Origin of the sequence: Chryseobacterium sp. 'Rf worker isolate 10' (genome assembly GCF_050753305.1) — a bacterium.
GTDB lineage: Bacteria > Bacteroidota > Bacteroidia > Flavobacteriales > Weeksellaceae > Chryseobacterium.
Genome location: NZ_JBOZOF010000007.1, coordinates 1 through 57,671, shown reverse-complemented (window position 1 = coordinate 57,671; position 57,671 = coordinate 1). Strand labels below are relative to the sequence as shown.

Genomic DNA, 57,671 nt, shown 5'->3' with positions numbered 1-57,671 from the left:
TTTCAAAAACTTTTCAGAATTATAGAAGCAGCCGGAGGCCTGGTGAATAATCCTGAGGGTAAAATCCTTTTTATCAAAAGACTTGGTAAATGGGATCTCCCAAAAGGAAAGATGGAAAAAGGAGAATCCAGAGAAGAGTCTGCAGTACGTGAAATAGAAGAAGAAACAGGCTTGAGTGACGTTGAGCTCGTAACATTCATTAATACCACTTACCATATTTACGTTGAAAGAAATGGTGAGAAAATTTTAAAATGCACCCATTGGTTTGAAATGAACTTCGATGGAGAAGATACTTCCAAACCGCAAATAGAAGAAGGAATTACAGAAGTGGCCTGGAAAAATACGTCAGAAGTTGAGAATGAAGTTTTCCCAAGCACTTTCAAAAATATTAAACTGATCGTAAAAGAATTCCGGGACTTAAAGAAATAAGTGATAGGCCATGAAGCTGGAAGAGTGAAGCCGGAAGTTATTATCCGGCAATCTACTTCATTCGGTGATCATATGAAAATTTGTAAAGTTGAATAAAATAGAACAACTCTTCGCTTGTCGTAGGCAACTTCCCTCTCCCAGCCTCCAGCTTCCTTACTCTAAATAAAATCGATCACTTTCTCCAGAGCAATTCCTCTGGATCCTTTCAACAATATGTTTTCGGATTGAATTTTATCCTGTTGTAAGTATTCTATTAATGCTGCCGTATTTTCAAAAGCAAGATCTGAAGAATTCACTGCTTTAAAATGCTTTCCAACAGTAATAATCTCATTGAAATGAAGCTCCTGAGCCAGTTGTAGGATGTTTTGATGCTCTTTTTCGCTTTCATCTCCCAATTCCAGCATATCTCCGATAATAATAGTTTTAGAGCCTTCAAAACTGATGAAATTATTCAATGAAGCCATCATAGAGCTTGGGTTGGCATTGTACGTATCCAGAACCAAAGTTCTCCCTTCTTTTTTCACAACCTGAGATCTCATATTGGTAGGTGTATACAGCTCCAAAGCATGTTTTATTTTTTCAAAACTGATTCCGAAATGAAGTCCCAGGCTTGCCGCTGCACAAAGATTTGTAAAATTATATTCTCCTGTCAGTTTTGAAACAGCCTTTACACCCTGATAAGTCAACCCTACAAAATGTTCTTCTGAAAAAGATTCAAAATTGTAATCTGATGTATCTTTTCCAAAAGTAACCTTAGGTGAATAGTTTTCAGTTTTTTCAATCTGAATAGGATCATTTTCATTAACAACAATGGTTCTATGATTGTTTTTAAGATAAGTATACAACTCAGACTTACCTTTAATCACTCCTTCGAAACCTCCAAAGCCTTCCAAATGAGCTTTCCCAAAATTGGTAATATATCCGAAATCAGGCTGAGAAATCATACATAAAAATTCTATTTCTTTCTGATGATTGGCTCCCATTTCAATCACAGCCATTTCGTGTTCCGGTTTAATAGAAAGAATGGTCAAAGGAACTCCGATATGATTATTCAGGTTCCCAAATGTGTACTGAACATTAAATTTTTCTGAGAGAACAGCATGGATCAATTCTTTTGTGGTGGTCTTTCCATTACTTCCCGTAAGTCCTATAAAAGGAATGGTGAGTTTGCTTCTGTGATAAAGAGACAGCTGCTGCAAAAACTCAAGGGTAGACGGAACATAGAAAATATTTTTATCTCTATTTTCAAATTCCGGAAGTTCAACAATTACAGCCAAGGCTCCATCATCAATGGCTTTTTCCGCTAAGGTAGCGGCGTTGAAATTCTCACCGGAAAAGGCAAAGAAAATATCATTTTCTGCTATTTTTCTGCTATCAATGGTCACTTTTGCAGCCTGCAGAAATAAAGGATAAAACTGTTCTATATTCATGTGGAAATATATATATTTTTTTTAAAAGAAGTCACATGCAATCGGCCAAATCCATACGAGTGTTTTAGCCTTTTTAGCCCAAGCGATTTCATAGGTCAAAAATAAAAAAACCTTCCGAAAGTTCGGAAGGTTTTTTATAAGTATTTTTTGATAAATATTATCTTCTAGTTCTACTCTTATCGTTAGTTCTGGCATCCTGTGCAACACGGAATCCTACCCAACCATAAGCTCTGTTTTGATTTTTATATCTTCTTTGTCCCGGATCCAGCCAGTAAGCTGTATCCTGCCAAGAACCACCTTTAACAACTCTAACTTCGTTAGAAATTCCTGAAGTTCTATCTTTGGTATCCTTCTGTAATTTCACTCTACCTGTTCCGTCTACAACGAAGCTTGTTTTAGGAGCGTTATACATATCGAATCCAGAAGCAGAATCAGAAGCTCTGTAATATTCTAAAGAAGATTGTCTGTCACCGTCTCTGTAGTTTCTGTAGTCAGCGATAGTCTGTCTTTCGAATTGTCCAGGAAGTCCTTTGTAAACTAATCTTCCGTCAGCCAAAGTATCATATTTGATAGTACCTTCGTCGATCATTTTGTAAGTACCGTCTCCGTTTCTTACGATCGCCTGAGGCATATTTCCTCTATAATAGTTGAAATCGTTGTAATCTTCGTCAATGATTGGTCTGTAAACATCGGCAGTCCATTCTGCAACGTTACCATACATACCATAAACACCAAGATCATTAGATGGATATTGTCTTACATCAGAAGTCTGTGCAGAACCATCATTTTTCCATCCAGCGATACCAGAATAGTCACCTTTACCCATTTTGAAGTTTTCAAGGAACATTCCTCTGTCTCTTCCTTTAGTACCTCTTAATCTTTCGATTTCAGGTTTTTTACCTAAGTATTGGTTGTATTCTCTGGTTTTAGCCATACCAAGAGCTGCATATTCCCATTCTACTTCAGTAGGAAGTCTGAACTTCTGTACCATTGCAGAATTCGGAGCTCTGTTAGCTGCAAGCAATCTCTGGTTTGTAGTTTTCATACCAGTTTTTTGCTGCATTCTTTTCTCATTAATATATCCTTGCATTTCCGGATCATTCGATTTGAATTTATCCATGTTGAATGCAGTTCCTCCTTGGTTGTTGGATTCGTTGATATACAAATCTTTAGCAATAATACCAGCCTGCATCAAAGCTTTTTCATTTGCTCTGTCTGACAGCCATTCACAGTATCTGTTTGCCTGAGTCCAGGAAACGCCTACAACCGGATAGTAATCGAATTCCGGAGAACGCAGATACGTTTCGTTATAATCGTTTCTTGCTAATTTGTTGTCCCATAATAAGGTATCCGGCAAAGCACCGTTATAGATCTCCTTAAAACTAGGGTCACTTGGTGGAAATACATACTTCAACCATGTAAGGTATTCACGGTATTCGTAGTTAGTAATTTCTGTTTCTCCGATAAAGAATGAACTTACCTGCATTCTGCGAGGCGTGTTATTCCAATCGTGCATAACATCATCTTTCACTAATCCCATTGTAAAAGTTCCACCTTCTACATATACCATTCCAGGCCACCCCTTCTGCTTTTGTTGCTTTCCTGCAAAAAACCAACCTTGTTTTTCGTTTGGTTTCCAACCCGTTTTACTGACAAATTTTTTGGTACCGCCACCTTTGCTGGTTCCCGATCCGCCACAGCTGGTTAATGCAAGTGTAGAACTTAATGCTATTAATGAAAACAACTTTAGTTTTTTCATAGTCGATATAAATATTTTCAAAGTACAAAGAAAAAATAAATTATTCAATAAATCAAGTAAACATTTGATTTTTTTGAAAAACGTTAACAAATTAATTTTATTGTATCACAATTTAATTCTAAAATTTTCATTTATTTTGTAATTTAGCAATTTCAATAGTAAACATGAGACGAAAAATTACGCTTTTATCTTTAATCGCTTTTGCATCAACACTTTACGCCCAGAGAAACACCATAGAATGGAATGGTTCTAAAATCCAGGATTTTGGTGACACAAAATTAAATCTTCCCAATTTCAAAAATGAAGGTTTTTCTTTCAGCCAAAATAATGTTTTTATAATAACCAAGCAAAAAATCGGAGAAAAGCAACTGAAAATTTCAGATCTTGTCTGGGAAAATGTTTCCAATCAAGATTTATTCGAACTGGATAAAGGCAGACTTCCGGATTATGACGTGGCAGATGTTTCCTATTATAATTTAGAGGGTGATACCTATGCCAGCATTAGTATTGCTTTATTTAAAAATGTAAAAGGCCGTGTTCAGAGGTTATCTTCATTTAATGTTACAGAAGCGGCTTCATTTGTAAATACTACAGGAACTGTTAATAAGATAGGTACTACTGCCAATCCGTTATCAAGTGGAAATTTCTACAAAATAAAGGTAGATAAGTCCGGTATGTTCAAAATCACATCACAGTTTTTAAAAGATAACGGAATCAATCCGGGTTCTGTAAATCCTAAAAATTTCAGGATATATGGAAACGGAGGCGTAATGCTTCCTGAATTCAATCAGGATGGAAGATATGGTGCTTTACAGGAAAATTCCATTCAGGTAGTTGGTGAAGATGACGGTGTATGGAATGACAATGACTACGCTCTTTTCTATGCCCAGGGGCCAGATGGCTATAATCTGTATGACACTTCCAACGGGAATGGTTTTAAAAGAAAGGATACCCGATTCAGCGAAAGAAGCAATAACGTCAAAAATATCTATGAAGATTTCTCATATTACTATATCAACTTTGATAAAGGTGCCGGAAAAAGAGTTCCTACAGTTGACGGAAACCTTCCTGCCCAGCTGATTACAAGATATGACAATTACCAGGTGATCAACAAAGATCAGAAAAACCTGTTGAAAGTAGGCCGAACATGGGTAGAGGACACTCCTTTTACTAATGAAAAAACAATAACGCTTACCACCAATTCACCTATCCAGGCGAATGATGTAGTACGATACAGAACACAAGTGGTAGGTTATAAAGCACAACAGAATACCATTGATTTTAAGATCAATAATTTAACTCCAAATCCACAGCAAACCATTCCTAATGATACGTCAACCTATCAGTATAACTTCTACCCTGTAACCTTTACAGGTACTCTTACTAATCTTACGGGGAATCAGATTACAATGGTTTTGAATCCTGATATTTCTAAAAACCCTAACGGAACATTCTATTTTGATTATGTAGAAGTTCAGTACAAGGAAAATCTTGCTTTCAACGGTTCGCAGATGAACTTCAGGGATTATTCTATTGTAAGCGGCAGTAATACAGACTATGGTTTCAGTATCAGCAATGCAGCTAATATAGAGCAGGTATGGGATGTAACAGATATCACCAATGCAAGCAGAAGAGTGAATAAAGCCGGAGCAGGCTCATTCAACTTTGCCTATACAGCAGCTGATCAGAATTTCAATAATGAATTTGTAGCCTTCCGTGCGGATGCTGCTTTCAGTCCTCAGTTTGTAGGAAGAATTTCCAATCAGAATCTTTCTGCAATACAAAATATTGATTACCTGATACTTACCGTGCCTGAAATGATGGGCCAGGCACAAAGAATAGCCAACTATCATCAGACCAATCATAATTATAAGGTAGAGATTGTAGACATTAATAAGATCTATGAAGAATATGGCAGCGGAAGTAAAGATCTGACTGCGATAAGAGATTTCGTCAGCAAGCTCAATACTCCTCTTGGAAGACTTCAGTATGTATTTATTCTGGGGGATGCTTCTTTTGATTACAAGAACAGAGTTCCGAATAATTCAAACGTTGTTTCCAGCTACCAGAGTGAGCAGTCTTCAGATTATGTATCATCATTTGTAACGGATGATTATATTGTAATGACCAAGCCGCAGACAACATTATTAATTGAAAATAACCTTCCTGATCTGCCGGTAGGAAGAATTCCGGCTGCCAATGTAAGTGAAGCCGGAGATATGATCAATAAAACGCTGGCTTATTATAATTCTCTTCAGGGGCAATCGAGCCCGTTTGGAGACTGGCGTATGCGACTTGACTTCGTAGTGGATGATAATAATGAAGGAGGAAGCCCTTTCCACAATGTAATGAACACTTCTCTGGCCAATATATTTGAACAACCTGGTCAGACTGAACTGAAAGAATACAACGTTAAAAAATTATACATGGATGCTTTTACCGCTCAGAGTACATCTGGAGGGAGAAGATATCCACAAGTGAATCAGGCTATTTCCAATGCTATCGGAAACAGTCTATATCTGTTCTATTTCGGACATGGAGGAATCAATGGCTGGGCACAGGAAAGAGTATTGACAAGTACTGAGGTTCAGAATGCCAATAACTTCTCCAATGTATACAGCAGATTCCCGTTTGTATCCACGATCACCTGTGAATTTACATTATGGGATGAGCCTTCAACCAACTCTGTAGGAGAACAGTTTATCAAAATGAAACAAGGAGGTGCATCAACCATGATTACTTCCAGCCGTGCTATTGGAGTAGATTACGGACGTGATTTTACCAATACACTTACTCAGAATATATTTAAGCTAACCAACGATGATTTTAATTCATTAGGAAACGCTCATCTAATTGCAAAAAAACAAAAAGGTCCGAATAATAACCATTTAAAGGTAAACTTTCTGGGTGACCCTGCTATGAAACTGAGCAGACCACAAAGACTTCTTACTATTGATAATATTGAAACTCCGGTTCCGGGACTGATAAGAGGTTTGGATTTCGTAAAGATAAAAGGACACATCAATAATCCAAATGGAACACTGAACAACACCTTCAACGGAAGAGTAAGCATCAATATTTTTGATAAGAGATTAAACAAGAAAACATTAAATAACAGTGGCGCTTTATCTCCGGTATTAGACTATACTGAGGAAGGGAGTGCTATTGTAAAAGCTGCAGGAACTGCTGTAAATGGAGTATTCACTGCTGAATTCTATGTTCCTAAAGATATCAACTATGCCGTTGGCCAGGGAAGAATTTTAGCTTATGCAGACAATAAGGCAACAGATGTTTTCAATAATCAGGCTGTACAGGTAGGCGATATCAACCCTAACGGAATTAATGATAACCAGCCTCCAAAAGTAAAACTGTATATGAATAACACCAACTTTGCAGATGGTGGAATTACCAATCAGAATCCTATGCTTCTTGCCTGTCTTACCGATGACACAGGTATTAACTCAACAGGATCCGGAGTAGGTCACGATATTACAGTATATCTGGACGGGCAAATTATTAATACCGTTGTTTTAAATGACTATTATGCACCGGGAGAAGGAAACGGATGTTTAAATCCAAGCCTTGCAGACTTCCAAAAAGGAAATGTAACTTATCCTTTCAGAAATCTGGCAGTGGGTCAACATCAATTATCATTTAAAGTTTGGGACATAAACAATAATTCTACATCTGCTACGTTAAACTTTGAAGTTAAGGATGAATCTGACCAGCACCTGACAATTAATCGTCCGCTGAACTGGCCAAATCCATTTACGAATAAAACTTATATTCAGTTTGAACACAATTGTGATGATATTCTGGATGTGAACGTACAAATTTATACAATAACCGGAAGATTGGTAAGAACTTTATCACAACCGGTGGTAGCAGAACCGTTCCTACAGGGCTTTAGAACCCCTCGTCAGGCAATAGAATGGGACGGAAGAGATGATTTTGGTGCTACAGTAGCAAAAGGTACGTATATTTTTAAGATATTTGCAAAAAGTCAAAATCAAGAAAAATGCAAAGGAAGTGCTACAGCTGTAGAAAAAATGGTACTTTTGAAATAATTAAATAATACATAGACAATAATATTAACAAAAAACTGATAATATATAAAAGACAACATATGAATTTAACTACTAAACTGCTTTTAGGATTTGGTTTGAGTGCTGGTTTTTTAGGCTATTCGCAAGATTTAGGTAAAGTAAACCCAGTTCTTACCGGAGCTCCTTTCCTAAGAATTGCACCTGACGCAAGATCGGGAGGTATGGGAGACCAAGGGGTGGTAACCTCTCCGGATGCATTTTCACAATTCTGGAATGCGGCTAAATATCCTTTCAGCAGGACAAGTTCTTCCGTAGGTCTTAACTATACGCCGTACATGGGAAAACTTACCAATGATGTATTCTTATTATATGCTTCGTTCCATAAGTTCCTGGGGCAGGAAGAAAGATCTACAATCTCTGCAAGTATCTATTATTTCAACATGGGACAGGTGGATCTGACTCAGCTGGTAGGTACAGAAATTGCATCAATGGGTACATCAAAACCAAACGAATTCTCTATTGACGTTGCCTATGCTTTGAAGCTTTCTGATTCATTCTCTGGTGCTGTTACCGGTAGATTCATCCGTTCAGATTTAGCCGGAGGATTCAACACAGATACGACTCTTAAAGCTGCTAACAGTTTCGCTGTAGACGTTTCAGGATACTATACCTCTCCAAGATTCTCCAGTATTGGTGGATATGATGGTAAGATTAATGCTGGTTTGGCTATTCAGAACTTAGGTCCGAAACTGGATTATACAGGAAATGAAGAATCAAGATCTTATCTTCCTACTATGGCAAGATTAGGGGTTGGATATGACATGTACCTGGATGATATGAACAGAGTTGGAATTTCTGTAGAAGGTTCAAAACTTTTGGTTCCAGGATCTGAATATGCAGGAATAGACCCTAATACAAGACAGCCTATTTATCAGATTCCGAACGTAGGGCCAATGGCTGGTATCGGAAAATCTTTCAAAAATAAAAACAGTATCATGTATAGTGGTGCTCTGGAATATTCATATGACAATGCTTTTTCTGTAAGAGGAGGTTACTTCCATGAAAGTGAAGAGCAGGGAGCAAGACAGTTTGCAACAGCCGGTATTGGTTTAAAATACCGTTCTTTCGGACTGGATCTTTCTTACCTGATCAATATGTCTAAAATCAACAGTGCATTGGATAACACACTTCGTTTCGGTCTTACCTGGAACATCGGAGAAGAAACATCTAATAACGATCGTTAAAAAAAGCAACAACTATATAAAAAAGCCTCATCACTGTATGAGGCTTTTTTGTATTGAATGGTCAATTCGCTGCGCTTGTCAATTTTTGAAAATCACAAAAATTCACCATTCACTTTGCGAAGCAAAAATTCACTATTGACCTTTAAATAGTGCAATGGTATAATCAAGGAGTTTTCCATTGCCATATTCCCCATGTCCGGGAACTACAATTTTTATGTTAGGATATTCTTTTTTAACTTTCTCAGCAGTATTTGACCAGGCAGAAACATTTGCATCTCCCAAATAACCCTTACCTGCATCAAGTTCTTTCAATAAACAGCCTCCAAACAGGATATTTTCGCTTGGAAAATACCCCACAGTATTATCTTTAGTATGTCCTTCCCCGAAAAATTTTGCAATGACATCTTTATCCCCTACTTTTAAAACAACAAAATCATTAAAACTGTTTTCAGGTACAACGAAATTATTTTCTTTGGCCAGTTCTATTGTTTTCACATATGAATAGGACGGAATATTATGTTGATGAAAAGCCATCAATCCGCCCAAACTATCATCATGAAAATGTGTCGGAATAACTGCATTGATTTTTGCATGAAGTTTTTTATTGATCCATTCTATCAACTCTTCCGAACTTTTATCATTCGTAGGGGTATCAAAAACAATCGCTTCATTATTGTCTTTTACGATCAATCCGTTGCAGGGTACATTTCCGAAGCCATCTGTCTGCTTAAACGAAGTATGAATAAAAGAATTCTCCGAAATCTGGGTAATAATCAGGTCTTTTGATTTATAAATTTCCTTTGCTTTAAAATGATCTTTATTCCGCGAGCTGCAGCTCAGCATCATAAAAGAAAATAAAATGACGAAAATATTTTTAATTATGATTTTCATGAGCCTATAGTTTAAGAATTAGGATAAGCTAAAGTAAGAATTTGTAGAACATATTTACCCGCGAAAATATTTAAAAAGAATAACCTGCCGTTAATCCGCTTTATCTGTAAATTTATTTTAAACAGGACAGCAGCTCACTTTACAGGAAATATAATATTAAGTTTATAAAAGTCTCTTTTTTATGGCGATTTTCTTAAATTCAATAGCTATTTTTGTAATATGAACTATTCGGCGGAGCTAAAAAAATTTGTAACCAGTCAGTATGTATATTCTGCCATCAGAATTACATTAGCTACTGTTCTGCCTTGTTTAGTCCTTGCCCACTTTGGAATTTTGAAGGAATATTTCCTTTTTCCATTGGGAACCAGCTTTGTAGCACTTACAGATCAACCCGGCCCTTTTATCAGAAGAAGAAATGCCCTTACTTTTGCCATCTGCTGTTTTGTATTTGTAGCGCTCATTGCAAGCCTTGTCATGAATTTTAAAGTATTGGTTCTCGCGGAGATTATTGTCTTCGGGATGTTCTTCTCCCTGATTGGGGTTTACGGTCAGAGATTAGCAGCTGTAGGTTCGCTATCACTTGTTGTACTCGCCATCTTTATTGACGGTCACCTTACAGGAAGTAATATATTTAAAAGTTTACTGATTTTTGCCTGTGGATGCATATGGTTCCTTCTCATCTTCCTTATTGTGACGACTATTCGTCCTTATAAACTGGCAAGCCAGATGATTGGGGAAAATTACCTTCAGCTCGCTGAATTTTTAAAGATTAAAGCCAATTATTATCAGAAGAATCCGGATTTTAACAAACTGACCACTCAGGTTATTGCAAAGCAGATTGGAATAAAAAACCTGCAGGAAGACACCAGAGAAACGGTTTTTAAAACGAGAACCATCGTAAACGAATCTACCACAACCAGTCGTTTACTAATGTTGATGTTCCTGAATTCCATGGATCTTCATGAAAAGTTAATGACCTCTGAAAGCGATTATCAAAAATTGCAGCAAAGCTTTGAGGACAGCATGATTCTGGTCAACATTCATGATTATCTCAATCTTTTGGCAGAAGAGATCACCAATATAGGGATTGCCCTTCAAAGCGGTACCCGGGCAAAGCCTATGGCCAATCTGGATGTGGAATTAAAGAATCTTAATTACAATTATTTCGAACTCAGAAACAAGCAGCTTTCTTCAGACAATCTGGAAAACTTCATGATCCTGCGTCAGATCCTGATGCGTATCTATGAGATTACCAAAGAAATCAATGAGATCTATAAAGTATTTTCACAAAACATCAAACTGGCAAAGAGTTTATCTACGGGATTAGATTTGAAAAAATTTATGCCTAATGAGCCTAAACTTAATGCAAAGGTTTTAAGAAATAATATTTCATTATCCTCTTCCCATTTCCGCCATGCGATAAGAATTACAACAGCTTTGCTCTTGGGGTATGTTTTCTCGATGTTTGATTTTCTGGGATTGGGACATACATATTGGATATTAATTACCATTACAGCCATCTTAAAACCGGCCTACTCTATCACAAAACAGAGAAACCTTCTCCGGCTCTATGGAACCATTGCAGGAGCAAGTATTGCTTATGGCATTCTGCATTTTGTACACATTAACGGAGTTTTATTTGCAATCCTGCTGATCAGTATGATTATGTGTTTCAGCTTTTTGAAAGGACGGTATTTTTGGGCGGTATTGTTCATGACGATCTATGTTTTCCTCAGTTTTAATTTTTTAAATCCGGGGAAAGTCAATATCATTTTTAAAGACAGAATCTTTGATACCGCTATTGCCGGAATCATTGCTTTTGCAGTTTCTTATATTGTACTGCCGGTTTGGGAACATACCCAAAATCTGGATCTGATGAAGAAATCTGCTGCAGACAACCTCATCTATTTTCAAAGTGTAATTTCTAAATTCTTACAGGGAAATTTCGATCTTGAAGATTATAAGGTAAAACGAAAAAATGCTATTATTTCGTTGGCTAATCTTTCCGATAATTTCCAGAGAATGATTTCCGATCCTAAAAACCAGCAGAAAAAACTGGAAGTTGTTCATCAGTTTGTAGCAACATCCCATTTGATTACTGCTTATACTGCTTCCTTATCTCAATACTCAAAAAGTAATGAGCAATATCCTGAGATAGATGCTGAAAGCTGGAGCAGAAAAATTGAAGCAGAAATGCAGCAAACTTCTGCGCTTCTCAACGGAAATGACATCAACGAAACATTGAAAATGGAAAGCCGTCTTGAACCAGAAGATTCTTCTATTGAAGATATGCTTTTAAAAAGAAAAACCGAGATTGAGGAAAATGACATTGTTGACCGAAGAGACCCTGATAAAGTATCCCACTTAACGGAACTTAAAAACATCCACGATATCCTGGAACTGATCTATGATGTAGCCAAAGAACAGAGAAAAGTGATCGAAAAATACAAAAACGAAACAGAGCCTACTCCTCCACAATCGTAAAGCAGTAATCGTCGAAAAATTCTACTCTGGCTTTGAATTCATCAGAGAATTGTTCATCGTATACGCGGCAGCTTATCTTATGAAGGTGCTTCAGCTCAAAAGGCTTCACTTCATAATTTTTCTTTAAAGACCAGTATTTGGAGTGATGAATTTTGTACATGCTTTCTTTTACACTCCATATAATAGTATAAAAAGTGTCTGCTTTGTCTTCAGGAATGAATCCACGCTCGTTTTCATAAGTGAATTTATCAATTACCCTTAAGATTTTAGGGTTGAACTTTTCTACGTCTATTCCTATTTTATTTTTAGAAATAGCAATGGCAGCAAAAGGAAAAGAATGTGTAATAGAGATTTCCGCATCGTTGGGTGAAAGAAAAGGTTCTCTTTCTTTATATAAAATTTTAGAATCCGGCTTTAATCCTTTCAGGAGCTTGCGAACCATAAGGACTTCCAATAGTTTTTTAGGATGATAATCTTTCACCTTCTCAGCATTTTCCTGTTCCAGAAGTTGGTTGATATCAAGTTCTTCACTTTCATCGTATTTCCACACTAGGATCGTGGCATTATCATCTGAAAAATCTCTGTAAAGGGGCATTCTTTTTTTATTCGATAAAATTAGTGAAAAGAAGTGAGAGAAGAAAATCATTGAGAATCGAGGGGGTCAGCATCGGAGTACACGGATATTATAAGTATCTGGGAAAACAGCAAATAGCTTAAATAAAAAAGATCTCTCCACGATTAAAAGTGGTAAATTTGTTACGATCATAAAAGTATAACATTGGAAAAAATTGCAGTTATTGGAGGACTTGGTACATTGGCGGGAGGTGACTTGTTTTTTAAGTTATTAAAGCATCAAAAGGTGCTAAAGAACCAATTACATTATCATTTTGTTTTTGAGCAGCAACCTTACAGCCAGATTAACCTGCCTTTATACCATGAGGAAGATATTAAGTCCAGGAAATTTTACACCTATAATCTATGTCAGAACTTTGAAACTCAGTCTGTGACAAAAGTTCTACTCCCGTGCTTTTCCAGTCACTCATTTTTAGAAGAGTTGCAGAAAGAAGTTTCTATCCCTATCGTTAATATTTTTGAGGCACTGAAAAACTATGTTAATCTACACTTTAAAACAGGAATAAAAATTGGAGTATTAACTTCTGATTTTGTGAAAGAAAACAAAATACTCAATAAATATCTCCCCGATTACGAACTGGTATTTCCGTCAGATCAACAAAAACTGATGGAAGCTATTTATGGAGATCAAGGAATTAAAAACGGACATTTTGACGGGCTTTCTTTAGAGTACATCTATAAAGCCTGTACAGAACTCTATGATAAAGGCTGCAACATTATTCTGCCAGGAATCACAGAACTTTCCCTGGTTGTGGAACAGTTATGGAAACGAGGGATACTTATTCTTGATGTAAACCAAATCTATGCTGATTATGCATTGGAATATGATAGCGATATTACAGCTAAACAATTCAAACTTGGAATATTGGGTGGTGTAAGTCCTTCAGCTACGGTAGACTTCATGAACAAGATTATAAGAAATACACCTGCAAAAAAAGATCAGGATCATATTAAAATGGTAGTTGAACAAAATCCTCAGATTCCGGATAGAACAGCTCACCTGATTCATCACGAAAAGGATCCCAGTATAGCCATGTTTTCTACCTGCAAACGTCTGGAAGCTGAAGGGGCAGATGCTATAGCTATCCCCTGCAATACAGCCCACGCATTTGTAGAAGAGATTCAGAAATATTTAAATATTCCAGTGATCAACATGCTGACGACAACTGCTGAATATATCGGTGTAAATTTTGGGCAATCTGTAAAGGTAGGGTTATTAGCAACCAGTGGAACCATCGAAAGTAAAGTATATCATGACATCCTCGAAAAATCCGGTTTTGAATTGATCATTCCCGATAAAGAACATCAAGCCTACGTCATGGAAACCATTTATGGTAAATATGGAGTAAAAGCAGGATTTATTGATGGTGTTTGTAGAGAATATCTTATGAATGCAGCTGAATACATGATCAGCAATGGAGCTGATGTAATCATATTAGGTTGTACGGAGCTGCCTCTCATTTTTCCTACAGAGACAGAAATAATTAAAAATAAAAAAAATATTCCTTTGATTGATCCCACTTTAATTCTTGCTAAGAAAATCGTCACAATTGCAAAAGCATAGAATTCTTACGAAGTTATAAAGAACAGCTGTAATTGTAGCTGCAACTGTTCTTTATAGATTTGAGCAGCTTATAAAACACTCAATATTTCTTTATTTAGACTGATGATTCGCATCATTTCTGTGTTCTACAATTTCCAGATTGGCATCTACAAAATAAGCACTTCCGAATCCGTTTACATAAGATCCTTTTACAGGCTGTAATGCAATTAAAATAAAATCACCCATTTCAGAAATTACATCCACTACTTTACCGTGAGCTTCTTTAAGTTGAGTCACTACAGTATTCCACACTTCGGAGTCTCTTTCAATCTGTGAAGCTGCAGCTTCAATAGTAAGACGTTCGCGGGCATAGATCTGTTTGGTAGCTGATTCATCTTCTATAAACATGATTGATGTTTTTCTTCCGTCAGCAAGATTTTTAGTATGTTTTGCCATGAAAGATACCAGAATATAAAAGGTCTGATCTATCTGTACAAAAGGTGCATAGCTGGAATTTGGATTTCCCTCAGCGTCTACAGTAGCCAGAATCATACTTTTTGAAGCATTGATGAGCTCCTGTACTTTTGGAGCAACTGGTTTGATTTTCTTTTCTGTATGAGAATGATTCATAATATATTTTTTTACGAGTTAAAATTAATTATTTATATTAAGACTAAATAATATTAAATCATGTTTAATCTCATAAAACTGAACTTGATCTGCCGTTTTTATATCTTAATTATTAATCGTAATTTTGCCTTTCGTTATCAATTGAATTTAAAAACTATTCATTACATATGAGTACTACAACACAATACGTTCCTTATAAAGTTAAGGATATCTCCCTTGCAGAATGGGGTAGAAAAGAAATTACTCTTGCAGAAGCAGAAATGCCTGGTTTGATGTCTATCCGTGAAGAGTACGGACCGTCTCAGCCACTGAAAGGAGCAAGAATCGCTGGATGTCTTCACATGACCATCCAAACGGCTGTGCTTATCGAGACATTGGTAGCTTTAGGAGCTGAAGTTACCTGGTCATCTTGTAATATTTTCTCTACACAAGACCACGCTGCTGCTGCTATTGCTGCTGCGGGAATTCCGGTTTATGCTTGGAAAGGTTTAAATGAAGAAGAATTTGACTGGTGTATTGAGCAGACTTTATTCTTTGGTGAAGACAGAAAGCCATTAAACATGATTTTGGATGATGGTGGAGATTTGACCAACATGGTTTTTGACAAATACCCTGAATTCACAAAAGATATCAAAGGTCTTTCTGAAGAAACTACTACAGGGGTACACAGACTGTACGAAAGAATGAAGAATGGAACTTTAGTAATGCCTGCAATCAACGTAAATGATTCAGTTACTAAATCGAAATTCGACAACAAATACGGATGTAAAGAATCTGCTGTAGATGCAGTAAGAAGAGCTACAGACGTAATGTTAGCCGGAAAAAGAGTGGTAGTTTGCGGATACGGAGACGTAGGTAAAGGTACTGCTGCTTCATTCAGAGGAGCTGGTTCTATCGTTACTGTTACGGAAATTGACCCAATCTGTGCACTTCAGGCTGCAATGGACGGTTATGAAGTAAAAAGATTAGATACTGTGGTAGACAATGCTGATATCATCATCACTACAACAGGTAACTTCAATATCGTAAGAGGAGAGCACTTCCTTAAAATGAAAGATAAAGCGATCGTTTGTAACATCGGTCACTTCGATAATGAAATCGATATGGCTTGGTTAAATAAGAACTACGGTCAGACGAAATCTGAAGTGAAGCCTCAGGTTGATATCTATACCATCGAAGGAAAAGAAGTAATCATCCTTGCAGAAGGTAGATTGGTAAACCTAGGATGTGCTACAGGCCACCCAAGTTTCGTAATGTCTAACTCTTTCTCTAACCAGACTTTGGCTCAGATCGAATTATGGAACAATTCTGCTGCTTATGGAAACGAAGTATACATGCTTCCTAAGCACTTAGATGAGAAAGTAGCGGCTTTACACCTTAAGAAATTAAGCGTTGAGCTTGAAACGCTTTCTCCTGAGCAGGCAGAGTACATCGGAGTAGACGTAAAAGGCCCATTCAAGCCTGAATACTACAGATACTAAGAGTTAAATAAAATATGATATTATCCCACTATTTCTAAGATAGTGGGATTTTTTTATGTAAAGGCATAGCACATTCCGTATTTTTGCCGACTAAAAAAATAACATGAAAAAAATCTTATTTCTGGGATTAATGAGCGCTGTGGTATTCTTTAACAGCTGCAGCAGTAATGATGATAATGGGACTAATACTCCTTCAGAACCAAAGACCTTATTAAGTAAAATTACTACAGTTTACTACGACAACCCGGCTCAGCCAGATACAAGCATAGAAACTCTACAATACAATAACCAGGGTGAACTTATAAAAACGTTGTCATCATCAAGTAGTTCAACGTTTGAATATAGTAACGGAAGGCATGTAAAAATAAATTATTACAATAACAATCAGGAACTGGAATATTATTCTGTTTTTAATTACAATGGAGATCAGCTCGTAAACGTTAAAGCAATCTACTCTAACCCGGATTACAACAGAACGATTACGTATAATTATAATACCAACGGACAGGTGATCTCTTCCACGCTTTGCCAGTCCCCAGACTGTTCCCATCCAATTGTTACCACTTATACTTATAATGGAAATAATATCTCATCAGAAACTTCAGAGAGCGGAGGATCCAGTTTTAACTCTAAAATTGTTTTCTCTTATGATGACAAACTGAATCCTTACACAAACACCAACAAATATCTCAAAATTGTGATGGGAGGAGCTTATGTTGTAAGCAAAAACAATTATCTGACCGAAAAGATCAGCTATAAAAGTAATGGAGTCTGGATACAAAATCAAACGAGAACTTCCACGATACAATACAACAGCGCTGGTTATCCTACTCAGGTGATTTCAAAAGAAGCCAATGGCAGCCTTTCCGCTCAGTATAATTACGAATACATTACTCAATAATACAAAGCTCTCCATTTTGGAGAGTTTTTTATGAGCTGGTTCCCGCTATCCGCTCATACTCCTCACGCCAGGCTATCCCATACCTATGTTCCGGGGTAACCGCTGCTATCGGGGCTAGGGGGAAAATTATGAATTATAAATTATGAGTTATGAATTACGGACAGATTTATAAATATTCAATAGGAACGGACTATTATCCTGAGCATAGTCGAAGGGAGTGCGTTTTACAATAAAGCAAAATCAATTGGCTTTAACCAAAACATAAAAATTAGTATATGTATTTCACCGTATTTTGCCCATATTTTCCCTATACTGAGGCTCTGTTTACAAAAAATGAATATCTTAGCCCTCTTAAATAAAACATTAATCTATGAAAAAACAAAAGGTATCAAATGCATTCATCGCTGCATCGTGGGTAGCTTTGGGAGCCGGAATGATCGGTTTCATCGTCGGCCTTGCAAGAGCCGAAATGCTGCTGAATGAAAAAGGATATTATTTCACTATTCTTCTTTATGGCTTATTTGCCGTTGTTTCTCTACAGAAAGCAGTAAGAGACAGATTAGAAAACATTCAGGTAACGGATATTTATTATGGGATCTGCTGGTTTGCTACATTATCATCTATTGTACTACTCGCTATCGGACTTTGGAACGCAACCATCCTTCCAAGTGAAAAAGGTTTTTATGCCTTTGCATTTTTGCTCGCTCTCTTCGGAGCCATTGCAGTCCAGAAAAATACCCGGGACAATATGATTCAGGAATAAAGTAAAACTCTCCATTTTGGAGAGTTTTTTATTTACCATAATACACAACACTTAAAAGAATAACGAATAATATTATTAATATTTTAAAATTTCATTATATTTATATCATAAAATAGAAATATAATGAAAAATATTTACTTATCTCTATTTTTACCTTAAAAACTAATACCATAAACCATAAACATGATTTTAAAAAAAATCCCGGTACTCATTTTCCTTTTACTGATAGTCATAGCAAAAGCACAAAATGAGTTCATCACCATTTGGAAAACTCAGAATGCACAACTTATTAAATTTCCCGGCCGGGGAACTAACTTCCAGGTATCCTGGGAAGAGATAGGATATCCTCAACATACCGGAACAATGCATAATGTAACCTCAACCACGGAATTTATTATCAATTTGGGAACTCCACTAAACCCATCCCCTGCCCAAGCCAGCTATAAGATTAAAATTAGTGATGGAAACGGAAGTTTTGATCAGGTCAGATTTTATAATGGCTCGTCAATCCCGGTTTACAATGCTTCAGACCGATCAAAAATCACTCAGATTACCCAATGGGGAAATATAAAATGGAAGAGCTTTGACAATGCTTTTGTATACTGTGATAATATGGATGTGACAGCCACAGATGCACCTGATCTCAGCATGGCTACCAGCATGCGTCAGATGTTTTATTTATGCATTTCACTAATCGGAAATCCCTCTTTCAATACATGGAATACCTCTACCATTACAGATATGCATTATATGTTTGGTGATGATACTCTTTTCAACCAGCCATTGGGAAGCTGGGATACTTCGAATGTTACAGATATGTCTTATATGTTTGACTATACAGGATTCAACCAACCTTTGGGGAAATGGAACACCGCTAAGGTGACCACCATGGAGCACATGTTTCATGATTCAGGAAATTTCAACCAGGATCTGCAAAACTGGAATACAGGAAATGTCACCAATATGAACGAAATGTTCCATGGCACTGTTTTTAATCAGAATCTTGGAAGATGGAATTTAAGCTCATTAACAACAGCAACCGATCTATTTCTCAATTCTGCTATGAGCTGTCTGAATTATGATAAAACACTTTATGGATGGAGCCAGAATTCATCAACACCCAATAATATTGATTTATCAAATGCTTCCCCATTAATCTACTCTCATTCTGATGCTGTAGCCGCAAGAAATTATTTAATCAATAATAAAGGCTGGACGATATCCGGTGATGTTTACAATGGCCTCTGCAACCAGACCCTTTCAGCTTCTGAAACGGAGATTAATAATAAACCCACCATTTATCCCAATCCGGTAACAGATCATATTTATCTTAAAAACATTCCGAATGCTGTAAGTTATATCATAACCGATATGAGCGGAAGAATTGCTGTCAAAGACAACCTTGAAGATGAAAAAATTAATGTCAGACTTTTATCTCCCGGCAATTATATGCTGCAGATTTTGACAAAGGATAAAATCCATTCATTGCCATTCATCAAAAAATAGCTCTAATAACTATAAAATTATAATCATGATTTTAAAAAAGATACAATCACTTATTTTTCTTCTGTTGGTTACTATTGTGAGCGCTCAGGATGAGTTTATTACGATCTGGAAACCTGCATCTACGATAATACCCACAGTAACTGTAGATGCACCCTATCAGGCAAATCCTCAGCAAATATGGTTTCCCGGAATTGGTGATAATTATAACATTTATTGGGAGGAAGTAGGATATCCGCAGCATAATGGCTCCCTTATGAACGTCACTTCTACGAAGCAGGTTCTTATTGATTTTGGCCCATCACTCTCAGATGGAACTGATGCTAAATACAGAGTAAAAGTAAGTAATGGCAGCGGAGCTTTCAGTCAAATAAAATTCGGATCTGCTCAGCTATATGCTGCTCCTGAACAACTCATCCCTATCTGGCAGGTGAACGGAAGTGCTGATAAATTATTAGAAATAGAACAATGGGGAAACATTTCATGGGCTAGCATGAACAGTGCCTTCAGTCTATGTAAGCTTATGGTACTTACTGCAACAGATACTCCGAAACTTAATAATGTGGATGATGCGTCTTTCATGTTTTATGGTACAACCAGCTTTACAGGTGCCAGCTCTATGCAAAACTGGGAGACTTCTAAAATCAAGAATTTCAGTTTTATGTTTTCGCTCTTGTTTGATATTACACCGGCTGCACTCACAGAGCAGTTCAACTCTCCTTATCTTGACAGCTGGAATATGTCTTCCGCAACAAACCTCAGCTATATGTTTGGAAATAGAACCCATTTTAATCAGACTCTCAACAGCTGGGATGTTTCCAATGTGACTGATATGAGCTGGATGTTTGGCCAGTGTTTAAGCTTCAATCAGCGTCTGGACAACTGGGAGACACCCAATCTTGAAGACATGCATTTTATGTTTCATATGATTCCAGTTTTTAATCAACCATTAAACTGGAACACTTCTAAAGTTACGAATATGGCTCATGTATTTCATGGCTGTACATCTTTTAATCAGCCGTTGGAAAGTTGGGATATGACTAAAGTAACGAAAATAGATCAGATCCTTAATGTTGCTTCAAGTTTTAATCAGCCATTGGGAAACTGGAATTTAGCTTCTGTTATTGATGGTGGCGGTGCTTTTACGATGTCAGGTATTAATTGTGAAAATTACAGCAAAACACTTATGGGATGGGCAGACAATCCCAATACGGCAAACAATGTTTCATTAGGTTCTTTAACAGGATTAAAATATGCTTCAAATGTGTCTGACAAAAGAGATATTCTCATTAATAAAGGTTGGTCATTAACAGGTGATACTGTAGGAAACTGTTTACTGTCTTCATCAGATTTGAAACTGAATAAAAAGCTTTCACTTTATCCTAATCCTGCAGTGGATGATATTCACATTGAAGGATTATCGGATATTAAAAGTTATAAAATTTATGATACAAGTGGAAGACTGGTAAAGGAAGGAAATCCTAACAGAGATATGATCAATGTAAGCTCTCTGCCAAAAGGAAATTACATTTTGCAGTTCATTCTGAAAGATACTACCCTCTCTTCAAAATTCATTAAGAAATAGAACAAAGAAGCCTCGCTGAAAAGTGAGGCTTTTATTTTGAGTTTAATGATCAACTATTTGTCAAAGTGATTAGGATGCTGAGCTTTAATATCATCTACGGTTCCCAGTACTTTATCTTTTAAAGAATCCTGATATTTCTGAAGTTTTGCAGCTACTTCTTCATTACCGCTTCCTAAAATTTTTGCGGCTAAGATCCCTGCATTCAAAGCCCCGTTCAAAGCTACAGTAGCTACCGGAATTCCACCGGGCATCTGAAGAATAGACAAAACAGAATCCCACCCGTCTATAGAATTGCTGGACAAGATCGGAACTCCTATTACCGGAAGTGTAGTACAGCTTGCCACCATTCCCGGAAGGTGGGCTGCCCCTCCTGCTCCTGCTACAATTACCTTCAGCCCCCTTTCATGAGCAGTTTTTGCATAATCGAACATTCTTTCCGGTGTTCTGTGCGCTGAAACTACAGTTAGTTCATAAGGGATATCAAGGCTTTTAAGAAAATTTGCAGCCTGTTCCATGATCGGCAGATCACTCTGACTGCCCATAATAATTCCTACCATCTTCAATTTTATTAGATGTTCAAAGATAAAAAATTAAAAATTAAAGCTGGAAGTTAGGGGAAGAAAGCTGGAGGTTCTTTTAAATACATCAAATATCTAAAACTAAATCAACCATCCATTAGCAACTAGCAACCCTTCTCCCCTCAATCTGTATCATCAAAAATTGGAACAACTGTACCCATCAGAATTATTTTAAAACTTCTACATTTGCTTGTTACACTACTTATTGACGTTGAAAGATTATAAACTCATTTTTGCTGTTTTTACCGTTGCCATTGTTTGGGGAACGACTTTTTTAGCGATTCGTGTCGCTGTGGAAACAATTCCTGCATGGTTTGTAGCCGGAATCCGACAGTTTCTGGCTTCTATGATTATGCTTGTTGTTCTTCTTTCGAGAAAGGAATTCAAGTGGATTGGCTGGAAAAGTTTAGGATACCAGGTTATTTTTGCTTCCCTGATGCTGGTAGTTGCTAATGGTATGACGACTGTGGCTGAAGAAACTGTTTCGAGCAGCCTGGCTTCACTTATCAGCGCCTGCTCTCCTATCCTTGTATTTCTGGGAAGTGTGGCTGTAGGACTGCAAAAATTTAGTTTGCGGGCACTTAGCGGTGTTCTGCTCTGCTTCGGCGGGATTCTTTTTATTTTCTGGGATGGGCTTAAAGATCTTGCCAATCCTGATTACAGAATGGGTATGATCTTCCTGTTCTGTGCCATTGCAGGTTGGGCTTCCGGAACTATTTTCACCAAGAAATTGAATATTCAAAGCGGAAATATAACATTGAACCTGTTCTATCAGTTCCTGTTTGCAGGAGTGGTTCAGGTTATTTTTGCTTTTCTGTTTTCCGAAAATTATAACTTCGGAAACTGGACTCTTAAAAGTATCTCAGCGATGATATATCTCGCTGTTTTCGGTTCTGTAGCAGCTTTTTTTGCCTTTCACTATGCACTGACGAAAATTTCTCCGGTACAGGTTTCTATCCTTGCTTACATCAATACCATTATTGCCATATTTCTGGGCTGGCTGATTATGGATGAGAAAGTGACATCTAAATTCATCCTTGCTGCTGTAATGATTATCTGTGGTGTTTTTATTATCAATTACAAACCGGAGATGTTCAAAAGACAAAGGGTTGAATGATAAATATACTTCAAACCACAAAAGACACAAAAGTTTGTAAATCCTTGTGCTTTTAAAGGGATTATACAAAGTTTTGAAAAGCTCACAAAATTATTTAAGATTAAAAAAAAATCTGTGCTCACCTGTGTCATCCGTGGGCAAAAAACGTATTAAGACTTTCAATAAAATCACTTACTTCCATTATAAATGCCATTTACTTTTAACCATTTTAAGAACAAATCCGTCCATTCTCCGGTATTAGTTCCTTTTTTACCCATTCCCCAGCCATGGCCGCCTGATTGAAATAAATGCAATTCAGCAGGAACTTTATGGTCTTTCAATGCCTGATACATCAGAATACTATTTTCTACTGGAGAAATAGGATCATCTTCAGACTGGGCCAGAAAAGTGATGGGAGTCTGAGCATTCACCTGCTTTTCAACAGAAAGTCTGATCTGATCTTTTATATCAGAATTTTTTCCTAATAAAGATTTAAATGAATGGGTAGTATTATTGGGTGGCAGCATAGAGACTACAGGATAGATCATTGCTGTAAAATTGGGTTTGGCAGAAATCAAATCAATATCATCCTGAGATGGATAATATGCTGTATCAAATGTAGATGAAATATATCCTGCAAGATGTCCGCCTGCAGAAAACCCGAGTATTCCGATCTTATCAGGATCTATTTTATATTTTCCGGCATTCTTCCTGATAATCCGTAAAGCGCGCTGTGCATCCTGAAAAGGAACTGATCTTGTTGCCCAGCCTTCTTCCGGAAGTCTGTATTGAAGCTCAAAAGCTGTAATTCCCAAAGACTTCAGCCATTCGCTGGCAGGATATCCTTCTGATCCGGATTCAATGTGTGCATACCCACCACCGCTAATGACTAAAACAGCAATTCCGTTGGGATTTGCAGGTTGGTGAATGATAAGCTTCGGAGTACTGATATTCGTAAGAGAACCTTTGGGAGAAATGATCATTTCACCACCAGGTCCGGGACCATCCGGAATTTTCACCCACAGATTAATAGAAGGTAATATATCCTGATTGGAAAATCCGTTTTGAGCAGAAAACAGGCTCCCGAAAAACAAAAAAGAGAAAAAAATAGTTTTCATTCTATTCAATTTTACTATAAAAATAATATCAATAATCTTACCTAATCTATCCGGCTGTTTTTTAACTTATTAAATATAATTAAAATCAGATATGCTCCAGTTGGGTTTTGTATTTCCTCCATTTTCCTTATATTGTATACTCCAACCCATACAATATGCTGAAAAACACATTCTTTTTATTTCTCGCCGTCTCTTTTCTACTTGTAAGCTGTGATTACAAAGAGAAAGAAAAGAGCCTGACAGACAGGGAAAAACAATTATTAGAAAAAGAAAAGATAGTCGCTAAGAAAGAGTCCGAATATCAGTCGCTTCTGAAAATGAGAGACAGTATTTTTGCCAAAAAAGATTCTGTGGTAATTGCCGCTGCCTGGCCTACGGAAATCTCCGGTCCATGGAACGGAAAGGTAATCTGTACAGAATCTAACTGCAGTGAATATGCGGTAGGTGACCAACGTACTGACCTTTGGGAATTCGATAATGATTCTACCCAGCCCATCACCAAAATTATCAATAACAATAATCTGGTGAGGCTGTATACGGGCAAGTTTGAAAATAATGAAATCAGACTCTCTTTCAAAACCGATTCTACGGCTAAAAAGAATGTAGAAATGAGCGTCCTTCTTAATGATATTTCGGACAACAAGATCAAAGGAACAAGAACCATCACTTCTGATGGCTGTACCGCCAAGTTCTCTGTTGAATTAGTACGTTCCACAAAATAAACACTTATGATTTTACTGAGTATACACAACCTGAGTCTTCCTATAGAAGATCCGGTACTGAAGTTCCTGCTGGTACTGGTCATCATCCTTGCAGCACCATTGCTTCTTAATAAAATTAAAGTCCCACACCTTTTAGGGCTTATCATCGCCGGAGCCATTATTGGTCCGAACGGATTCAATGTTTTATCCAGAGACAGCAGTATTGTTGTGACGGGAACCACCGGACTACTTTACATCATGTTTCTGGCCGGATTGGAGATTGATATGGGAGATTTTAAAAAGAACAAATGGAAAAGTCTCACCTTTGGTATTTATACCTTTACCGTCCCTTTTGTACTGGGATATCTGGGAGGATATTATCTTTTACACTTTTCCATGCTGACTTCCATCCTGTTTGCCAGTCTTTTTTCGTCTCATACCCTTATTGCCTATCCGTTGGTGAGTAAGTTGGGAATCGCAAAAAACAAAGCTGTTAATATCACCGTTGGAGGGACTATGATCACGGATATTCTTGCCTTATTGGTACTTGCCGTGATTGTGGGAATGTCTCAAGGAGATGTAGGAACTGAGTTTTGGGTCAAATTATCGGTCTCTTTTGTAGTTTTTGCTCTAATTGTACTCATTGTATTTCCTATTATAGGTCGTTGGTTTTTCAAAAGAGTGGATGATAAAATATCACAGTATATTTTTGTACTGGTTATGATTTATCTGGCTGCTATGCTTGCTGAACTGGCAGGTGTAGAAGCAATTATCGGGGCATTCTTTGCCGGATTGGCTTTGAACAGACTTATACCTCATACTTCTTCTTTGATGAACAGAGTAGAATTTGTGGGAAATGCCATCTTTATTCCCTTTTTCCTGATCAGTGTAGGAATGCTGATTGATTTTAAAGTATTTTTCAAAAGCTGGGAAACCTTGGAAGTTGCCGGAATTATGCTGGTAGCGTCTATCGGTGGAAAATATCTTTCTGCAGTAGCCACTCAAAAGACATTCATGCTGACCAAAGAAGAAGGAAAACTGATTTTCGGACTGAGTTCTGCTTCAGCAGCGGCAACACTGGCTTCAGTAATGGTAGGATATAACATCATCCTTTCTGAAACTGAAACCGGAGAACCAGTAAGATTATTGAATGAGCACGTTCTGAACGGAAGTATTTTACTGATCCTGATTTCATGTACCATTTCTTCTTTCATTTCTATGGCAAGTGCTCAGAAAATTGCTGAAAGTGATAATGAGGATACCGTTTCCGGAAATACTCATGAAGAAGAAAATATTCTATTGGCCATCAATCATGAGGCCACTGTGGAGAGAATGGTCAATCTGGGAATTCTGATCAAAGCCCATTCCAATACGGAAGATCTTTTCGCCCTGAATGTCATCAATGAAGATAAAAATGAATCTTCGGTAAAAAATGCTGAGAAACTTCTTCATCAGGCAACAGATGCAGCCGCGGCGGCAGATGTTAAATTACAGTCCTTAAAAAGGTATGACAATGATGTCATCAACGGGGTAAATAATGTGATAAAAGAACAGAAAATCACAGACCTCATCATAGGATTGGAAGATGAAAAAGGGTTCTCCCCTTCTTTTGTGTATAATCTTTATAACGGTTATCTTCAGAATGATGATGTGAATGTACTGGTTTATCATGCAGCACAACCTCTTTCTACGATTAAAAAATATGCAGTGATGATTCCCGAAAATGCCCACCAGGAAGCCGGATTCTTCCATGCATTGCTGAGAGTCTGGAATATTGCCAGAAATTCCGGGGCTACGGTTGTTTTCTATGCTCCGGAAAACATCCTTGATATTTTACAAAAAATCATTAAAAAAGCCAATATAGAAGCAGAATTCATCATTATGAACACCTGGCAGGATGGCGAGAGAACTGCCGCTCAGTTAAAAGATGATGAAGCCCTGATTATTTTGATGGCAAAACGCGGTATGAAATCTTATATTCCAAGAATGAGACTGATTCCGGAACTTCTGAACAGGAATCTGAATGATAACAATTATCTTCTGATTTTCCCTTTCTCAGAATACGATAAAAACAGTCCGGAAATACGTTCTGTAGGCAATCATGGGGATTTTGTGGAAATTGGAAATGTGATTCAGAAGATTTTTAAATAGAATTGCTGGAAGCTGGAAGTGGAATGCTGGAGGTTATCTATGTCTGAATAATCATTTTTTTATTAAATCATAACAATTTGAGTCATCAATAGGATCGGGCTTTAGCCCGATATAAATTACATGAATACATTTGGCTTTAGCCGAAACATAATTTAGATTTTGGCTAAAATAATCATTTGTAAACGGGCTCTCTTTGGCTATGCTCAGTATATTAGCCCGTTCCTATTGAATTGTTTTTAGGACAACATAAAAAGGAGCTGTTTTTATCTTTAAAACAGCTCCTTTTATTTATATTAAACTGATATTACTCAGCAATTACTCTTACCATTCCTTTCACTTGTACAAGCTTTTCCATCAGTTCTTCTCTGGAATCAGCAAGAACGTTGATATGTCCCATTTTTCTTCCCGGTTTGGTTTCTGTTTTTCCGTATAAGTGAATGTAGGTTTCAGGAAGCTTCAAAACGTCTTCCATTCCTTCATATACAACTTTTCCTTCATATCCTTCTGCACCTACCAGATTCAGCATTCCACTGTAAGTAATGGCATCGGTATCTGCTAAAGGTAAGTTTTTAACCACACGGTACATCTGCTCAAACTGTGAGTTGGTATTTCCTTCCTGGCTCTGATGTCCTGAATTGTGCAGTCTTGGAGCTGTTTCATTCACCCATATTTTCCCTTCTTTATCAAGGAACAATTCAATAGCGAATAATCCCGGAGAGTTTACAGCGTTTAAGAATTTTTCTGTGATAGAATCAATCTGGGTCTGTACATCTTCTGTGAGAAGCACCGGACATACATTGAAGTCTAAAAGGTTTAGCTTTGGATCAGCAACCATTTCCGTTACCGGGAAAATATTGGTTTCTCCCTTTTCATTTCTTGCAACAATTACAGAAAGCTCTTTCTCAATATCTACCATACTTTCAATAACAGATGCTTCTGTCCATAAGTGCTGATAGTCTTCTTCCGTTTTAATTACCTGTACTCCCTTCCCGTCATATCCACCAGTATTCATTTTCTGAACAAACGGCAATGGCATGATGATCTTCTCATCACTGTTCCATACCACCTGGAATTCCGGGCTTGGAATATCATGAGCTTTATAAAATTCTTTTTGAAGGATCTTTTGCTGGATCGTTTTGATGATACTTGCATTGGGAACAACTCTTATTCCCTGTCTTTCAAGTTCTGCCAATGCATCAGCATTTACGTGTTCTATTTCAATGGTCACCACATCTTTGTCTTTTCCGAAGTTCAAAACTGTTTCATAATCATTAAAATTTCCCTGTGTAAAATACGAGATATTATGACATGGTGCATCGGAAGCAGGATCCAGAGTATAAAACTCATCATCATACTTCAGTGCACTTTGTATCAGCATTCTTCCCAGCTGTCCGCCTCCCAGAATTCCTATTTTCATTTTTTATTTTTATTAGATTTATTCTTATTGAATTTTATCAATTTTTAAATAACCAAGTCCCATCGGGTTCTTCTGATTTTCTGCATCAGATTTTTTAAGAACGATAGAATATTTTTCTTTCATATAAGCAGGAAGAATATCACTTACATTGAAAATATCATCAATATCTACTCCATGCTTATCGTCAATATGGCTTACAGCTCCTTCAAATCCCATCGTCTGGTAAAATTCGGTAGCCTTTGCTCTTTTTACAATTTCTCCCATAGACTGCCCTACCATTAAGTGCTGCTCATGGAATTCTTCAAAAAAGCCAGGCTTATACCCTCCTAAATTGAGAAAATACAATTGATCTTCTGATGACTTCTCTCCTTTTTCTACAATCTCTACTTCATAACCATCAGCAAATTTTACTTCCTGATGACAATCCAGGTGAATTTTCCCTTCTGCTTCCTTCCAAAACTCTTTCATATCCGGGATCAGATCTTTAAGATTCTCTGCTATTCCAAAGAAAACATCGTGCTGCTCAATATTTCTTCCTTTGGGAGTTGCCCCCAGGATGACATAAAATAATTTCAATTCATTTTTCATGCATACAAAAATACGTTAAATTTATATTTTTCAAATGTTTGGCAGACTACTACAATAATTTTATATTTGTAACATTATTTGTAGTATGTCAGAAATCATCATACTCTTCCTTGGAGCAATTTCCGCTGGTCTTTTAGGTTCACTTACGGGTTTAGGAGGAGGAGTTATTATCATTCCTTTATTAACGCTGGGTTTCGGCGTTCCAATGCATTATGCTATCGGTGCTTCGCTCATTTCTGTGATCGGAACCTCATCCGGTGCAGCCGTAGCTTTCGTAAAAGAAGGCTTTACGAATATGAGAATCGGGATGTTTCTCGAAATAGCCACCACAGCAGGAGCTATTGTGGGCGCTCTGGTTTCAGGGATGCTTAACCCGAATACAATCGGAATTATTTTCGCAAGTATCCTTCTTTTAACGGTTATTTTAAATCTTAAGGGTAAACCGGATCACCAGGAACCTTTGGTAAAAGGAAGTTTGGAAGAGAAGCTGAAATTATACGGAACTTTCCCGGATAAAGGGATTTTGAAAAGCTATTCTGCAAGAAATACAGTTCCCGGATTCTTGATGATGATGTTTGCCGGCGCCATGTCTGGTCTTCTAGGGATTGGTTCTGGAGCATTGAAGGTATTGGCAATGGACAATATGATGAAACTGCCTTTCAAAGTATCTACAACAACCAGTAATTTTATGATCGGAGTAACGGCAGTAGCCAGTGCACTGATCTATTTCCAGAGAGGAGAAATTATTCCGGTAATTGTAGCTCCGGTATTGATAGGAGTTGTAATCGGAAGTTTTATTGGTTCAAAAACGCTGATGGTATCAAAGACCAAAAAATTAAAAGTATTTTTTGCCATTGTTATTACCATTCTTTCTATTTACATGATGTATAACGGTATCAACAAAAGCTTCAGATAATGAAAAAGAATTTTACAGATGTAGATCTGAACCGCTCCGTAGGAAACCTTCTGAGACTTGGTGTTATTCTTTCTGTGGCAACCTCTCTGATTGGTTTTATCAAGTTATTTTTTGAGGGTTTTAAAATGCCCGAAAAATATACCAGTCTTGTGGTAGGAACCTCTTCCGAAAAAGTATGGGGACATTTTTGGGATTCTCTGTGCAAAGGAGAAGGTACAGCCATTATTCAGCTGGGAATTCTTTTATTGATCTTCACGCCTCTGATGAGGATTGTTTTTGCTTTAATAGGCTATTTAAAAGAAAAAGACTACGTTTATGTAGTCATTTCTTCTATTGTTTTAGCAATTATGGCAGTGAGTTTCTTTGCAGGCTACGCCCACTAATTTATTTTACATTTCATAAAACTCTAACGGCAGCTGATCCGGATCCTGGGTAAAGAAAAATTCTTTTCCGGTGAATTCATCTATGCGGATTTCTTCACAGTTTAACCCTTTTCCTATCAGTTCATTCCTTTTTTCTGTAACATTTTCCACAGAGAAAGCAAGATGCCTTAAACCACATGCTTCAGGGCGTGACGGACGTTGTGGAGGATCTGGGAAAGAGAATAATTCTATTACATAATGATCCCCGATTGCCAGATCAAGCTTGTAAGATTGTCTTTCTTCGCGGTATACTTCACGAATGATATTTAGATCTAGAATTTCTGTATAAAATTTCTTTGAAACAGCATAATCTGAACAGATGATTGCAATATGATGGATTTTCATTTTTTTATTTTAAACTACTTTTAAATTTAACTTTGTTATTGTATCTCTTTACAGTTATCTTTTCTTCTCGTGTCAATAATATATTGGATTTTCCATTCGTTATTCTGCTTTACCAGCTGAAAACTATTAGCTCCGCAATGTGATAATTTCCCTTTTAAATAAAAAGAATAAGGCGTAAATACACTGGCCAGATTTCCATCCGTATGAACGGTTTCTACTATAATCCTTTCATCCAAATCCCCTTTTGTAAATTTTGAAACCGAAGCTACAAATTCCTGTATGTTATCACTTTTTACAGTACCGTCTTTAGTGATGGTCTGAAGAACCGCATTCTCCGCAAAAGCTGATTTTACCAGCTCAGAGTCTGCATTTTTCATGCCAAGGAATAGGTTTCGGATAGGTTTTTCAATATCTTTATTTTGCTGACCGAAAGCTGAAATACTGATCAGCAGAAACAGTGCCATAATTTTATTCATAGAATAGATTTAGATAAATAAAAATAGATAAAATAAAATTTAAATTGATTAACAAATTTTAAAAATCATTCTTAAATTGTGATCAAAATTATTTCATAGCTTTTATATGTGGATTATTTATCTGATTTTGGCCATACTTCTTCTGGTCATGACAATACTGCCAAAAATTCAGCATTCTCACTGGATATTCAGAGTTCCGGAATTTGCTAAAATACAGGTTACTTATCTTATCTTTTTCACTTTTCTACTAGGTTTTTTTACTGATTCTAAAGAATATTTTTGGTATTACCAGAGTATTCTGCTGGTCTTGTTTGTTCATCATAGCCATACTCTTATCAAGTACACCCGTTTCTACCCCGTAAAGAAACATACACAGCGTTACAAATCTTCTGATAAACTACATTTTATTTCAGCTAATGTTTATCAGTTAAATAAAGAGTATGAGAAGTTCATTAGGTTTGTTAAAAAGCACAATCCTGATTTTTTCATGACTATGGAAAGTAATGGTGACTGGGAAAAAGCAATGAGGCCTTTAGAAAAAGAATATAGTTACCAGCATAAAGTAACCCTTGAAAACACCTATGGCATGCATTTCTATTCCAGAATTGAAATCAAAGAAGCAAAGACTCATTATTTCGTAGCTGATGATATTCCAAGTATTGAGGTACATATGAAAACAGCTGATGGTTTTTCTTTTGTTTTCTTTGGAGTTCACCCGCCGCCGCCAAGTCCTACAGAAGAAGAAACATCAAAGGAAAGGGATGGTGATCTTCTAAGCACAGCCAAATGTGTAAAAGACATCAAAAAACCTGTTATTGTAGTGGGAGATTTCAATAATGTTGCATGGTCAAGATCATCTGTGCTTTTCAGAAAAACAAGCCATCTGATAGATCCGAGAATCGGACATTCTTTTGTTTCCACCTTTCATGCGAAATACCGTCTTTTAAGGTTTCCTATCGATCTGATGTTTCACAGTGAAGATATTTTTATTAAACAGCTGAAGACATTGGAAAATTTTGGTTCAGACCACCTCCCGGTATATTGTGAGTTTTTCATAGATCATCACAATGATGAACAGGAAGAGCTTATAGAAACAGCGACTTCTGAAGAGAAAGCAGAGGCCGAAATCATGATAGAAGAAGGAAAGAAAGAAAATGGCGAAAGGGAAACTGTTGTTAATGAAGATTAAAAAAGTGGGCCAAAGCCCACTTCTATTGAATATTATTTTTTATCAGAATCCAAAGTTCCATCCCCAATTAATGGTTCTGTTCCTACCCCAGCTGCCTGTTTCTGTTCCTACCTTATATTCGGTAAAAAATATGAGTAATAAAGCAATAACAATGGCAATGAGAATATAAATCTTCTTCTTTTTCATCCTAGAATTTCATCACATCCTTCACTACTCCATTTTTCTGGGTATGCTGTAGTAATTCAGCTTCTATGAAGGCTTTAATCTGCTCTTCAGAACCATTACTTGGAAACAGAAGATGAACATTAGCTCCAGCATCCAGCGTAAAGAATAAAGGATGTCCGGTTTCTCTTCTAAAATCCCAGATCTTATTGATGACTTCCAATGTTCCTGTTTTCATCAGGATAAAAGCAGGATCACTCATCATCATCATTGCATGCAATGTAAGTGCCTCATGTTCTACCAACTTGATAAAACGTTCCATATCTCCGCTTTTCAGTATGTTTTTCATGGGAACGAAATTTTCCCTTGCCTCCTGAAATCTTCTTTCAGCGTACGGATTGGTATTCATCAAACCATGTCCTACCGTTGAAGAAACACTTTTTTGCCCTTCATGAATTAACAGCACCCAATCATTAAAATTTTTGAACACTTCATGAACTTCACTATCCGGATACTGTACTCCGAATAGATCTGAACTTCCTTCTACCTCATCACTTTCTCCCCACACAACAAGCCCGTTATATAAGCTTCGGCATGCACTTCCACTTCCTAATCTTGCTAAAAATGAAGCTTTTCTTAAAGATTCTTCTTCAGATGTTTTTTCTGAAAATGAAGCATCCAATGCCATGAGGCATTTTGCAATGGCTCCAAATCCTGAAGCTGAACTTGCGATCCCGGAACTGTGTGGAAATGTATTCTCTGTTCTGATCATATATTTTCCTTTTAAAATCCATGGAAGGTACTGCTCTATATTTTTGAAATATTTCTCTATTTTCTCAGCAAATTTCACTTCCTCATTTCCAGACAGGAAAGTTTGTACTGAAAAAGCTTCACCCGCTGTAAACTCCATTGATGTATTGGTTTTACAGTGGTTCAAAGTATAACTGATACTAGGATTAGCAGGAATCTGATTGTCATATTTCCCCCAATATTTAATCAGGGCAATATTAGACGGACAGCTTTCCGAAACCGTTTGTGAATGAATATTGAAATTTTCTTTTCCTATAAAATCTTGTGTCGTCATAGTTTAATTTAAGTGTATTATTTAATACATCTTCTCTATAATATCTGCGTATTTTTTGATCACTACATTTCTTTTGACTTTCAATGTAGGAGTAATTTCTCCTGTATTGATATCAAATTCCGCCGGCATTAAAGTGAATTTCTTCACTTTTTCATAGTCTGCCAAATGGTCCTGTAATTCTTTAATTTTTTCTTTGTAAAGGTTGATTACCTTTTCATTTTTTACAGCATCTTCCCAGTTGGTAAAAGGAATATTATTTTTCTTAATATAATCCTGTAAAAACTCGAAATTAGGAACAATTAGCGCTGAAACAAACTGTCTTCCTTCCGCAATCAGCATAATCTGCTGAATGAAATTATTATTGGTCAGAAGGTTTTCGATCTGTTGTGGAGCGATGTATTTTCCGTTGGAAGTTTTCATCAGGTCTTTGATTCTGTCTGTAATGATCAGGTTTCCTTTCTCGTCAAACTTTCCTGCATCACCGGTTTTGAACCATCCATCTTCTGTAAATACGTTCTGGGTTTCTTCAGGCTTATTGTAATACCCTTTCATGATTCCGTTTCCTCTGGCCTGGATCTCATCATTTTCTCCGATACGCATTTCAACTCCCGGAAGTGGTTTTCCACTGGTTCCATGTTCAAAATGAGTCAAAGGAAAAAGAGTCAATGTGGCTGTAGTTTCTGTTAATCCATATCCAACGGTTACGTGAATTCCTACTGACTCAAAAAAGCGGGTAACTTCCGGTGACAAAGAGGCTCCACCACAGGGTAAGAACCAAAGTCTGCCGCCCATTTTGTTTTTAATTTTGCTGAAAACCAGCATATCTGCAACAGATTCTTTGAGTTTTAATCCAAAAGGAATCGGTTTTTCATTTCTTCTTAGTTCAGAAGTTTCCCATCCGGTTTTAAGCGCCCAGTCAAAGATTTTTTTCTTTAATGATGAACCTTCTTCCGCTTTTTCCAAAACTCCGGCATATACTTTCTGGAAGAATCTTGGTACGGCACACATGGCTGTAGGTTTTACTTCTTCCAGTGCTTTGGCTACGTTTTTCGGGTCTTCCAGGAAATAAACACGGGCACCTCCGTAAAGACTCAATAAACTCCAGCTTCTTTCAAAAACATGGCTTAAGGGTAAGAATGCCAGTGAAAGCTCTTCTTCAAAATTTTTAAACTTAAAAAATTCGAAATGAGAGTCGAATGCTTTAATAAAATTTCCGTGGGTAAGCATTACTCCTTTTGGGATTCCGGTAGTTCCGGAGGTATAGATCAGTGTGGCTGTATCATCATTTTCTTTCTTACAGATCTCCAGCTTCGGTGAAGCTTTTGCAATAAAATCTTCAAGATAAAAACTGTTGAATTCTTTCTTAATCCACACTGCTTTTTTGGAAACAATAATCGTTTCCAGTTTGTTTTCTTCTTTATGTAAAAACTCAAGACAGGCGTCATACTGCATCTGATTTCCTACTAAAACAACTTTAGCTCCGGAATCGTTAATAATATGTTCTGCCTGCTCAGCATTATTTGTTGAATAGATGGGCACTGTAATAGCACCAATCGCCATTGAAGCCAAATCCGTGATCATCCATTCCGATGAATTGTCTGAATAAATAGCAACCTTGTCATTCTCCTGAACTCCGGATTCTTTTAAAGCATTAGCTGTTTTAAAAATAATTTCACTGAATTTTTTCCAGCTTAGCTCTTTCCAACCAGCATCTTTCTTTTTAAATCCGATCGCTCCTTTTATAGGATGTTTTTCTACATTTTTAAGGATAATTGCCTCTGCAAGATTCATTTCTTCAGCTTTTTGTCGTTAATATAATTATTCAGGTGAAAGTCTATACTTTCTTTTACAGGAATAAACTGATAGTTCAGCTTTTCTTTGACTTTGTGATTGGAAATGGTGTTGAAAGAAGAAATGGCCTCAATATTTGATTTGGTAACCATTTTCAGTTTCGGGATCAGCCATCCGAAAAGGGTGTTGGCTATTCTTCCGATATTTAATACAGATTGTGAAAGAATTCTGGCATCTTTAAGACCAAGACGGGTTCTGACCTGTTTTGCAAGGTCGGCATATCTGTTATTTTCAGAGACAATAATAAAACGTTCTCCAAAAAGATTATTTTCCATTAATCCTATCGCGGTGTTGGCAACATCTCTCACGTCAACATAAGCAGAACCTCCCGAAAAGGTAAAGCTATTGTCTTCAAACGTAGAGAAAAGTTCACCGCTGCTTTGAGTCCAGTTTCCGCTTCCTACAATCATTCCCGGATTGATAATGACAACATTCAAGCCTTCTGCTGAAGCTCTCCATGCTTCCATTTCGGATAAATGCTTGGAAATAGCATACGCTGAGTGTTCCAGTTTCGGATTAAAATCAGATTCTTCATCCAACTCTCCTTTTTCATTGTAATTATCAAGAACAGCAACAGAGCTTACATGGAGAAACTTTTTAACATCTGATCCTTCACAGGCAAACAAAAGATTCTCTGTACCTTTGATATTTGTGCGGTACATTTCTTTTTCATCTTTCGGATGAAAGCTTACTTTTGCAGCACAATGATAGACTTCATCTACGCCTATCAGCGCAGTTTGCAAAGAATCGAGGTCATCAAAATCTACGTTTACCCATTCAATTTTATTGAAAAATTCGTCAGGATTCTCCGTATAAAAGCTGTATGAATGCTTTACTTCGTTTATATTGCTGCCCGGTCTTTTGGAAGCACGTACATATTTCCCCTTCTTAAGAAGTTCCAGTACAATTATTCTTCCCAGAATTCCGGTAGCACCCGTTACAAAAATCATTAATTATTTTCTTGATTGCTGACTAAAATATAACAATATTTTCTATCCGGCAATTTTCAGGTTATTGTAAAAATTCACCCGAAAAACTGCTTTTGCAAATTTGCGATTTTTAAAGCATAATTCAGCTTAATTTAACCAATATTATCATTCTGAAAACAACAAACCGGAAAATTTTAATTATAACAGATTATCAAATGTAAAAGTCCTGAAAGAATTAATAACTTTCAGGACTTTTATGCTTAAAAAAGGTTCTGTTTTTTAAGCTATTACTTCATTATTTCTTCTTGGTGTTTTGTCGCAAAGAACGTCTGCAATGCTTTTGGAAATAAGATTCCCTTCTGTAAGATTATCCAGCCAGAAAAACTCTCCTGCTGCATTGATCTCGATGAAATAATACTCGTCTTCAGGGGAAACAATCATGTCTATCGCTCCGTAATCTACGTTATAGATATCAAGAAGTTCAAGCAGTTTTGCTTCTACATCTGCCGGAAGTTCTGTTCTGTTCCATTTATCAATAAGATTAACTCCATCTTTTCTCCAGTCTATTTTGGCATCTTCAGACTGCTGGGAATCTATTTCGAATGCATAGACGTCTCTTCCCACAATGGTAATACGAAGTTCTTTTTTCTTTTGAATCATTTGCTGAAACTGCATCGGGCAGTACAACAGTGAATCCAGTTCTTCCAGTTTATCTTCGCGGACAACATTGGTAAATACTACATTTTCTACACCGTCTTCATAGATGGCAAAACCGGTTTGCATTTTAGCCACGACATTTTGATGTTTCAGGATAAATTTTCTGGCTTCCTCAGGACTGTTCGTAAGACAGGTTGCAGGAATAGTCAGCCCTAATTTATCCGCGATTTTCAATTGTTCTTCCTTGCTGTCAAGTCTTCTGTAAACACTTGGTTTCCCTAAAGAATATGCGTCTACCGATTCGAAAAAGCCGAAAAGAGTGTTACGAATTTCGCCCATTGCTGCTCCGTAAAACTTAGTCTCTATTTCTTCTTTTAATCCTTTTCCAATATTGTAAGCTCTTCTGTACCAGATGGCTGAAATATCGTCCAAACGGTGTTTTGCTTCAGGCGTTTCAAGATAGCTTATCCATTCTCCATCCTGGAAAATAGTGGACAATTTGTTTTGTAAAGGATAAACATCAACATCAAAACGAATGACTTCACAATTATTTTTTTCAATGTATTCTGTTACTTTTTCAATAGAAAAATTATCTGCGGTATGGGTAATAATTAATATTTTATTCATGGATATTGATTCTTTTGATAAGATTATCGGCAATTCTTTCTGCTATGGGAAACCCCAGTTCTTTCTGTAACATTCCCCATTCTCCCTGTGGATTCACTTCAAGGAAATAGTAGGCTCCGTCTCTTCCTTTGATCATATCAATGGCTCCTATATACAATCCCATTTCCTTCATCATGGAAGTGAGATTGGCTTTTACCGCATCCGGAAGTTCATAAACGGACCAAAAATAGCCATCGCGGGCTACTCTCCAATCTGCATTTTCGCTGTTATTGATCTTTCCTGTGAAAAACTCACCGTCTACATAGACAATTCTCAGCTCATATTCTTTATCAATATAAGGCTGGAAAATCATTGGACAATACGCAATATCAGAAAGGTGTTCTAAGGATTCCTCTTCAATAACAGTAGTGGAAATCATGTTTTCCCCTGACATTGTTTTGGCTGTTACTCCATGAAGTTTTGCAATGGCTTTTCCCTGACAGTATTGATGAAAAAATGTTGTTATCTGCTCTTCATCATTGGAAAAGATCGTTTTGGGAATAGTTAAGTTATTTCTCTGTGCTACTTTTAGCTGAAATATCTTATTTCCGTCAATCTTCTTTTCATTTTCATAAGGATTGATCCAGGGAATATCTTCTAAAGCTGTCAGCAGATTGTATCGAAGGCTTCCATATTCTTTCAGGAAGATTCTTTCATAGTCCTGATCCAATTCTTCAGGAGTACTGATTCTCCAGGCTTTTCTGTGCCACACTCCTTTGATGGTATTGGAATGGATGGTATTTCCCGACTCGTCCGTTAATTCGAATGAGTCTTCATGAATGCTGATTTTCTGAAGATGATTCAGACGGTCAGAATTCAATCTGAAATACGGAATATTTTTGGAGGTCAGATAATCAAAAAAAAGATCGATATTATAAAAATCCTGTGAATGGGTGATGCAGAGAATCATTTGCCGGTTGTATTAAAAAGGGAAACTTAAAGTTTAAGTTTCCCCTATTATTTTTAAAATATTCTACTGTATTTTATAGTGGAATAATAATTGTGTCATCATCACCATCAGATGGATATTTCAGCGTATGCATCATATCATCTTTTGGAGAAGTTACAGTATCTACGGCTGGTTTTGTGATCATATCTCTTTCTGGAATTGAGATGATATCTGTTCCTCCTTTTACTGTTTCAGGATCCTTTACCTGTTTTTCTAAGAATGACGCGAAAAACGGCTTCTTCTTTGAGTTGTTGCTTTTCATAATGTTTTAGTTTTGGTTTGATATATAATTTAGCTTAAGCTATATATTTATTCTACTTCTAAAACATCCTCATCTCCGTCAGAAGGATATTTCATCGTTACATTGTCATTATCAGGTGTTGTAACGCCGTCTTGAAGAGCAGTTGTTATTTGGTCCTTAATTATTGACGTAATCTGATCTGCAAGTTTGGAAGTTGCAGCTCCTCCTTTTACTGTTTCAGGGTCTTTAACCTGTTTTTCCAAGAATGTTGCAAAAAATGGTTTCTTTTTTGAATTTTTGTTTTCCATAAGTTAATATTTTTATTGTTTTGACAATTCCAAAGTACAAAAATTTCAACTCATGGAGAAATAATATCAAGTTTTAATAAAAATTTAACATAATATTGAAAATCAAAGGATAAAATTAATCCAATCCAAGAAACTCCTTGACAACATTTGCAAAATCAATTGGATTTTCGGCCTGTACCCAATGTCCTGCATTTTTTACCGTAACCACCTTAGCTTTAGGGAACTGTTGTTTGATTCCAAATTCATCCTGTGGCAGGATATAATTGGATTTTGCTCCTGCAATGAATAAGGTTTCACCATCAAAAACACCGAATTTAATAGCATTGGAAACAAATTCAGTATATTTTTCTGATAATGTTTTAAGATTGAATCGCCAGCCCAGTTTTTTATTGTCGTCCCAATACAGATTCTTTGTTAGAAACTGTACGGTAGATCTTTCAGGAATATATTGGTTCAAAACTGCTTCTACTTCATTTCTTGAAGATACTGTATCGAAATCAACTGTTTCCAGCGCTTTGATAATTCCCTGGTGGTGAGGTGGATATGCTTTTGGCGAAATATCTACCACAATGAGTTTTTCAACACGTTCAGGATATTTTATAGCAAACTGCATTACTGCTTTTCCTCCTAATGAATGGCCTAAAACGTGTGCTTTCTGAATTCCGTAATGATCCATATAGCGGGCAATATCGTCTGCCAGATCATCGTGGGACATACTATCGGAGTGAAAACTTCTTCCGTGGTTTCTAAGATCAATCAGATGCACCGGAAGATACTCTCCCAGATCCTTTCCGAAACTTCCCCAGTTGTCAAGCATTCCAAATAATCCGTGAAATACAAGAAGCGGCGTATTTGTAAGATTTTCGCCGAATATTTTTGAATTTAAAATTTCCATTTTTTCTTAGAAGTTAGAGGTGAGAAATTAAAAGTTAGATAATATAAATGAATATAGACGAAGTTTTACTTACTTCTAATCTCTAACTTCTGGTTTCTTATTTATTACCATTTTGCCAGTCTCTTCAAATAAGCCTGAACTGTATTTTCCAATCCCATATAAAGTGCTTCAGAAACCAAAGCATGTCCTATGGATACTTCCAAAAGATTCGGAATAGTGTCTGAAAAATATTTCAGGTTTTCTAAACTCAAATCGTGTCCGGCATTGATCCCCAATCCGAATTTATTGGCTTCAACTGCTGTATCGTAATAAGGTTTTATAGCCTGTTCTTTATTGGTAAGGTAATTTTTTGCATAAGCTTCAGTATACAGTTCAATTCTGTCTGCACCTGTTTTAGCCGCATATTCTACCAATTCCGGTAAAGGATCCAGGAAAATGGAAGTACGAATTCCTGCTTTTTTAAATTCTGCGATGATCTCTGTAAGGTAATCCAGGTGTTTTTTTGTATCCCAACCTGCATTGGAAGTAATAGCATCATCAGCATCCGGCACCAACGTTACCTGTTCCGGCTTCACCTCTAAAACCATATCGATAAAGCTATGGTGAGGATTTCCTTCAATATTAAACTCAGTCGTAACCAACGGCTTCAGATCATAGACATCTTTTCTTGTGATATGCCTTTCATCAGGTCTTGGATGGATGGTAATTCCCTGTCCTCCGAATTCCTGGATTTTTACAGCAGCTTCTGTAACACTTGGGGTTTCACCTCCTCTTGCATTTCTTAACGTCGCAATTTTATTAATGTTTACGCTTAGTTTTGTCATTTTTTATTTTAGATGTTAGATATGAAATATTAGAAGCTGGAAGCTTGGGGCTGGAAGTAAATCCAGGCTTTGTACTTCTATTGGTCTTCTACATTCATGATCATTTAAAAATTTAATTTAAAATTTATAGAAAAGGGGGTAAAACTTCCTGCTTCCCTCTTCAATCTTCCTGCTTTATACTTTTACACTTACCTGCATCACCTGAAGCTCAAATTCTTTTGAAGCCACCAATAAATGGTCAAAGATATCAGCCTGTATCTGCTCAAAGCGCTCCCATTTGGAATCATTGGCAAAACAGTACACTTCAAGAGGCAGTCCTTGCGGAGTAATATCCAGCTGACGTACCATTCGGGTTCCGTTTTTATCTATATCCGGATCATTTTCAATATATTTCTGTGCATAATATCTGAAAACTCCAATATTGGTAAGCTGTCTGCCATTTACAATTTTATCATTATGCTCCAGACTTTCTTTTTCTTTTTTGATCTCAGACGTTCTTTCTTCAAGGTAGTCTGAAATTAAATTGATTTCCATTAAACGCTCCACATCTTCGTCCGTCAGAAATTTAAAAGAATTGATATTAAAATAAATTGATTTTTTTATTCTTCTGGTATTAGATTCAGACATTACCTGCATGTTTTTGATCTCAGTTGTCATCAGATCATACGTTGGGATAGTGGAAACCGTTTTATCAAAATTGGTAATTTTGGTAGTTAAAAGATTGATTTCTGTGATATTTCCTTCAATGCTGTATTTGGGAATGCTTACCCAGTCTCCTACTTTTAAATTTTTCGAAGTAGCAACGTGAAGGCCGGTCACAAATCCTAAAATGGTATCTCTGAAAACAAGTACCAAAACCGCTGTAATAGCTCCCAGACTTCCTACAATGGTAGTTCCTTTAATTCCAAAAATTACACAAAGTCCTACGACTGTAAATATGAAAAGACCTAGAATCTTAACCGTTTCTGAAATGGCATTAAGAGCCATAATCTTATAGAAATCCTGTTTGATGCTGAAATAATTCCTGAAAGCAGTCAGTGATCTGTACAACATACCAGCCAACATCAATACCAATCCCAAATTGATACATCGTATGATAAAAATGGTTGTTTTTGGCAGCGCATTTTCCGGAAATATGGATCCCTGAATACCAGCAACAGCAATTAAAGCTGCAAAATGAGCTACAGAGTTGGTGATTTTGGCCTGATAAATAGATTTTAGGATGGGGAATTTCTGTTCATTATGAAATAATTTGAAAACAGAATTGATGATAAACTTAAAGGCAAAGTCAGTGATTAGAAACAGGACAAGAAGTAAGCTTAATTTTACAATAATATGAAAAAACCAGTCCAGCCCGGATGGAGATATCTGGGTAATATAAATGTAAAGCTGTTCGCTCAGCTCCTGTATAAAGTTTTTAGTTTCTTGTAACTGGTCATTCATTACGGCAAATTTATGAAATTAAGAATCATCATTTTACTATTCACAATCAATTTTCATCCCAAAAAAGATTCATGGGAAGATATTTGATAAAAATTTTTAAAGAATTGAATTATAAAATGTCAAATCTTCTACACTCCCAATTATAAGTAAAAAATTAGCTGTCAGTGACAATATCTGTTATTCCACAACTATACCAGCGGAAACATCGGTAAAGCAAGCCCCATTCTGTAATACATCATCCTAAATTTGTAATAAAATTTTATAACTCAGTTCTCAAATTGGCTTTTTATAAGTCCACTTTTTTTATATTGCATCTATATTTTAAAAAAGAATGGATACAACAATTATTAATATTTTCTGTCTTATTCTCTTGTTTATCGGGATATTGGGAACTTTCCTTCCTGTTTTACCCGGGCTTTTACTGAGTATCTGCGGGCTTCTGATTTATAAATTCGGGACAGATGCAGATCTTCCCATGATTTATATCTGGGCATTCGGGATTCTTACAGCAGCTTCCGTAGTTTTAAGCTATGTTATTCCTGCAAAAACCAACAGAAAATATGGCGGTACACGCTGGGGCAGTATTGGTTCTGTGATAGGAACGATTGTGGGAATATTTATTCCAATTCCATTAGGTTTCCTTGTGGGAATGTTTGCAGGTGTATTTATCGGGGAATTACTTCACGACAGCAAGGATATGAATAAGGCTTTACAATCTACCAAAGGAGCACTTATTGGATTCATTTACGGAACCGGATTCAGTTTTGTGGTAGGAGTGGCAATGTTTTTGGTTGTACTACTTAATATGTTTAACGTCATTTAATCAAATATAAGAAACTATGTTCCATAAAGCTATCATACTCAGTCTGGGAATATTTGCATTAACAGGATGTGATGCCCAAAAGAAATCTAAGGATGCTGCAAAAGCATCTGTAGTGAAAACTAATCCAAAAGCTATGAATTCTAATGATCAGAAAGACGGTATTCTATACCTTAGTGAAGGTGAGAATAAGTTTTTGAAAGAATATCAAATGAATGTAACTTTCAAAGGGGTTTCTGAAGACAGCCGCTGTCCTGAAGGAGTCAACTGTATCTGGGCCGGAGTTGCTCTTGCTCAGGTGGAAGTAATGGGAACCGCTACCCGACCCACTATTCTGAACCTGGCAAGTATGGATTTTTCCGGAAGAAATTACCATCAGTCGGCAGAGTTTAACGGCTATACCTTCACATTACAGGATGTTGCTCCCTATCCTAAACAACCGGACGGAACAGCAGCATTAGCAGGAAAATATAAAATCGGAATTACAATAAAAAAAGCAGATAAAGCCACAAATTCTACCACGAAATAGGCTTCTTCCCTTTGGAAATAAGATATTCGTTAATTTTCGAGAAAGGCTTACTTCCAAAAAAACCTCTGTAAACAGAAAATGGAGAAGGGTGCGCCGATTTCAGAATAAAATGTTTAGCCGGATCAATCAGTTCGGCTTTTTTTTGTGCAAAAGCACCCCACAAAACAAATACCACATTCTCTTTTTTGTCTGAGATTTCTTTAATGATAAAGTTGGTAAATTTTTCCCACCCAAGATCTTTATGAGAATTAGGAGAATGAGCACGAACGGTTAAAGTTGCATTCAATAGTAAAACACCCTGTCTACCCCAGTCATCAAGTTCTTTGGAAGTTCTTACAACTCCCAGATCATCTTTTAATTCAATAAAAATATTCTTGAGTGATGGCGGTGCCGCAACCTGTTCGGAAACAGAAAAACACAAACCATTTGCCTGGTAGTCATTATGATAAGGATCCTGACCAATAATTACCACTTCTACATCATCAAAAGCGGTTAGTTCCAATGCTCTGAAAATCTGATTTTTTGGTGGAAAAACTTTCGTTGTTGCATATTCATTCTTCACTTTCTCCCAAAGAGTTGTAAAGTATTCAGTACTCTTTATCGGGGCTAAAATTTCTGTCCAGGTCATACTGCAAAAATAGGAATATTAAAATAAAATAAGAACTCCATTATACTTTAAATATCTTCACTTTTCTTTCAATCAGGATATATGAAAAATAGGACAACAATAACGAAAAAGCTATCAACAGCAGATTATTATGAAGAGAATTATCCACAAGTATAAAGTTCTGATCCCTGACAATATGATGTATAATATACAATGAATATGAGATGTTTCCGAGCAAATAAACAGGCTTGGTTTCCAAAAACATCTGAAGATAATTCTTTTCCTGTGTATACAATTGTCTGATGATCAAAGCTGATAAAAACGGAATAAAGATTAGTCCCCTCGTTGTAAACAACAGTACAAAAGTGATGATAAGTACTGCATAAACTGGCCATTTACCTTTTATTTTGATTCCGGGTAAAACAGCAACTCCAATTCCTAAAAAATAAGAGGCTATTGTTCTTATTAAAGAGTTTACCCCATACGGAATATCCAGATATTTTGATGATCTCCACAAGTTTACAGAATCCGCTGAATGAATATACAAGTCGGGAAAATGAGGAAGAATTAATCTCAAAAAAAGACCTGCAAGAATCAAAATTTCACCGCGGATCTTATACCGGATGATCAGATAAAGCATGAAAGGAAATATAAGATAACACATCCATTCTGTACTCAAAGACCAATAAACGATATTCAACAGACGGTCCGGATTGAAAAAGCACTGCACCAGTCCGGCATTGATAAAAAATGTAAGCCACGAAGTATCCTTTATCAGCAGAACAATAAAAATAATAGATATAAAATATACCGGGTAAATCCTGTTGACTCTTTTCTTATAAAAAGTCTGTATTCTTTTGAATTCAAGATTTTTAAATTTATCCGAATAGGAAACTGTCAGGAGAAAAGCGCTTAATACAAAAAAGATATCTACAGCAAGATATCCTTTCCCTATAATATTTTGAAGAATTTCGTTTTTAAAATCAAAAAAATGAAAAAAAGTTACCCATAATGCCACTACACCTCTAAGTCCTGTTAAAGATTTTATTTCATTTTTCATATATAATTTCAATCGGCAATAAAGATAAAAAAAACCTGCTAGATTTTCTATTTACGATCACTGGACAGTCTTTTCAAACTGAAAATAATATTATCCGGAAAACCTTCATCTTCCTTTCCTTCCTGCAAAATAAAATCATGCTTTACAAGAAGCCCTTTTGAGTTTTCATTAAGTTTATTGGTGATTGCTACAATTTCCTCTAAATCTAATTCGTTAAATCCCAAATCTAAAACCGCTTTCAAAGCTTCAGACATAATTCCTTGTCTGTGATATTCCGGTAACAATTCATAACCAACTTCCGCTGTTTTCCGGTCTTCGGAAAAATTCCAGAGGCAAATAGTTCCGATAAGATTCGGCTGGTCTTTTAAAGAAATTCCCTGGTAAACGGTTTGGTTGTTTTTAGTTTTTTCTTTGATGGTCAAAATAAACTGAAGTGCATCGTAATTATTTTTTGGTGAATTCCTCTGCACAAACTTATTAGTCACTTCATTGCTTCGAATGCGTAAAATATCCTCAATGTGGCTTTCGTTGATGTCTCTCAGTAATAGTCTTTCGGTTTCTAGTTTCATAACTCAAATGTAATAAAAAGAATATCATAAATTTATATCAACGCAAAGGTTATAAAAACCTTTGTTTTTTGAAGTTTAAAAATTTTTAAGAAAAAAATTACTCTAAAATCATCAAATTCAAAGGTAATTTATTCTGTAAATCTCTCAGATATACGTAATAATCAAAATTCTCACTAAATTTGCACTGTGTATATAGATAAAGAAGATTTAGACGAATTAGAGTTTCCGCAATTGCTCGCGGAAATCTCCCCATTTGCGTATTCTCCAAAAACAAGAGAAAAAATTCTTCAACTTCGGCCGATGGAAATTGACGAGGCGGAACTTTCATTAAAAAAAACCTCAGAATATCTGTCGAGTTTTGAAAGTTCAAATGCAATTCCGTTTGATGAATATGAAGATATTGAAAGTGAGCTGAAATTGATGCTGATTGAGAACTACCGACTGGAAAACGCTGCTTTCATCAAAATAAAAACCATCACAGAACAGATCGGAAAACTTCAGAAGTTCTTCCCTACGATGCCGGAAACATTTCCTAATTTATTGGAAGAAGTTTCTGTACTGGAATTCAGAAAAGAGATCATTGATAAGGTAGATAAGGTTTTTAACCGTTTTGGTGAAGTAAAAAGTGAAGCTTCTCCAGCTCTGAAAGGGATCAGAACTGAAATCCAGCTTGCAAAAAAAGCCATTCAGGAAAATTTCAACCGTGCCCTTACCACGTATGGACAGAGTGATTTTTTGGATGATATCCGGGAAACAATTATCGATGACCAGAGGGTTCTGGCTGTAAAATCAGGATTTAAGAAGAGAGTTGCGGGAAGAACGTTAGGAATTTCCAAAACAGGTTCCATTACTTATATTCAGCCGGACAGTGTTGTAAAGCATTATTTCAAACTCCGTGAAAATGAAGAGGAAGAGAAAAAAGAAATTGATAAAGTTCTTCGTAAACTTACGGCAGAGCTCGCAGAGTTTCAACCTCAATTATGGAAATACCAGATTTATATTTTTGACCTTGATCTTACGAGAGCTAAGGCAAAGTTCAGTGAATTGATCGACGGGGTTCTTCCGAAAATTAATCACCACAACACGCTGAGACTAAAAGATGCTTATCATCCTTTATTATGGTTACGAAATAAAATTGAGAACAAGATCATCCATCCACAGACACTTACCTTAACGGATCATAACAGGATTATCTGTATTTCCGGTCCGAATGCCGGTGGAAAATCAATTACTCTGAAAACGGTAGGATTATTACAACTGATGATTCAGAGTGGTATTCTTGTTCCGGTTCACCCAAAGTCTGAAATGTTTTTCTTTGAGAAAATCATGACTGATATCGGTGATAATCAGTCCATTGAAAACCATTTATCAACATATTCATCAAGATTAAAGAAAATGTCCGGAATCATCCGAGAGGCTGATGCCAATACGCTTTTACTGATTGATGAATTTGGTACAGGTTCTGATCCTGAGCTTGGAGGTGCCCTGGCGGAAAGTTTCATGGAATTTTTCTATGACAAAAAGAGTTTCGCCATCATTACGACACACTATACCAACATTAAACTGGTGATAGAACAGCTTCCCAATGCTCAAAATGCAGCCATGCTCTTCAATGAAGAAACATTGGAACCGATGTATAAACTGGAAGTAGGACAGGCAGGAAGCTCATTTACTTTTGAAGTTGCTGAAAAGAACAAGATTCCAAGATTCATTATCCATTCTGCCAAGAAAAAGGTAGAACATGATATTGTCAATCTTGATAAAACGATTGTAAAACTGCAGCAGGAAAAATTTGAGGTAGAAAAATTAAAATCTGATCTTGCAGAAAGAAAAGAGTCTGTAGAAGACAAGCGTGATAACCTTCAGAAACTGAATGACCAGCTTCAGCAGAAATTATTTAATTTCCAGAAACTGTATGAGGAAGAACACCGCAAACTTCAGTTCGGGAATAAGATTGAAGCATTCATCGACAGCTATACCAAAGGAAAATCCAGAAAAGATGTTGTAAAAGATTTCGTAAAGCTTCTTGAACAGGAGAAATTCAGAAAATTAGGAAGTGATAAGGATGAAACAAAACGTCTGCAGGTTGTTAAGAGAAAAATCACTCAACAGCTGAAGAAAGATGATGTGATTGAAAAAATTGCCGAAACCAATGAAAAACTGGAAGAAAAACGTAAAACCGACCGTGCCGTTTGGATGAAAATCGGACAGCGGGTTCGTATTACAGGAAGTACCAGTGTAGGAACTATCGAAAAGATTTCCAGAAACAAGGTAATTGTCAATTACGGAACCTTCAAGACTACGATTGACGCGGATGAACTTGAGAGAATTTAATCCATCAGCAATTATATTAACGCAAATATTAAGAGAGAGCACCGGAAGGTACGCTCTCTCTTTTATTTTAATACCTTCATGAATTCTGTATTTTTTTCTTTCATATAAACGTTTTTAATATATTTGAAATGCATATATACAATGTTGCACAAGCATATGAATTCTTAACATTTTGAATATGGTCAGAAACTTTACTATTCTTTGGATTTTTTATAAAAAGATACTGCTTCCCGCCCTGCCGTTCTCATTGCTCATTTCTTTTCTCCTTCCCTTCAGAGTTGAGACATTTGGTTTAAGTTTTCTTTTAATTGCACCTGCTCTCCATTACTTTATTTATGAATTAAGATTTAAAAACGAATATTATTTTTATGCCCATTCAGGGTTTTCAAGAACTTTTCTTTGGGCAGGAACCCTATTATTAAGTCTTGCTGTAAAAATTATAACATTGTTCTTATGAGTAAACTGCATGTTGATAGTGTAACAAAATCTTTTAGTGAAAGAAAAATTCTGCAGGATATCTATATAGGATGTGAAACAGGACAAATCATGGGATTACTTGGCAGAAATGGAAGCGGAAAATCAACCCTGCTAAAAATTATCTTTGGAATAGAATATGGTGATACTCAGTTTATAAAATATGATAATAAAATTCTGAAAGGCATATCCGATAGAAAAAACAGAATTGCCTACTTATCACAGGATCTTTTTTTACCCAAATATATAAAAATCAAAAATCTGATTCCTCTTTTTTGTAATCAAAAAAATACTGAGTTGCTTTTTACTTCAGAATTTGTAAGACCTTTCCTTGATCAAAAACCTAAAACCCTTTCCAAAGGTGAACAGAGAATTATTGAAACTCTTATGGTCATTTATTCTGAAGCAGACTTTATTTTATTGGACGAGCCATTTCACAGTCTTTCTCCAAAAGTTACTGAAGAATTAAAGAAAAATATCCGTCAGCAATCATCTCATAAAGGATTTATTATTTCTGATCATAACTTTAAAGATGTTCTGGATATTTCTGACTCTATATATCTGCTTTCTGGCGGTCATCTGAAACAAATACAAGATTTAAGTGAACTGCAGCGCTATAATTATCTTCCGAAAAGCATTTAATTTATATATTTGAAGGATTAAAAAATTTTCATGATGACTTTCATAAACAAAGCATTCTATTTATCTGCTTTCAGTATTCTATCTATAGCTTTTGTAAAAGGGCAGAATAAAGTTCCTTTCGGAGTTGTAAAGGCTGAAGAAGGATATGCCAATGTACGGGTTCATAAGGACAACTACAGAAAAATTGTAGACAAGATCCGTATGCGTAAAGGTGATGTATTTGTTTATGTAAAGCCTGCTCCCGGAGAAACAGAGTGGATCTGGATCAAATATCCCGAAAAACAGGATGATGATAAACCTTTTGTACGTTATGAAACTCTTGATAAAGAAGGAATGGTGAATAAAGAACGTATCGCCTATATTGATCAGCTTCCGGCCTATACTCCTTCCAAATCTAAAAACGGAAGATCACTTATTTTCACAGATAATTCTGACCCCAAAATTCCTACTGCTCAAAGAAGCAAAGTAGTCATTGATGTTTACCCTTCCAACGCGGGATACCGTAAAAAGGAAAAAGATGCAGAAGGGAAACTGCTTACCATTGATAAAGTAAAACCATGGGGAATCGGGAATGATCTTCCCGAAGGGATGACTGAAATCAAATCCATCAGGGTACAGCAGCCCGGAAGAGGGTCTGTTTTTGTAAGAGAGGCCATCAAAAATATGTTCCAGCCTACCATGGATTTTGAGAATGTAGGCGTAACCTCCCTGGATAACGACAATATTTTTCTTTATATGATCAACGGTTCAGGAGAAAACAGATATACTACGCTGTGGACCATCAAGAAAGGAAGAGTAATCAGCCAGATTATTTACCATAATCCGGAATAAATTCATTATTTTTGCCCCCGAAAAGTTTTAACGCTTATTCATCATAGAAATTGGTTCTGCATCACTGCAGATTAAAAGGGAACCGTGTGAAAATCACGGACTGTCGCGCAACTGTAAGTAACTGTAATCTTTATCAAAGATCCACTGTGCGAGGCATGGGAAGGAGATAAAAGATGTTACAAGTCAGGAGACCTGCCTATTTCTTAAACAAGTAACTTTCGCGATTTGAAGTTGTATTGATCTGATGGATTGTTTCAGGGATTCTCTTGATTCCTGTTATTGTTCTGTTGTTTTAATATCGTTTTCATTTCGCTTTAATTAATAATGATATATGACTACAGAAGAAAGAATTAAAGCATCCGAAACCAGTATCTTTAAAGCGGTTTTCCCTAACACAACCAATCATTACGATACCCTTTTTGGTGGTACGGCTATGCAGCTGATGGACGAAGTAGCTTTTATTACTGCTACCCGATTTGCAAGAAAAAGAGTGGTAACAGTAAGCAGTGACAAGATAGATTTCAAGAAACCTATTCCTGCCGGAACCATTGTGGAGCTAATCGGGAAAGTTTCCTACGTGGGAAAAACCAGTATGAAAGTAAACGTTGAGATCTATACCGAGCAAATGTATTCCTACGAAAGAGAAAAAGCCATTGTAGGTGATTTTACTTTTGTAGCGATTGACGAATTCAAGAAACCAATCCAGATACTATAAGTAATAAAGAATCGGGCGGCCAGAGGCCGCCCGATTCTTATTGTATTCTTATCAAAGCTATTTTACCACTTTTTCTGTTTCCAGACTTTGGCTCAATAAAAGTTCAAAAGCCTCTCCCATTTCGTCCGATGCTCTACTGATCGCATTTTCAAGCATATTTCGGATTTGCTTTTCTGTCACTCCCGCTTCCGTCCAGCTTTTTCCTGAAGTGTGGGAATTTAAGATAAACGGCATTATTCTATCAATTCCACATGCAAAAATAGCATCTGGCGTTTTCTCATCTTCAAATTCAAGCCATAGATTAAAGAATTCTGTACGTAAAGGCTCATCAAGAATTCCGAAAATCTTTTGAGCAGATGCCTTTTCTCTTTCAAACTTTCCTACCATTGCTTTTTCATCAAAAATAAAAGTATCTCCGGCTTCTATTTCTACAAGATCGTGGATAGAGAGCATTCTTATCACTCTTAATAAATCAATATCTGCGCGGTTTTTAGCATATGGATAAAGGATCTGAGCCAGAATAATAATCTGCCAGGAATGTTCTGCTGTGTTCTCTCTTCGGGAGTCATCTGCATTATAATTTCTTCTCTGTACATTTTTCAAAGCATCCACTGCCAGGATAAAATCTATTTCTTTCTGAATTTTCATTTTACTTTTCTCTATTGTATTGTTCTGATGGATATACCTTGGTTTTGGTTACCCATTTATTATTAATCTTCTCTTTTGTAATCACCTTTACGCGACCTTCTACCGTCATATCTTCTTCTTTTTCCAGAACTTTATCAAGTCCTTTATTCGGAATTACAGCATATTCCGTTGTAAAAATATCACAGCAGCCAGATTTTCCATAGGCTATGAGACGTTTTCGCTTGGCATCAACCTCAAAAATATCAAAAGAGCTGGAAGCAAGATCCGTAAGCTCCTTACTCTTCACAAATGCCATTCTCGTGCTGTTGAATACATATACATCATAAGAAGCAGAGCTATAATTCCCCATATTACCATTTCTTACCGCTATATCTTCTGTCCCGTCAAAATTAAAGTCATCAATGATTATAGGACTGTTTTCGTTCTTTAGCTGAAACATTTTCCCTTGCGTTGGCTTTTCGCCTTCATTAAGATTCAGGACCAGGTCATCAGATACAAAAGTCTGCACCTTTGTGTTTTTATGATCAAACAAATCTACAGTTCCTTTTCCGTTACATCGGCCGTCATAGCAATTATCCACGTGAATGACTGCATCATAGCTCTTCGATGCGTTTTTAACCTCAAACTGATATTGTCCGAAACAGGCAGGCCCCAGCAAAACAAAAGCCGGTAAATGCTTATACTTATTGAATAAATTCATGGTAATAGTAAATGATTTAGGTGTTTTTTTCCTAACAAAAATACGAATCATAACACCGATCTCAAAATTCAAAACTCATTATCTGGAAGATTTAAAACAATTAAAATCCTTTAAATAAGAGAATATTTATTTCTGAGAAGCTGTTTCCCGCTATACGCTCATACTCCTCGCTCCCTGCCAGAATCCAAACCGCTGTGGGGTAACCGCTGCTATCGGGGCTATAATATGAGTAATAAGTAATCGGTAATAAGCAATAATTAATAATGATGATTTTTTGCTCCGTATTTCTTCCAATTTTATTTAAAATGTAGAGATTTTTTAGACATTTTCCTCTCAAATTCATTTTCATAAAAATCCACATATAAAATTATAGAACTGATTACCAGTATTTTATGTTATTTATTTTAAAAATTTCACTACTTTGTATTGCATAATACCATTTTATTTACATATCTTTGTAATGTAAAATTAGAATAGGCTCAGCTAGCTAGGAGCATTTTTCTAAAAATATAACTAATTAACAAAACTTATCAAAGATGAATACCGAAAATACCAAAGCGCAAATGCGAAAAGGAATTCTGGAATTCTGTATTCTAAGTCTCATCAATAATCGCGAAATGTATGTTTCTGATCTTATTGACGAACTGAAAAAAGGAAAACTGGATGTAGTGGAAGGAACCCTCTACCCTCTTCTTACAAGACTTAAAAACGGAGAGTTTCTCTCTTACAGATGGGAAGAATCTACAGGAGGACCACCCAGAAAATATTATCAGATCACAGAAAAAGGAAAACTTTTCCTGGATGAACTTCTAAATACATGGAATGAGCTGACAGCCTCAGTAAACCAAATCACCCAACAAAATTAAAAAACAAAGCTATGAACAAGACACTCTCAATAGGACTCGCAGGTTTTTCTTTTACCATAGAAGAACACGCATATATAAAGCTCAGCGATTACCTGAATGCTCTGAGAAGCTCTCTGGATGCTTCTGAGGCTGATGAAGTAATGCATGACATAGAAATAAGAATGGTGGAGATTTTCAAAGATTCTTTAGGAAAACGTGAAGTAATCAACGATACCGATGTAGAAAAGGTAATCGCACAGATCGGAAGCCCTGAAAAAATCGAAGAACAGGAAGAAGCTTATTTTTCTGAAAAAACATCTGCCAGAAATAACTATTCAGGAACCAACTATACCGATAAAAAACAACTGTTCCGTGATCCGGAAAAACAAAAAGTAGCAGGGGTCTGCGCAGGTTTAGCTCAATATGTAGGAATGGATATTACTACCATGAGAGCAATCTGGCTGGGAATCTTCGTATTAGGAATTTTCACAGCAGCCATCTCATCTTCACTGATCGGTCTTTTATATGTAATCCTTTGGATCGTACTTCCAAAAGCTGAAACAGCAGCAGATTTCCTGAAAATGCAGGGAAAGCCTATGAACTTCGACAATCTTAAGAATGAGTCTAATAAATTGGTGCAGTTTGCCAATGAATCTACTCAGAGGGTCGGAGAAATCTACAACGAAAATAAGCCTTACATCAATAATGCAGGAAGTGGAATCTGGAATATATTCAAGTACATTGTAGGAGGATTCTTCGTATTGATGGCAGTAGGAAGCATTATCGGAGTATTTGTATTATTTGGTCTTTTCGCAATGGATACAGACTTCCCGGGAGCTAATGAAATCAGATTCTACATGGATGATCAGGGACTTGATAAAGTATTGGCAGCCATGATGGTAATCGGAAGTTTAATTCCGGCAATCCTTTTCAGCTTATTAAGCATCAAGATCTTCTCTCCAAAAACAAAACTGAGAAATATCGGATGGGTAATCGGAGGTTTATTCCTTCTTCTGATCGGATTGGGAACTTACTTCGGAATCAGCATGGCTAAGAAAAACATGATCTATAGAGGAAGCAAAGAAGATGTAGAGAATGTTGCCATCAACACGACTTCAGATACAGTATATGTAGATGTAAAACAGATCAATATTCCTCAAAATTTCAAAGCTTACGACAATGATATTTATTCTGATAAAAGATCTGTTTACGAAGAAGATTATATCTCAGTAGATGTAACAAGAAAGCCAGATATTAAAACACCTTATCTGATCATCAAAAAAGAAGGAAAAGGATATAATTTCCCAATTCAGATGACTGTGCCTGTGGAAATAGTAAACAACAAAGTATTGCTTCCAAACTACATCAAATATCCATATGATCACAGATTCAGAGATTACAGCCTGAATTATGAGCTTGTAGTTCCACAGAAAACAGTTGTTATCCCTATGAAAAAAGATGGTATCCATATAGATGGAGATTTAGACGGAGATGGCATCAATGACGAAGATCAGGACAGAGATGAAGACCACAACGGTGTTAGAATTGAAAAAAACAAAATCACGGTAAACGGTTCCAGTATCGAATACAACTCGGATGATAAAGACAGTATCATTGTAAACGGTAAAAAAGTTCCGAACAACCAGGCAAAGAAAGTAATTGATTCTGCAGTGTCCAATATCAAAAAATCAAATAAAGATATGGACATCAAAATCAAAGACGGAAAAAACGAAATTTCCATACAAACTAAATAATTAACTTCAGAGAGTGGTAGAAGGTGTGAGTGGATGGCAACCGTTTGAAATTCACACCCTTCTTCTCTCAGAAAACTGAAAATAAAGCCTTATTTAGTTTCTTATGTGAAAAAAAAGGTTTAATTTCGTAGAGCAAAAATTTAATAACCAACCAACCAAAAACACATCCTTATCATGATACAATTTGCAATGGAATTCGTAATGAAAATCGTAGATTTAATTAGCGGTTTGTTTTAAGAGCGATAATATTTCAATATATTTGTAAAGTATAACCAAAGTTTGGTTATACTTTTTTGTTTTTAATCCAAGAAATCTATGAAAAAGCTGATAGGCAAAGCAATGTTAAAAATATTAGGCTGGAAAGTCGTTCTGCAGGGCGATGTCAACAACCTGAACAGGTGTATCCTTGTGGTAGCACCTCATACCCATAATATGGAGTACATTTTAGGAAATTTCGCCTATTGGTCACTGGAAAAACCTTTGAAAATCATCATTAAAGATGCTCATACCAAAGCATGGTACGGAAGCCTTGTAAAAGGTCTCGGAGGTATTGGTATCGACAGAAGCCAGAAAAATGATCTCGTAAATTTTGTAGCCAACCAGTTTTCAAAAGAAGACTTCAGCCTTGTCATTACTCCGGAAGGAACAAGAAGCTGGGTTCCGAAATGGAGAAAAGGGTTCTATCACATGGCACTCGCTGCAAAAGTTCCTATTGTACTGGCAGCAGGTGATTTCAAAAGAAATATTGTTTATCTGGGGTATACGATCCCCTACGAAAGAATAGCTTCCGTTCCTTTTTCAGAAATCATGCAGGAAATTCAGGACTATTATATAAAAAATGATATTACCCCTAAAGTTCCGGAAAACTGGAATCCTAATATTATGGGAACAGAGCTAGAAGCTAGAGGCTAAATTAATCATCATTTATCAATTATAAAAAAATGAAAGGTCAGACAAAAGAAGAAATATTAGCATTCATCAATAACTGGGGAGACGTAACTCTTGCGAAAACCCTTGAAATAAAATTCATAGATATTGATCTCGAAAATGAAACCCTTACCGCAACAATGCCTGTTCTTCCAAGAACTCATCAGCCGTTTGGGATTATGCATGGAGGAGCAAGCTGTGTTCTGGCTGAAACGTTGGGGTCAAGCCTGTCTAATATCTTTATTGATGGTGAAAAGTATTACGGGGTGGGAACCAATATCAATTCTAACCACTTAAGAAGCAAAAAAGACGGAATTGTAACTGCTACAGCACGATTTATCAGAAAAGGAAAAACAATGCATGTTTCTGAAATTGAAATCCGTGATGAAAAAGGTATTTTGATTAATCATACGACAATGACGAATAATATCATCAACAGATAAGTTACAACAACATAAAAAATCAGGAGCTTAAAGTAAATTTGAGCTCTTTTTATTTTGACATCTTTAAGACTAATAATACCTTTGTAGAAAGGAAAATTACATCCGGAATTTCCTGTCTATTTCCGGTAGGTGATTTTCAAAATCCCTTCATAACTAATGATTTATTTCAAATTTCCTTTCGACGAAAGATTACTGTCTGCAGATGAAAAAAACACAAAAAATGCAGTCACCTTTTTTTCTTACAACAGCTTACATCAAATCAGCTTCAATGGAGATATTTTTGAAATAGATCCGTCTGAGTTCACCCATACTTCGATTACCAGTGAAACACTGAATGACGACCCTACAAATTCTTCCGCAGAAACTAAAGAAGAATACAGCAAAACCTTACAGCAGGTTATTGAAGTCATTAAAGAAAACAAACTCCCGAAGCTTGTTTACTCAAGAAGGAAGATCTTTACAGATTTTAATACGATCAATTACAGAGAGAGTTTTAATAATTTATGCAAATCTTATCCCAATGCTTTCAGGTATTTGTTTAATGACGGTCAGAATGCCTGGATGGGAGCTTTCTCCGAAGTTTTAGGAAAGTTTAATAAAACAACGCATAAGTTTGAAACCATGGCTCTTGCAGGAACTCTTCCCGTATCTGAAGAATGGTCTGAAAAAGAAATAGAAGAACAAAAACCAGTCACTACTTACATTCAGGATATTCTCAAAAATTATTCTGACGATGTAGAACAATCGGAAACATACGATCATATTTCAGGAAATATAAAACATTTACGCACAGATTTTAAAACGAATATTAAAGCAGAAGACCTTGACAAGCTAATTCAGGATCTTCATCCTACCCCTGCTGTTTGTGGCATTCCGAAAGATTTTTGCAACGAGAGTATCCGTAAGTATGAGAAATTCCCCCGTGAATTCTATGCCGGATATATTAAAGTAGAAACTGAAGAGAGCATTCTGTATTTTGTAAATCTACGTTGTGCAAGGCTTTATAAAGATTCTGTACATGTTTTCGTGGGAGGTGGAATAACAGCTCAAAGCAATCCTGAAAAAGAATGGAGAGAAACGGAACTGAAATCTGAAGCGATATTGAAAAATCTGGTTGTTTCTTAGATATATTGTTTTTACTTATTAATTAAACCACAGATTGTGCAGATTTTCACAGATGTTTGCGTATAATTTCTTTGCTGAGTGAAACGCCCTTGCGAGCGATTTCAATGCTAATTATAAAACTTTGTGAACATTGCGTTGTAAAATAGGTTTTGGCTAAAGCCAATAGAAATTCATCCCTTATTTTAAACGGACTAAAGCCCGTTCCTATTGAATAGGAAAACCAATATTGCATTTAATGACAGCATAATTCATAATTCATAATTCATAATTCATAATTCATAATTCATAATTCATAATTCATAATTCATAATTCATAATTC

54 protein-coding genes and 1 riboswitch (1 of these 55 running past the window's edge) are annotated in these 57,671 nt (G+C 36.4%); of the genes, 27 read left to right on the top strand and 27 right to left on the bottom strand.

Translation table 11 applies throughout. The annotated features are described in order from the left end of the window. Positions 1 to 429: the 3' portion of an NUDIX hydrolase gene (locus LKL37_RS21960; RefSeq protein WP_431612437.1), read on the top strand. The gene continues 180 nt to the left of window position 1, outside the view; only the last 429 of its 609 coding nucleotides appear in the window; the start codon falls outside the window, past its left edge; the stop codon is at positions 427 to 429. Between the two features lie 158 nt (positions 430 to 587). Here the strand turns inward: LKL37_RS21960 and LKL37_RS21955 are convergent, their stop codons facing one another. Together LKL37_RS21955 and gldJ are read right to left on the bottom strand one after the other, a co-directional pair. Continuing rightward, a complete protein-coding gene (locus LKL37_RS21955) occupies positions 588 to 1,859 on the bottom strand; it encodes a UDP-N-acetylmuramoyl-tripeptide--D-alanyl-D-alanine ligase (protein ID WP_431612438.1) in 1,272 nt (423 codons plus the stop codon). Between the two features lie 157 nt (positions 1,860 to 2,016). Then, positions 2,017 to 3,618, bottom strand: a complete 1,602-nt coding sequence (gldJ, locus tag LKL37_RS21950) for a gliding motility lipoprotein GldJ (protein ID WP_431612439.1) — start codon at positions 3,616 to 3,618, stop codon at positions 2,017 to 2,019. Positions 3,619 to 3,782: 164 nt separating this feature from the next. Between gldJ and porU the strand changes: the two genes are divergently transcribed. Both porU and porV read left to right on the top strand, forming a co-directional pair. Continuing rightward, a complete protein-coding gene (gene porU / locus LKL37_RS21945; protein WP_431612440.1) occupies positions 3,783 to 7,685 on the top strand; it encodes a type IX secretion system sortase PorU in 3,903 nt (1,300 codons plus the stop codon). Between the two features lie 59 nt (positions 7,686 to 7,744). Next, the gene (porV, locus tag LKL37_RS21940) at positions 7,745 to 8,908 is read left to right on the top strand and encodes a type IX secretion system outer membrane channel protein PorV (protein WP_431612441.1); all 1,164 of its coding nucleotides are present in this window, start codon (positions 7,745 to 7,747) and stop codon (positions 8,906 to 8,908) included. A gap of 132 nt (positions 8,909 to 9,040) precedes the next feature. Here the strand turns inward: porV and blaCHM are convergent, their stop codons facing one another. Further along, on the bottom strand, positions 9,041 to 9,799 hold the full coding sequence (gene blaCHM, locus LKL37_RS21935; RefSeq protein WP_431612442.1) for a CHM family subclass B1 metallo-beta-lactamase: 759 nt from the start codon (positions 9,797 to 9,799) through the stop codon (positions 9,041 to 9,043). A 219-nt stretch (positions 9,800 to 10,018) separates the two neighbouring features. Here blaCHM and LKL37_RS21930 point away from each other — a divergent pair, with 219 nt between their 5' ends. Beyond that, positions 10,019 to 12,283, top strand: coding sequence for an FUSC family membrane protein (locus LKL37_RS21930; protein WP_431612443.1), 2,265 nt, complete (start codon positions 10,019 to 10,021; stop codon positions 12,281 to 12,283). On the opposite strand, the gene LKL37_RS21925 is transcribed toward LKL37_RS21930, so the two are convergent. Then, positions 12,264 to 12,878, bottom strand: a complete 615-nt coding sequence (locus LKL37_RS21925; RefSeq protein WP_431612444.1) for a 4'-phosphopantetheinyl transferase superfamily protein — start codon at positions 12,876 to 12,878, stop codon at positions 12,264 to 12,266. The two genes, LKL37_RS21930 and LKL37_RS21925, sit on opposite strands and share 20 nt — an antisense overlap. Positions 12,879 to 13,061: 183 nt before the next feature. On the opposite strand from LKL37_RS21925, the gene LKL37_RS21920 reads away from it, so the two are divergent. Then, a complete protein-coding gene (locus LKL37_RS21920) occupies positions 13,062 to 14,480 on the top strand; it encodes an aspartate/glutamate racemase family protein (protein ID WP_431612445.1) in 1,419 nt (472 codons plus the stop codon). Positions 14,481 to 14,570: 90 nt separating this feature from the next. Here the strand turns inward: LKL37_RS21920 and LKL37_RS21915 are convergent, their stop codons facing one another. Further along, the gene (locus tag LKL37_RS21915) at positions 14,571 to 15,089 is read right to left on the bottom strand and encodes a pyridoxamine 5'-phosphate oxidase family protein (protein ID WP_431612446.1); all 519 of its coding nucleotides are present in this window, start codon (positions 15,087 to 15,089) and stop codon (positions 14,571 to 14,573) included. 167 nt (positions 15,090 to 15,256) lie between these two features. On the opposite strand from LKL37_RS21915, the gene ahcY reads away from it, so the two are divergent. From ahcY to LKL37_RS21890, 5 genes are all read left to right on the top strand, one after another. Continuing rightward, a complete protein-coding gene (gene ahcY, locus LKL37_RS21910) occupies positions 15,257 to 16,570 on the top strand; it encodes an adenosylhomocysteinase (protein ID WP_047378461.1) in 1,314 nt (437 codons plus the stop codon). A 103-nt stretch (positions 16,571 to 16,673) separates the two neighbouring features. After that, the gene (locus tag LKL37_RS21905; RefSeq protein WP_431612447.1) at positions 16,674 to 17,471 is read left to right on the top strand and encodes a hypothetical protein; all 798 of its coding nucleotides are present in this window, start codon (positions 16,674 to 16,676) and stop codon (positions 17,469 to 17,471) included. A 370-nt stretch (positions 17,472 to 17,841) separates the two neighbouring features. Further along, positions 17,842 to 18,234: an inner membrane protein YiaA gene (gene yiaA, locus LKL37_RS21900; RefSeq protein ID WP_121488521.1), complete on the top strand. Its 393-nt coding sequence runs from the start codon at positions 17,842 to 17,844 to the stop codon at positions 18,232 to 18,234. A 183-nt stretch (positions 18,235 to 18,417) separates the two neighbouring features. Continuing rightward, entirely contained in the window at positions 18,418 to 19,740 is a 1,323-nt protein-coding gene (locus tag LKL37_RS21895; protein ID WP_431612448.1) for a BspA family leucine-rich repeat surface protein, read from the top strand. A 25-nt stretch (positions 19,741 to 19,765) separates the two neighbouring features. After that, positions 19,766 to 21,322, top strand: a complete 1,557-nt coding sequence (locus LKL37_RS21890) for a BspA family leucine-rich repeat surface protein (protein ID WP_431612449.1) — start codon at positions 19,766 to 19,768, stop codon at positions 21,320 to 21,322. A gap of 53 nt (positions 21,323 to 21,375) precedes the next feature. On the opposite strand, the gene purE is transcribed toward LKL37_RS21890, so the two are convergent. Continuing rightward, positions 21,376 to 21,879 (bottom strand): 5-(carboxyamino)imidazole ribonucleotide mutase, encoded by a 504-nt coding sequence (purE, locus tag LKL37_RS21885; RefSeq protein WP_431612450.1) that lies wholly within the window; start codon positions 21,877 to 21,879, stop codon positions 21,376 to 21,378. A 232-nt stretch (positions 21,880 to 22,111) separates the two neighbouring features. Between purE and LKL37_RS21880 the strand changes: the two genes are divergently transcribed. Further along, entirely contained in the window at positions 22,112 to 23,017 is a 906-nt protein-coding gene (locus LKL37_RS21880; RefSeq protein WP_414845104.1) for a DMT family transporter, read from the top strand. A gap of 167 nt (positions 23,018 to 23,184) precedes the next feature. On the opposite strand, the gene LKL37_RS21875 is transcribed toward LKL37_RS21880, so the two are convergent. Next, positions 23,185 to 24,114 (bottom strand): alpha/beta hydrolase, encoded by a 930-nt coding sequence (locus LKL37_RS21875; protein ID WP_431612451.1) that lies wholly within the window; start codon positions 24,112 to 24,114, stop codon positions 23,185 to 23,187. A gap of 155 nt (positions 24,115 to 24,269) precedes the next feature. Between LKL37_RS21875 and LKL37_RS21870 the strand changes: the two genes are divergently transcribed. Together LKL37_RS21870 and LKL37_RS21865 are read left to right on the top strand one after the other, a co-directional pair. Beyond that, positions 24,270 to 24,836, top strand: a complete 567-nt coding sequence (locus tag LKL37_RS21870) for a hypothetical protein (RefSeq protein WP_431612452.1) — start codon at positions 24,270 to 24,272, stop codon at positions 24,834 to 24,836. A 6-nt stretch (positions 24,837 to 24,842) separates the two neighbouring features. Next, a complete protein-coding gene (locus LKL37_RS21865) occupies positions 24,843 to 26,966 on the top strand; it encodes a cation:proton antiporter (protein ID WP_431612453.1) in 2,124 nt (707 codons plus the stop codon). A gap of 304 nt (positions 26,967 to 27,270) precedes the next feature. Here LKL37_RS21865 and LKL37_RS21860 read toward each other — a convergent pair whose 3' ends face one another. Together LKL37_RS21860 and LKL37_RS21855 are read right to left on the bottom strand one after the other, a co-directional pair. Next, positions 27,271 to 28,383 carry a 5-(carboxyamino)imidazole ribonucleotide synthase gene (locus LKL37_RS21860; RefSeq protein WP_431612454.1) on the bottom strand — a complete coding sequence of 371 codons (1,113 nt, stop codon included), beginning with the start codon at positions 28,381 to 28,383 and terminating at the stop codon, positions 27,271 to 27,273. A 24-nt stretch (positions 28,384 to 28,407) separates the two neighbouring features. Beyond that, entirely contained in the window at positions 28,408 to 28,971 is a 564-nt protein-coding gene (locus LKL37_RS21855; RefSeq protein WP_431612455.1) for a DUF1543 domain-containing protein, read from the bottom strand. Between the two features lie 85 nt (positions 28,972 to 29,056). Between LKL37_RS21855 and LKL37_RS21850 the strand changes: the two genes are divergently transcribed. Both LKL37_RS21850 and LKL37_RS21845 read left to right on the top strand, forming a co-directional pair. Continuing rightward, positions 29,057 to 29,887, top strand: a complete 831-nt coding sequence (locus LKL37_RS21850; protein ID WP_105703291.1) for a sulfite exporter TauE/SafE family protein — start codon at positions 29,057 to 29,059, stop codon at positions 29,885 to 29,887. Beyond that, positions 29,887 to 30,270 (top strand): DUF1634 domain-containing protein, encoded by a 384-nt coding sequence (locus LKL37_RS21845; protein ID WP_034699869.1) that lies wholly within the window; start codon positions 29,887 to 29,889, stop codon positions 30,268 to 30,270. The genes LKL37_RS21850 and LKL37_RS21845 overlap by 1 nt, the downstream gene beginning before the upstream one ends. A 6-nt stretch (positions 30,271 to 30,276) precedes the next feature. Here LKL37_RS21845 and gloA2 read toward each other — a convergent pair whose 3' ends face one another. Both gloA2 and LKL37_RS21835 read right to left on the bottom strand, forming a co-directional pair. Next, entirely contained in the window at positions 30,277 to 30,654 is a 378-nt protein-coding gene (gene gloA2 / locus LKL37_RS21840; protein ID WP_431612456.1) for an SMU1112c/YaeR family gloxylase I-like metalloprotein, read from the bottom strand. Positions 30,655 to 30,689: 35 nt separating this feature from the next. Beyond that, positions 30,690 to 31,130 (bottom strand): nuclear transport factor 2 family protein, encoded by a 441-nt coding sequence (locus tag LKL37_RS21835; RefSeq protein WP_431612457.1) that lies wholly within the window; start codon positions 31,128 to 31,130, stop codon positions 30,690 to 30,692. A 148-nt stretch (positions 31,131 to 31,278) separates the two neighbouring features. Here LKL37_RS21835 and LKL37_RS21830 point away from each other — a divergent pair, with 148 nt between their 5' ends. Beyond that, a complete protein-coding gene (locus LKL37_RS21830) occupies positions 31,279 to 32,319 on the top strand; it encodes an endonuclease/exonuclease/phosphatase family protein (RefSeq protein WP_431612458.1) in 1,041 nt (346 codons plus the stop codon). Positions 32,320 to 32,361: 42 nt separating this feature from the next. Here the strand turns inward: LKL37_RS21830 and LKL37_RS21825 are convergent, their stop codons facing one another. From LKL37_RS21825 to LKL37_RS21775, 11 genes are all read right to left on the bottom strand, one after another. Further along, positions 32,362 to 32,505, bottom strand: a complete 144-nt coding sequence (locus LKL37_RS21825; protein ID WP_431612459.1) for a hypothetical protein — start codon at positions 32,503 to 32,505, stop codon at positions 32,362 to 32,364. 1 nt (position 32,506) lies between these two features. After that, positions 32,507 to 33,565, bottom strand: coding sequence for a diphosphomevalonate/mevalonate 3,5-bisphosphate decarboxylase family protein (locus LKL37_RS21820; protein WP_431612460.1), 1,059 nt, complete (start codon positions 33,563 to 33,565; stop codon positions 32,507 to 32,509). Between the two features lie 21 nt (positions 33,566 to 33,586). Further along, entirely contained in the window at positions 33,587 to 35,356 is a 1,770-nt protein-coding gene (locus LKL37_RS21815; protein ID WP_431612461.1) for an AMP-dependent synthetase/ligase, read from the bottom strand. After that, on the bottom strand, positions 35,353 to 36,366 hold the full coding sequence (locus LKL37_RS21810) for an NAD-dependent epimerase/dehydratase family protein (protein ID WP_431612462.1): 1,014 nt from the start codon (positions 36,364 to 36,366) through the stop codon (positions 35,353 to 35,355). Before LKL37_RS21810 ends, LKL37_RS21815 begins: the two co-directional genes overlap by 4 nt. A gap of 258 nt (positions 36,367 to 36,624) precedes the next feature. Then, positions 36,625 to 37,629, bottom strand: coding sequence for an MvdD family ATP-grasp ribosomal peptide maturase (locus LKL37_RS21805; protein ID WP_431612463.1), 1,005 nt, complete (start codon positions 37,627 to 37,629; stop codon positions 36,625 to 36,627). After that, positions 37,622 to 38,578 carry an MvdC family ATP-grasp ribosomal peptide maturase gene (locus LKL37_RS21800; protein ID WP_431612464.1) on the bottom strand — a complete coding sequence of 319 codons (957 nt, stop codon included), beginning with the start codon at positions 38,576 to 38,578 and terminating at the stop codon, positions 37,622 to 37,624. The genes LKL37_RS21805 and LKL37_RS21800 overlap by 8 nt, the downstream gene beginning before the upstream one ends. A 73-nt stretch (positions 38,579 to 38,651) precedes the next feature. Further along, positions 38,652 to 38,879, bottom strand: a complete 228-nt coding sequence (locus LKL37_RS21795) for a microviridin/marinostatin family tricyclic proteinase inhibitor (protein WP_089690182.1) — start codon at positions 38,877 to 38,879, stop codon at positions 38,652 to 38,654. Positions 38,880 to 38,926: 47 nt separating this feature from the next. After that, entirely contained in the window at positions 38,927 to 39,166 is a 240-nt protein-coding gene (locus LKL37_RS21790; protein WP_105703281.1) for a microviridin/marinostatin family tricyclic proteinase inhibitor, read from the bottom strand. Positions 39,167 to 39,281: 115 nt separating this feature from the next. Continuing rightward, the gene (locus LKL37_RS21785) at positions 39,282 to 40,061 is read right to left on the bottom strand and encodes an alpha/beta fold hydrolase (protein ID WP_431612465.1); all 780 of its coding nucleotides are present in this window, start codon (positions 40,059 to 40,061) and stop codon (positions 39,282 to 39,284) included. A gap of 104 nt (positions 40,062 to 40,165) precedes the next feature. Continuing rightward, complete coding sequence (locus LKL37_RS21780; RefSeq protein ID WP_431612466.1) at positions 40,166 to 40,885, bottom strand: pyridoxine 5'-phosphate synthase; 720 nt, start codon at positions 40,883 to 40,885, stop codon at positions 40,166 to 40,168. Positions 40,886 to 41,059: 174 nt separating this feature from the next. Next, positions 41,060 to 42,328 carry a mechanosensitive ion channel family protein gene (locus tag LKL37_RS21775; RefSeq protein WP_431612467.1) on the bottom strand — a complete coding sequence of 423 codons (1,269 nt, stop codon included), beginning with the start codon at positions 42,326 to 42,328 and terminating at the stop codon, positions 41,060 to 41,062. Positions 42,329 to 42,659: 331 nt separating this feature from the next. Here LKL37_RS21775 and LKL37_RS21770 point away from each other — a divergent pair, with 331 nt between their 5' ends. Both LKL37_RS21770 and LKL37_RS21765 read left to right on the top strand, forming a co-directional pair. Continuing rightward, positions 42,660 to 43,151, top strand: coding sequence for a DUF456 domain-containing protein (locus tag LKL37_RS21770; protein ID WP_149833114.1), 492 nt, complete (start codon positions 42,660 to 42,662; stop codon positions 43,149 to 43,151). Between the two features lie 16 nt (positions 43,152 to 43,167). After that, positions 43,168 to 43,677, top strand: a complete 510-nt coding sequence (locus LKL37_RS21765) for a hypothetical protein (RefSeq protein WP_431612468.1) — start codon at positions 43,168 to 43,170, stop codon at positions 43,675 to 43,677. Here LKL37_RS21765 and LKL37_RS21760 read toward each other — a convergent pair. From LKL37_RS21760 to LKL37_RS21750, 3 genes are read right to left on the bottom strand one after another with little or no spacing between them, the layout of a single operon-like run. Continuing rightward, the gene (locus LKL37_RS21760; RefSeq protein WP_431612469.1) at positions 43,664 to 44,305 is read right to left on the bottom strand and encodes a uracil-DNA glycosylase; all 642 of its coding nucleotides are present in this window, start codon (positions 44,303 to 44,305) and stop codon (positions 43,664 to 43,666) included. The two genes, LKL37_RS21765 and LKL37_RS21760, sit on opposite strands and share 14 nt — an antisense overlap. Before the next feature lie 40 nt (positions 44,306 to 44,345). After that, a complete protein-coding gene (locus LKL37_RS21755; RefSeq protein ID WP_431612470.1) occupies positions 44,346 to 45,344 on the bottom strand; it encodes an acyltransferase family protein in 999 nt (332 codons plus the stop codon). A 47-nt stretch (positions 45,345 to 45,391) separates the two neighbouring features. After that, the gene (locus LKL37_RS21750) at positions 45,392 to 45,913 is read right to left on the bottom strand and encodes a GNAT family N-acetyltransferase (RefSeq protein ID WP_431612471.1); all 522 of its coding nucleotides are present in this window, start codon (positions 45,911 to 45,913) and stop codon (positions 45,392 to 45,394) included. 186 nt (positions 45,914 to 46,099) lie between these two features. On the opposite strand from LKL37_RS21750, the gene LKL37_RS21745 reads away from it, so the two are divergent. From LKL37_RS21745 to LKL37_RS21730, 4 genes are all read left to right on the top strand, one after another. Beyond that, positions 46,100 to 48,247: an endonuclease MutS2 gene (locus tag LKL37_RS21745; RefSeq protein ID WP_431612472.1), complete on the top strand. Its 2,148-nt coding sequence runs from the start codon at positions 46,100 to 46,102 to the stop codon at positions 48,245 to 48,247. A 453-nt stretch (positions 48,248 to 48,700) separates the two neighbouring features. Beyond that, on the top strand, positions 48,701 to 49,363 hold the full coding sequence (locus LKL37_RS21740) for an ATP-binding cassette domain-containing protein (RefSeq protein ID WP_431612473.1): 663 nt from the start codon (positions 48,701 to 48,703) through the stop codon (positions 49,361 to 49,363). A 30-nt stretch (positions 49,364 to 49,393) separates the two neighbouring features. Further along, positions 49,394 to 50,194 carry a hypothetical protein gene (locus LKL37_RS21735; protein WP_431612474.1) on the top strand — a complete coding sequence of 267 codons (801 nt, stop codon included), beginning with the start codon at positions 49,394 to 49,396 and terminating at the stop codon, positions 50,192 to 50,194. 34 nt (positions 50,195 to 50,228) lie between these two features. Next, positions 50,229 to 50,408, top strand: a riboswitch (cobalamin riboswitch). Positions 50,409 to 50,525: 117 nt separating this feature from the next. After that, a complete protein-coding gene (locus LKL37_RS21730) occupies positions 50,526 to 50,909 on the top strand; it encodes an acyl-CoA thioesterase (protein WP_105703267.1) in 384 nt (127 codons plus the stop codon). Positions 50,910 to 50,966: 57 nt separating this feature from the next. On the opposite strand, the gene LKL37_RS21725 is transcribed toward LKL37_RS21730, so the two are convergent. Together LKL37_RS21725 and LKL37_RS21720 are read right to left on the bottom strand one after the other, a co-directional pair. Further along, positions 50,967 to 51,557, bottom strand: a complete 591-nt coding sequence (locus LKL37_RS21725) for an HD domain-containing protein (protein WP_431612475.1) — start codon at positions 51,555 to 51,557, stop codon at positions 50,967 to 50,969. A 1-nt stretch (position 51,558) separates the two neighbouring features. Beyond that, positions 51,559 to 52,257, bottom strand: coding sequence for an XAC2610-related protein (locus LKL37_RS21720; RefSeq protein ID WP_431612476.1), 699 nt, complete (start codon positions 52,255 to 52,257; stop codon positions 51,559 to 51,561). Positions 52,258 to 52,793: 536 nt separating this feature from the next. Here LKL37_RS21720 and LKL37_RS21715 point away from each other — a divergent pair. The 5 genes from LKL37_RS21715 to LKL37_RS21695 all read left to right on the top strand — a co-directional run bounded on the left by LKL37_RS21715 (position 52,794) and on the right by LKL37_RS21695 (position 57,351). Then, a complete protein-coding gene (locus tag LKL37_RS21715) occupies positions 52,794 to 53,123 on the top strand; it encodes a PadR family transcriptional regulator (RefSeq protein WP_002977573.1) in 330 nt (109 codons plus the stop codon). 11 nt (positions 53,124 to 53,134) lie between these two features. Further along, complete coding sequence (locus LKL37_RS21710; RefSeq protein WP_431612477.1) at positions 53,135 to 54,856, top strand: PspC domain-containing protein; 1,722 nt, start codon at positions 53,135 to 53,137, stop codon at positions 54,854 to 54,856. 315 nt (positions 54,857 to 55,171) lie between these two features. Beyond that, positions 55,172 to 55,768, top strand: a complete 597-nt coding sequence (locus tag LKL37_RS21705; RefSeq protein ID WP_431612478.1) for a 1-acyl-sn-glycerol-3-phosphate acyltransferase — start codon at positions 55,172 to 55,174, stop codon at positions 55,766 to 55,768. 29 nt (positions 55,769 to 55,797) lie between these two features. Next, entirely contained in the window at positions 55,798 to 56,226 is a 429-nt protein-coding gene (locus LKL37_RS21700; RefSeq protein ID WP_079242705.1) for a PaaI family thioesterase, read from the top strand. Between the two features lie 156 nt (positions 56,227 to 56,382). Then, positions 56,383 to 57,351, top strand: a complete 969-nt coding sequence (locus LKL37_RS21695; protein ID WP_431612479.1) for a chorismate-binding protein — start codon at positions 56,383 to 56,385, stop codon at positions 57,349 to 57,351. Positions 57,352 to 57,671: the final 320 nt, after the last annotated feature.

What these genes read in the sequence shown, in the direction of transcription:
- blaCHM (WP_431612442.1), bottom strand. Translation starts at nt 9,799, where the DNA reads ATGAAAATCATAATTAAAAATATTTTCGTCATTTTATTTTCTTTTATG.
- porU (WP_431612440.1), top strand. Translation starts at nt 3,783, where the DNA reads ATGAGACGAAAAATTACGCTTTTATCTTTAATCGCTTTTGCATCAACA.
- LKL37_RS21715 (WP_002977573.1), top strand. Translation starts at nt 52,794, where the DNA reads ATGAATACCGAAAATACCAAAGCGCAAATGCGAAAAGGAATTCTGGAA.
- LKL37_RS21760 (WP_431612469.1), bottom strand. Translation starts at nt 44,305, where the DNA reads ATGACCTGGACAGAAATTTTAGCCCCGATAAAGAGTACTGAATACTTT.
- gloA2 (WP_431612456.1), bottom strand. Translation starts at nt 30,654, where the DNA reads ATGAAAATCCATCATATTGCAATCATCTGTTCAGATTATGCTGTTTCA.
- LKL37_RS21865 (WP_431612453.1), top strand. Translation starts at nt 24,843, where the DNA reads ATGATTTTACTGAGTATACACAACCTGAGTCTTCCTATAGAAGATCCG.
- LKL37_RS21805 (WP_431612463.1), bottom strand. Translation starts at nt 37,629, where the DNA reads ATGAATAAAATATTAATTATTACCCATACCGCAGATAATTTTTCTATT.
- LKL37_RS21925 (WP_431612444.1), bottom strand. Translation starts at nt 12,878, where the DNA reads ATGCCCCTTTACAGAGATTTTTCAGATGATAATGCCACGATCCTAGTG.
- LKL37_RS21875 (WP_431612451.1), bottom strand. Translation starts at nt 24,114, where the DNA reads ATGAAAACTATTTTTTTCTCTTTTTTGTTTTTCGGGAGCCTGTTTTCT.
- LKL37_RS21695 (WP_431612479.1), top strand. Translation starts at nt 56,383, where the DNA reads ATGATTTATTTCAAATTTCCTTTCGACGAAAGATTACTGTCTGCAGAT.
- LKL37_RS21740 (WP_431612473.1), top strand. Translation starts at nt 48,701, where the DNA reads ATGAGTAAACTGCATGTTGATAGTGTAACAAAATCTTTTAGTGAAAGA.
- LKL37_RS21725 (WP_431612475.1), bottom strand. Translation starts at nt 51,557, where the DNA reads ATGAAAATTCAGAAAGAAATAGATTTTATCCTGGCAGTGGATGCTTTG.
- LKL37_RS21820 (WP_431612460.1), bottom strand. Translation starts at nt 33,565, where the DNA reads ATGACGACACAAGATTTTATAGGAAAAGAAAATTTCAATATTCATTCA.
- LKL37_RS21915 (WP_431612446.1), bottom strand. Translation starts at nt 15,089, where the DNA reads ATGAATCATTCTCATACAGAAAAGAAAATCAAACCAGTTGCTCCAAAA.
- LKL37_RS21815 (WP_431612461.1), bottom strand. Translation starts at nt 35,356, where the DNA reads ATGAATCTTGCAGAGGCAATTATCCTTAAAAATGTAGAAAAACATCCT.
- LKL37_RS21755 (WP_431612470.1), bottom strand. Translation starts at nt 45,344, where the DNA reads ATGAAAAATGAAATAAAATCTTTAACAGGACTTAGAGGTGTAGTGGCA.
- LKL37_RS21700 (WP_079242705.1), top strand. Translation starts at nt 55,798, where the DNA reads ATGAAAGGTCAGACAAAAGAAGAAATATTAGCATTCATCAATAACTGG.
- LKL37_RS21905 (WP_431612447.1), top strand. Translation starts at nt 16,674, where the DNA reads ATGAAAAAAATCTTATTTCTGGGATTAATGAGCGCTGTGGTATTCTTT.
- porV (WP_431612441.1), top strand. Translation starts at nt 7,745, where the DNA reads ATGAATTTAACTACTAAACTGCTTTTAGGATTTGGTTTGAGTGCTGGT.
- LKL37_RS21810 (WP_431612462.1), bottom strand. Translation starts at nt 36,366, where the DNA reads ATGATTTTTGTAACGGGTGCTACCGGAATTCTGGGAAGAATAATTGTA.
- ahcY (WP_047378461.1), top strand. Translation starts at nt 15,257, where the DNA reads ATGAGTACTACAACACAATACGTTCCTTATAAAGTTAAGGATATCTCC.
- LKL37_RS21825 (WP_431612459.1), bottom strand. Translation starts at nt 32,505, where the DNA reads ATGAAAAAGAAGAAGATTTATATTCTCATTGCCATTGTTATTGCTTTA.
- LKL37_RS21710 (WP_431612477.1), top strand. Translation starts at nt 53,135, where the DNA reads ATGAACAAGACACTCTCAATAGGACTCGCAGGTTTTTCTTTTACCATA.
- LKL37_RS21785 (WP_431612465.1), bottom strand. Translation starts at nt 40,061, where the DNA reads ATGGAAATTTTAAATTCAAAAATATTCGGCGAAAATCTTACAAATACG.
- LKL37_RS21735 (WP_431612474.1), top strand. Translation starts at nt 49,394, where the DNA reads ATGATGACTTTCATAAACAAAGCATTCTATTTATCTGCTTTCAGTATT.
- LKL37_RS21705 (WP_431612478.1), top strand. Translation starts at nt 55,172, where the DNA reads ATGAAAAAGCTGATAGGCAAAGCAATGTTAAAAATATTAGGCTGGAAA.
- LKL37_RS21850 (WP_105703291.1), top strand. Translation starts at nt 29,057, where the DNA reads ATGTCAGAAATCATCATACTCTTCCTTGGAGCAATTTCCGCTGGTCTT.
- LKL37_RS21790 (WP_105703281.1), bottom strand. Translation starts at nt 39,166, where the DNA reads ATGGAAAACAAAAATTCAAAAAAGAAACCATTTTTTGCAACATTCTTG.
- LKL37_RS21800 (WP_431612464.1), bottom strand. Translation starts at nt 38,578, where the DNA reads ATGATTCTCTGCATCACCCATTCACAGGATTTTTATAATATCGATCTT.
- LKL37_RS21775 (WP_431612467.1), bottom strand. Translation starts at nt 42,328, where the DNA reads ATGAATGACCAGTTACAAGAAACTAAAAACTTTATACAGGAGCTGAGC.
- LKL37_RS21720 (WP_431612476.1), bottom strand. Translation starts at nt 52,257, where the DNA reads ATGAATTTATTCAATAAGTATAAGCATTTACCGGCTTTTGTTTTGCTG.
- LKL37_RS21870 (WP_431612452.1), top strand. Translation starts at nt 24,270, where the DNA reads ATGCTGAAAAACACATTCTTTTTATTTCTCGCCGTCTCTTTTCTACTT.
- LKL37_RS21845 (WP_034699869.1), top strand. Translation starts at nt 29,887, where the DNA reads ATGAAAAAGAATTTTACAGATGTAGATCTGAACCGCTCCGTAGGAAAC.
- LKL37_RS21765 (WP_431612468.1), top strand. Translation starts at nt 43,168, where the DNA reads ATGTTCCATAAAGCTATCATACTCAGTCTGGGAATATTTGCATTAACA.
- LKL37_RS21890 (WP_431612449.1), top strand. Translation starts at nt 19,766, where the DNA reads ATGATTTTAAAAAAGATACAATCACTTATTTTTCTTCTGTTGGTTACT.
- LKL37_RS21855 (WP_431612455.1), bottom strand. Translation starts at nt 28,971, where the DNA reads ATGAAAAATGAATTGAAATTATTTTATGTCATCCTGGGGGCAACTCCC.
- gldJ (WP_431612439.1), bottom strand. Translation starts at nt 3,618, where the DNA reads ATGAAAAAACTAAAGTTGTTTTCATTAATAGCATTAAGTTCTACACTT.
- LKL37_RS21750 (WP_431612471.1), bottom strand. Translation starts at nt 45,913, where the DNA reads ATGAAACTAGAAACCGAAAGACTATTACTGAGAGACATCAACGAAAGC.
- purE (WP_431612450.1), bottom strand. Translation starts at nt 21,879, where the DNA reads ATGGTAGGAATTATTATGGGCAGTCAGAGTGATCTGCCGATCATGGAA.
- yiaA (WP_121488521.1), top strand. Translation starts at nt 17,842, where the DNA reads ATGAAAAAACAAAAGGTATCAAATGCATTCATCGCTGCATCGTGGGTA.
- LKL37_RS21730 (WP_105703267.1), top strand. Translation starts at nt 50,526, where the DNA reads ATGACTACAGAAGAAAGAATTAAAGCATCCGAAACCAGTATCTTTAAA.
- LKL37_RS21770 (WP_149833114.1), top strand. Translation starts at nt 42,660, where the DNA reads ATGGATACAACAATTATTAATATTTTCTGTCTTATTCTCTTGTTTATC.
- LKL37_RS21830 (WP_431612458.1), top strand. Translation starts at nt 31,279, where the DNA reads ATGACAATACTGCCAAAAATTCAGCATTCTCACTGGATATTCAGAGTT.
- LKL37_RS21895 (WP_431612448.1), top strand. Translation starts at nt 18,418, where the DNA reads ATGATTTTAAAAAAAATCCCGGTACTCATTTTCCTTTTACTGATAGTC.
- LKL37_RS21860 (WP_431612454.1), bottom strand. Translation starts at nt 28,383, where the DNA reads ATGAAAATAGGAATTCTGGGAGGCGGACAGCTGGGAAGAATGCTGATA.
- LKL37_RS21930 (WP_431612443.1), top strand. Translation starts at nt 10,019, where the DNA reads ATGAACTATTCGGCGGAGCTAAAAAAATTTGTAACCAGTCAGTATGTA.
- LKL37_RS21955 (WP_431612438.1), bottom strand. Translation starts at nt 1,859, where the DNA reads ATGAATATAGAACAGTTTTATCCTTTATTTCTGCAGGCTGCAAAAGTG.
- LKL37_RS21795 (WP_089690182.1), bottom strand. Translation starts at nt 38,879, where the DNA reads ATGAAAAGCAACAACTCAAAGAAGAAGCCGTTTTTCGCGTCATTCTTA.
- LKL37_RS21780 (WP_431612466.1), bottom strand. Translation starts at nt 40,885, where the DNA reads ATGACAAAACTAAGCGTAAACATTAATAAAATTGCGACGTTAAGAAAT.
- LKL37_RS21835 (WP_431612457.1), bottom strand. Translation starts at nt 31,130, where the DNA reads ATGAATAAAATTATGGCACTGTTTCTGCTGATCAGTATTTCAGCTTTC.